Raw genomic sequence first — 57,671 nt, 5'->3', positions numbered from 1 at the left:
GACGTAGATCCAGAGCTACACCGACGCCGTTACTCGTTCACACATTCCTTGCCGCAGCAAGGCTGCGGGAGACTACGTCAGAAGTAGAAAGGAACCGAAAGAAGAGCAACAGTTGCTCCAATCGCCATCGCCAGAAATCTTACGCGGATCAACTTTGCGTTATCCTGGGTCTTGGCAATAGCAATTGCACGGGCGCTGCGGGTCTTCTGCATAGGTATCCGACTCCACGATCTTGGTGATGGCCGCCGGAAGCCGGCGGGTACGCAGCCTATAGACCAAACAAATGGGCTTGCATTAAGGCAGCATCCTCCAGGCATATTAACAACACCTGAATCGAGCACAACTGGCATTTCTACCTAGAGGCTGTCTCCGCAAGCATAGCCGGAAGACCAGGCCCACTGGAAGTTATAGCCGCCAAGCCAGCCTGTAACGTCGACGCACTCGCCGATGAAATACAAGCCTGGCACGGCCTTGGCCTGCATCGTTTTGGAATCCAGTGCGGAAGTATCGATACCACCCAGCGTGACCTCGGCCGTGCGATATCCTTCCGAACCGGCGGGGCGGATCTTCCAGTCCTGGATCGATGCTGCAAGCCCTGTCAGCATCTTGTCGGAGAGATCGGCGAGATTGCCGGTGACGCCCCGGTTTTCGACGAAGTATTGGGCAAGACGCTTGGGCAGTATTTCGCCAAGCGCCGTCTGCGCCGCCTGTCTGCCGTTCGTCTTGCGGGCCGCCTTCAGTGCATCGCTGATTGGGGCATCCGGTTCGATCGACAGCGTGATGTCGTCACCTTCCCGCCAATAGGAGGAAATCTGCAGGATGGACGGGCCACTGAGGCCGCGATGGGTAAACAGCATGGCCTCGCGAAATCCCGTCCGGCCGTGGCGCACTTCTGCAGGAACCGCGATCCCAGACAGCGGCGACAGTTTTTCGAGTGTGTTCTGATCGAAGGTCAGCGGCACGAGGCCGGGGCGCGTCTCGACCAGCTTGAGCCCGAACTGCGCCGCAATCTCGTAGGCAAAGCCCGTGGCGCCCATTTTCGGGATGGACTTGCCGCCCGTCGCCACCACCAGCGACCCGGCTTCGAACTGGCCGGCAGAGGTGGCCAGCCGATATCCGTCGGGCGATTTTTCGATGCCGTCGATCGCCGTCTGAAGCTTCAGGGACACTTTCGCGGCCGACATTTCCGCCAGCAGCATCGCGATGATGTCCTTGGCGCTGTTGTCGCAGAACAGTTGGCCGAGCGTCTTTTCATGCCAGGGAATCCGATGCCGTTCCACCAGATCGAGGAAATCGCGGGCCGTGTAGCGGGCAAGTGCCGATTTGACGAAATGCGCGTTGCCGGAGAGGTAATGCTGGGGGGCCGCACCGATATTGGTAAAGTTGCAGCGGCCGCCTCCCGAGATGCGGATCTTTTCGCCGGGCGCCTTGGCATGATCGAGCACCAGCACCGAGCGACCACGCTGGCCGGCGCGGATGGCGCACATCATGCCGGCGGCACCGGCGCCCAACACGATCACATCGAATTTCTGTGCCAATGGTCATCCTCTCGTCATCGACTTGCTGTTTTCGATTGGAGCCTCCAAGTCAAGATGGCGGGGACACAATAGCGAATTCAGCCTGCTCCTCGCCAAGAAGTCAGCGCGCTCTCAGCCAAATAGTGTTCCCAAACATCATTCCATGGCTATGATGGGGCTCCGATCAACATGACCCCGGTGTGTTATGCCGCGCAAGAAATCTTCCCCTGTCCTGGCAACCGGAACCGTGGCGAAAGCCGCGACAGCCCAGCCGACGCTGACTTCGCTTCGCGGCGTTGCAGACTGGCGCGAGGCGGCCGCTTGGCTTCGGGCACGCGGGATCGAAGACATCGAATGCATCACGCCCGATCTTGCCGGTGTGCCGCGCGGCAAGATGATGCCCTCGTCGAAGTTCACCTCCAACACCTCGCTGGCGCTGCCTTCGGCGCTCTATCGTCATACGATCTCCGGTGAATATCCCGACGAGACGGCAAACTTCCGCTATGAGCCGCGCGACAGCGATCTCAAGCTGATGCCTGACCTTTCGACGCTTGCCGTCGTGCCCTGGGAAAGCGACCCGACGGCGCAGGTCATCTGCGACATCGTCGATACCGACGGCCAGGCGGTGTCCTATACGCCGCGCAACGTTTTGAAGAACATCGTCAAGCTCTATAACGACCGCGGATGGAAGCCGGTCGTGGCGCCGGAGATCGAGTTCTATCTGGTCGCCAAGAACGACGACCCGGATTACCCCCTGCATCCGCCGAAGGGCCGCTCCGGTCGCTCGATCCTTGGTGGACAGAGCTATTCGATTGCCGGCATCAACGAGTTCGACGAACTGATCGACGACATCTACCATTTCTCCGAAAAGCAGGGCCTCGAGATCGATACGCTGATCCACGAGGAAGGCCCGGCGCAGCTGGAAATCAATCTTCGCCACGGCGATCCGGTGGAACTGGCCGACCAGGTCTTCATGTTCAAGCGCACCATTCGCGAAGCGGCGCTGAAACACGGCATCTACGCAACCTTCATGGCAAAGCCGATGCAGGGCCAGGCGGGATCCGCGATGCATATCCACCAGTCGGTGGTGGAGATCGAGACCGGCAAGAACGTCTTTTCCAACGCGGACGGTTCGGCATCGGAGGAATTCTTCCACTTCATCGGCGGCATGCAGGCCTTCATCCCGAAGGCTCTGGTGATGATGGCACCTTACGTGAATTCCTACCGTCGCCTGACGCCGGATATGGCTGCACCCGTCAACTCCGCCTGGGGTTACGACAACCGCACCACGGCCTTTCGCGTACCGGTTTCGGACGCAAACTCGCGGCGTGTCGAGAACCGCTTGCCGAGTTCCGACGCCAATCCCTATCTGGCGCTTGCGGCCTCTCTCGGCTGCGGCCTTCTCGGCATCAAAAACAGGCTCGATCCGACACCGCCGACCGAAGATTCCGCCAACGAAGGCGAGATCGACCTGCCGCGCGACCTCCTGAAGGCTGTCTCGCTCTTGGAGGACGAGCCGGCGCTTGCGGAAGTGTTCAGCAAGGAATTCATCGGCCTCTATGCCGGCGTGAAACGGGGGGAATTCGAGACGTTCATGCAGGTGATCAGCCCTTGGGAACGGGAATTCCTGCTCCTCAACGTGTGAGGGAAAAGGTATCTTGGACAATTGGCAGAGCCCCATCGCCTCGGGCATTTCTTGGTATCAGGCAAGCGTTGGCGACCGGGCGACCTACCCTCCCCTCGACGGCTCGAAGAGCGTTGACGTTGCCATCATCGGCGGCGGCTATACCGGGCTCCAGGCCGCCTACACGCTGGCGAAAGCCGGCACGTCGGTGGTGCTGATCGAGGCCGCGCATTTTGGCGATGGCGCATCGGGACGCAATGGCGGACAGTTGGGCACCGGCCAGCGCTCATGGCCGGAGGAGATCGAGGAAAAGCTGGGTTTCGAGCGCTCGAAAGCGCTGTTCGACATGGCCGAGGGCGCCAAGCGCTATCTGATGGATTTCGCGTCCGCCCACGGCATCGACATGGAATACGTGCCGGGACAGCTGAACGTTGCCCACAAGCGGGGATACGAGCGATATTACCAGGCCAATGCCGCAATCGCGGCCGAGCGCTACGGCTATCCGCATGTTACGTTCATGGGCGCGGAGGAAACCGCCGAGCGGGTCGGCACGACCGACTACCATTGCGGCGTGCGCGACATGGGAACCGGCCATATCCATCCGCTGAAGCTCCTGATCGGACTGGCACGGGTGGCGCATGACGCAGGCGCTGCGATCCACGAGGAAACGCCGGCAACCAGGATCACGCAGTCCGGCGGCAAGACGCTCATCGAGACGCCGCGCGGCACGATTTCGGCCGCTCGGGTGCTGCTTGCCACCAACGCCTATATCGGCAATCTCGAACCGGTGACCGGCGCGCATATCATGCCGATCGGATCCTTTATCGCGGCAACCGAACCGCTCGACGAGTTTCCGCAGGTCATTCCCGGTGGCGAGGCCGTCTGCGACAGCCGTTTCGTGGTGCGCTACTTCCGCAAGTCGCTGGACAACCGGCTGTTGTTCGGTGGCCGCGAGGTCTACACGTCGAGCAATCCGAAGGACATGGCCGAGGCCATCCGCCGCCAGATCGTCGATACCTATCCGGCGCTGAAGGATGTCCAGATCACCCATGCCTGGGGCGGCAATGTCGGGATTACCCTGCCGCGGCATCCGTTCGTTCGCGAGGTGATGCCGGGCGTCACATCGATCGGTGGCTATTCCGGTCATGGCGTGATGCTGTCGAATTATTGCGGCAAACTCTACGCCGATATGGTCCTGGGAAATCGCACCGAGCTCGATTGTCTGCGGGACCTCGACATACCGTCCTTCCCCGGCGGGCGGCGCATGCGAAGCCCTCTTCTGTTCCTCGCGCTGACTTGGTTTGCGCTCAGAGACAGGATGTGAGACGCCTCCCCTACCGCCCAGTTGCGATTTCGGGCTAGCGTTTTTAAATCGATTAGAATATGTGTTCCACCAACTATGCGAGATGAAAGAATAGCGATGAGCAGCCAGATCATCCCAGTCGAGCCGTTTGATTGCGTCGTTTTCGGCGGCACCGGCGACCTTGCGGAGCGCAAGCTTCTGCCGGCCCTCTACCATCGTCAGATCGAAGGCCATTTCACCGAACCAACCCGAATCATCGGCGCATCGCGCAGCGCGCTTTCGCACGACGACTACCGCAAGTTCGCCCAGGACGCCCTCAAGGAGCATCTCAAGAAGGGTGAATACGACGAGGCGGAAGTCGAGAAGTTCTGCAAGCGTCTCTATTACGTGTCCGTTGATGCGAAATCGGAAGGCGGATGGGCCGAACTGAAGAAGCTGCTCGACGAGGGCAAGGACCGCGTCCGCGTGTTCTATCTCGCCGTCGCGCCTGGAATTTTCGGTGCTATTTCCGAAAAAATCCGCGATCACAAGATGATCACCAAGCAGACCCGTATCGTCGTCGAAAAGCCGATCGGCCGCGACCTTGCGTCAGCGCTGGCGCTCAACGACCAGATCGGCAAGGTCTTCCCGGAAGAACAGATCTTCCGCATCGACCACTACCTCGGCAAGGAAACCGTGCAGAACCTGATGGCGCTGCGGTTTGCCAACGCGCTCTATGAGCCGCTGTGGAACGCCAACCATATCGACCACGTGCAAATCACCGTTGCCGAAGCGGTGGGCCTCGAAGGTCGCGCGGGTTACTACGATACGGCGGGTGCTCTGCGCGACATGGTGCAGAACCACATCATGCAGCTCGTGTGCCTTGTGGCGATGGAAGTCCCATCGTCGATGGACCAGGAAGCCGTTCGCGACGAAAAGCTGAAAGTGCTGCGTGCGCTGAAGCCGATCAACGAATCCAACGTTCAGCAGATGACGGTGCGGGGCCAGTACCGCGCCGGCGCTTCGGCAGGCGGCGCCGTCAAAGGCTATCTGGAAGAGCTGGAAGGCGGAGTTTCCAACACCGAGACCTTCGTTGCCATCAAGGCCGAAATCGGCAACTGGCGCTGGGCCGGCGTTCCCTTCTACATCCGCACCGGCAAGCGCCTTGCGAGCCGCATGTCGGAAATCGTCATCACCTTCAAGCCGATCCCGCACAATATCTTCGATGCGAGCGCTGGCCGGATTGCAGCCAACCAGCTGATCATCCGCCTGCAGCCGGACGAAGGCGTCAAGCAGTCCCTGATGATCAAGGACCCGGGTCCGGGCGGCATGCGCCTGCGCGAAGTGTCGCTGGACATGAGCTTTGCTGCTGCCTTCAACGTGCGCAACCCGGATGCCTACGAGCGTCTTCTGATGGACACGATCCGTTCCAACCAGACGCTGTTCATGCGTCGCGACGAAGTGGAAGCCGCATGGCGCTGGGTCGACCCGATCCTCAAGGGTTGGGAAGCAGCCGGCCAGCAGGTTCAGGGCTATACGGCCGGAACCTGGGGACCGAGCCAGGCGATTGCCCTGATCGAGCGCGACGGTCGCACGTGGCACGAGACCTGAGGTAGCCATGACCTATACGACCCACGACTATTCTGACGGCGCGGCTCTGGCAGCCGCGCTTGCCGACGAGGTGGCAAGCCGCCTCGCCGCAGCGATCTACGCACGCGATTCGGCCTGCATCGCTGTTTCGGGCGGCTCCACGCCGAAGAAATTCTTCGAGGAGCTTTCGAAGCGCGAGCTTGCCTGGGACAAGGTGAAGGTGACGCTGGTCGACGAGCGCTTCGTGCCCGCCGACAACGAGCGCTCCAACCATCTCCTGGTTGCCAAGCATCTTTTGGCGAACAATGCGGCGGCAGCGACCTTCGTGCCGCTCTATTACGATGCGCCCTCGATCGAGGATGCGGCCGTGATTGCGACAAAGGCAACGGCTGCGCTCGACAAGCCGTTCGACGTCGTGATCCTCGGCATGGGCGGAGACGGGCACACGGCTTCGTTCTTCCCGCATGGCAACAATCTGGAACAGGCGCTCGACCTTACCGGTCTTTGCCGCGTCATGACGATGGAAGCGGAAGGGGCCGGCGAAGAGCGGTTGACCTTCTCCTTCTCAAGCCTTTCGGATGCAAGGTTCCTGGCGCTGCATATCGAGGGACAGGGCAAGAAGGACGTGCTGGAAAAGGCGATTGCCGGATCCGATGAGACCGAAATGCCGGTCCGTGCGGTTCTGAACCGTGCCGCATCGCCACTCGACATCTACTGGGCGCCGTAAGACGCGCCTCACCTGGCGGCTCCTTTAGAGGGGTCGAAGCAGTAACACCAGCGATCCCGGCACTCTCCCAGACCGGGATCGACCCAAGGAGGATGAACCATGGGCGCCCATTCCGGCATTGAGGCGATCACCGCCCGTATCGTTGAACGATCGAAACCGCATCGTGAGGCCTATATCGACCGGGTGCGCCGCGCCGCATCGCGCGGGCCACATCGCACCACGCTCTCCTGCGGCAACCTTGCACACGGCTTTGCGGTCTGTTCCCCCGCCGAGAAGGACGCGCTCGCAGGAGACGTCGTTCCAAACCTCGGCATCATCACCTCCTATAACGACATGCTTTCGGCTCACCAGCCCTACGAGACCTTCCCCGCGATCATCCGCGAGGCGGCACGTGCGGCGGGCGGCATCGCCCAGGTTGCCGGTGGCGTTCCGGCCATGTGCGACGGCGTCACGCAGGGGCAGCCGGGCATGGAGCTTTCGCTGTTTTCGCGCGATGCGATTGCCATGTCGGCCGGTATCGGCCTGTCGCACAACATGTTCGACGCCGCCGTCTATCTCGGCATCTGCGACAAGATCGTGCCGGGCCTGGTGATCGCTGCCCTGTCCTTCGGACATCTGCCGGCGGTGTTCATTCCGGCCGGACCGATGACGACGGGCCTTCCCAACGACGAAAAGTCGCGCATCCGCCAGCTCTATGCCGAAGGCAAGGTCGGCCGCGCCGAACTGCTGGAAGCGGAATCCAAGTCCTATCACGGCCCAGGCACCTGCACGTTCTACGGCACAGCCAACTCGAACCAGATGCTGATGGAGATCATGGGCTTCCATATGCCCGGCGCCTCCTTCGTCAATCCTGGCACGCCGCTTCGCGAAGCGCTGACGCGCGAGGCCGTCAAGCGGGCGCTCGCCATCACCGCACTCGGCAACGAGTTCACGCCGGCGGGCGAGATGATCGACGAACGCTCGATCGTCAACGGCGTCGTCGGCCTGCATGCGACCGGCGGCTCCACGAACCACACGATGCATATCGTGGCGATGGCGCGTGCCGCCGGCATCCACCTGACCTGGGAAGATATTTCGGAGCTTTCCGACATCGTTCCGCTGCTGGCCCGCGTCTATCCGAACGGACTGGCCGACGTGAACCATTTTCACGCAGCCGGCGGCATGGGTTTCCTCATCCGCGAGCTTTTGAAGACCGGCATGGTGCATGACGACGTGCGCACCGTGTTCGGCCACGGGCTCGAGGCCTATACGGTGGAAGCCAAGCTCGACGAGAAGGGCCTTGTGGCGCGCCATACGGTGCCGCAGACAAGTGGCGACCCGAAGGTTCTGGCGCAGATCGAAACCCCGTTCCAGCCGACCGGTGGCCTGAAGATGCTGACCGGCAATATCGGCAAGGGCGTCATCAAGATTTCCGCCGTGAAGCCGGAGCGCCATATCATCGAGGCGCCAGCCATCGTGTTCCACGACCAGCAGGAACTGCAGGACGCGTTCAAGCGCGGCGACCTGAACCGTGACTTCATCGCCGTCGTGCGCTTCCAGGGACCGCAGGCGAACGGCATGCCGGAGTTGCACCGTCTGACGCCGCCGCTCGGCGTGCTGCAGGACCGCGGCTTCAAGGTGGCGCTTCTCACCGACGGGCGCATGTCCGGCGCATCGGGCAAGGTACCGGCCGCCATCCACATGACGCCTGAAGCCTGCGATGGCGGGGCAATCGCCAAGATCCAGAACGGCGACATGATCCGTCTCGACGCTGTTGCCGGAACGCTGGAGGTTCTGGTGGATGCCGTGGAATTCGACGCGCGCCTGCCTGCCAAGGCGGACCTTTCCGAAAACGAATTCGGCATGGGCCGCGAACTCTTCGCCGCCTTCCGCCGCAACGTCGGCCGCGCCGAGCACGGCGCCAGCGTGTTTTCCTGAAATAACAAAGGGCGGCCTTGAGCCGCCCCTTCAATAACTCCGACAGTGCCCACGGTCCTTGGACAGGTGGCTTACCAGGCCCGGAGATCGATCGTCATGTCGCGGTGGTTCGGATGCGTCGAGAAGACGAAGATGCGGTTCATCTCCTTCTTCGTCAGCATCTTCAGAAAGCGAACCTGAATGGTGTTGTTGGTGTTGACCCGCATCAAGAGGCAGCCGACCTTCGAGATGCGGGCGTCCGGGATGTCGAGATAGAATTGCTTGGGCAGGTGGTACTGGGTGATGATGCCGAGGAGTGCCTCGGTTTCCGAGATCTGCAGAACGTCGCAGCGGCGCTGCGCCATGTTCATCACGCCGTTCTCGGTATACTCGATCCGGGCTGCGTTCATCGTGTCATGCATCTTGAACCGCGCTTCGCGGTCGTACATGAACGACTCTTCCTTATTCAGAAAATGGCTTTTTCCAATGGGGGCCGCGGTCACGACAGTGTCTCCTATTCCAATGTCAAAAGAGTAGGGCCTGAAGTTTAACAGAGCGTTGGAATTTCATATGCGGCCCGAATCGGAGCATTAGTCACAAAATTCCGGTAAATGTAAAGTTATCCCGATCCGTCAGCGGCGATAGGTCTGGCCGTCCGCGTCGAAGAGATGCAGCTTCTGCGGATCGGCTGAAAAACGCATCGTGTCGCCTCTTTTCACGTCGATGATCCCAGGCAGTTTGGCGATGATCGGCTCCTTGGCCGACAAGCCTTCGATGTAGAGGAGCGTCACCTCCCCGAGCGCCTCGACGATGGAGACCTTGCCTTCGAAGAGATAATCCTCGCCGGTCGCGATGGTCAGATCTTCCGGCCGGACGCCGAAGCTTGCGCTCTTGCCGTTCGCGCCGGTTTCGGTCGAGATCGGTACGATGACCGACTTTCCGTCGACAAGCGAAACGGTGGTCACAGCGCCGGTTTCCTTGACGGTGACGGGCATGATGTTCATCGCCGGCGAGCCGATGAAGCGCGCGACAAAGAGGTTTTTGGGGCGCTCATAGAGTTCGAGCGGTGGCCCCACCTGTTCGATGCGGCCGGCCGACAGCACGACGATCCGGTCAGCGAGCGTCATCGCCTCCACCTGATCGTGGGTGACGTAGATCATCGTCGTGTCCGGCATCTGCTCCTTGAGCCGGGCAATTTCGATGCGGGTCGCGACGCGGAGAGCTGCGTCGAGGTTGGATAGCGGCTCATCGAACAGAAAGACTTTCGGATCACGGCAGATCGCACGGCCGATCGCGACACGCTGGCGCTGGCCGCCGGAGAGCGCTTTCGGCAGGCGGTCGAGATAGGGCGTGAGTTGAAGGATATCGGCGGCCGCGCGGACCCGTCGGTCGATCTCCTCCTTGCTTTCCTTGGCGATCCGCATGCCGAAGGCCATGTTGTCGTAGACGGTCATATGCGGATAGAGCGCATAGGACTGGAACACCATGGCGATGCCACGGCGCGATGGCGGAACGTCATTCACCACCTGACCATCGATCAGCATCTCGCCGCCGGTGATCGTCTCGAGCCCGGAGATCATCCGCAGCAGCGTGGACTTGCCGCAGCCGGACGGGCCGACAAACACCACGAACTCGCCCTGCGCAATGTCCAAGTCGATGCCGTGCAGCACCTTCACCTGGCCATAGGACTTGCGGATATCCTTCAGTACGACACCGGTCATGACGTGATCCTCCCCGTTACCCTTTGTTGTCTCTTACGTGTGGCGAGCGAAATACGCCCCCCAAGGTGGCAGCTCGACACGATTGCCTTCGACACGGCTGTCAAAACCGTGGCCGACGAGCATGTCCCACTGACCGATCGGCAGGTCGGTCGCGACCTCGCCCGCACTCATGTTGAACAGGCAGAGCAGGGTCTCGTTGCCGTATTGGCGTTTGTAGCCCAGCACCGTGTCATCGACCGGAAGAGACATGAACTGCCCCTTGCTCAGGGCCGGATGCAGTTTGCGGAAGGCGAGAAAGCGGCGATACTGCTCCAGCACCGAAGCCGGATCGCCATACTGGGCGCCGACGGCTTTCAGCTGGTGTTCGACCGGGATCGGCAACCATGTCTTTTCGGCCGTCGAAAAGCCGGCCTGAAGCGCCTGGGCATCCCAGACCATCGGCGTGCGGCAGCCGTCGCGGCCCTTGAATTCCGGCCAGAACTGAATGCCGTAGGGATCGCGCAGGTCGGCATAGGCGATATCGGCCTCGGTCAGGCCCAGTTCTTCCCCCTGATAGATGCAGACGGAGCCGCGCTGGGTCAAAAGAATGGCCGAGAGCATTTTTGCGTAGGCTTCACGGTCGAGCACGTCCATGCCCCAGCGGCTGACATGGCGCACCACGTCGTGGTTGGAAAACGCCCAGCAGGCCCAGCCCTCAGGCGCGGCCTCGGAAAAGGCGGTCTGCACTTCGGCCACGCGGGCGGGCGTCAGAGCGTCGGGCGCCAGGAATTCGAAGGCGTAGCACATCTGCATCTTGTCATCGCCGGACGTATATTCGCCGACGATCTCAAGGCCTCGCTGGCTGTCGCCCACTTCGCCGACGGCAGCGATTGACGGGAATTCGTCGAGAACGGCGCGGAAGCGCTTCAGGAACGCGATATTTTCCGGCCGGTTCTTGTCGTAGATGTGTTCCTGGAAATTGTAGGGGTTCACGGCGGGCGCCGTCGACGCGTTGCGGCGCGAGGGATCGAGCGCCGGATTGTCGCGCAATTGCTTGTCGTGGAAGTAGAAGTTGATCGTATCGAGGCGGAAACCATCGACGCCGCGGTTCAGCCAGAAGCGCGTCATGTCCAGCAACGCATCCTGAACCTCGGCATTGTGCAGGTTGAGGTCCGGCTGCGAGGTGAGGAAGTTGTGCATGTAATATTGCATGCGGGTCGGATCCCAGTGCCAGGCCGAACCGCCAAAGATCGACAGCCAGTTGCAGGGCGGCGTGCCGTCGGGCTTCGCGTCTGCCCAGACATACCAGTCGGCTTTGGGATTGTAGCGCGAGGAACGGCTTTCGATGAACCACGGATGCTGGTCCGACGAATGCGACATGACGAGATCGATCATCACCTTGAGGCCGAGGCGATGGGCTTCCGCGATCAGGCCATCGAAATCCGAAAGCGTACCGAACATCGGATCGACATCGGAATAATTGGAGACGTCATAGCCGAAGTCCTTCATCGGCGACGGAAAGAACGGCGAGATCCAGATGGCGTCGGCGCCAAGCGCTGCGATATGCGGCAGGCGCGCGGAAATGCCCTTCAGGTCACCGATACCGTCGCCGTTGCTATCCTGGAACGAGCGGGGATAGATCTGGTAAATGACGGCGCCACGCCACCAGTCCCGATCCTTTGCTGCGTCCGTTGCTCCGGAGACTTCCGCCGAACTTGTCATCCACTATCCCTGTTGGTTCACAGACATCATCCGCCCTTGACCGACCCGGCGAGCAGGCCGCGGACGAGGTATCGCTGCAGCGCAAAAAAGACGATAATCGGGACGATGATGGTTATGAAGGCCGAAGCGGTGAGAATTTCCCATTTGCCGCCCATCGACCCCAACAGCGCGTTGAGAGAGCCGGTCAAGACCAGCTGATCCTTGCCGGTTCCGAGAAACACCATGGCGACGAGAAGGTCGTTCCACGTCCACAGGAACTGGAAGATCGAGAAGGAGGCGAGTGCCGGAAACGACAGCGGAAGGACGATCTTGACGAAGATCTCGAAATCGCTGGCACCATCGACACGGGCGGATTCGATGATCTCCTTGGGCAGACCTGCAATGTAGTTTCGCAGGAGATAGATCGCGAGCGGCATGCCGAAGGCCGCATGCGCAAGCCATATCCCGACATAGGAGCGCGACGACACGCCGAACAGGTTGCCGATGTCGTTATAGAGCGTCAGCAACGGGATCAACGTCATCTGCAGCGGCACGACGATCAGCCCGACCACGAGCGCGATGATCAGCGACCGGCCGGGAAACTGCATCCAAGACAGGGCATAGGCTGCGAAGGCTGCGATCAGGATCGGGATGATGGTGGCGGGTATTGCGACCGTCAACGAATTGATAAAGGACTGGCCGATGCCGGCGGACGTCAGTACCGTGCGGTAATTGTTGAGGGTGAAGTTCGGCGGCTGGGTGATCGAGAGATAGATGCGCTTGCCGCGCTTGTCGTCGAACGGGCCGCTCTTCACGTAGGAATAGCTGCCATCCGTGTTGACGGTGAGCTTCTCGCCGTCTCCCAGATCCGCTTCCTTGCCGGCCTCGAATTCTGTCGGTGCAGCGACCCTGGTGCCGAAGGCGACGACACTGCCGCTCTTGACGTCGCCGCCATCGAAGACGGAGCCTGAAATGATGTAGTTGGGTCCGTCCTGCAGGGCGCTTGCGGGATCGCCGAGGCGTGCTGCGCTGGTTTCGGCGGCACCGGTCAGCGCCGTCCACCAGCCCGAGGAGGTGATCTGGCCGGCATCGCGGAACGAGGTGACGAGGATGCCGAGCGTCGGGATCAGCCAGATGATACAGATCAACAGAACCGAGGCATGAAGGATCAGTCTTGGAACGCCGATGCGGCGAAGGCTTGCGACAGCGCTCATCTCAATGGTCTCCCATGTCGCGGTTCGCCTGACGGATGTTCCAGATCATGATCGGCGTCACCGCCGCCATGATGACCAGCGCGATGACGGCACTTCGGCCGCTGTCGCCGCCGCCGCGGAACATCCAGTCGAACATCAGGTTGGCAAGCACCATCGTGTTCCACTGACCGTTGGTCATGGTCAGAACGATATCGAACACCTTGAGGACGAGAATAGTGATCGTGGTCCAGACCACTGCGATCGTGCCCCAGATCTGCGGCACCATGATTTTCCAGAAGATCTGCCAGCCATTGGCGCCATCGATGACGGCCGCTTCGACGGTTTCCTCAGGAATCCCGCGTAGCGCTGCCGACAGGATGACCATCGCAAAACCGGTCTGGATCCAGATCAGGATCGCCATCAGAAAGAAGTTGTTCCAGAAGGGCAGCGAGATCCATACCTGCGGATCGCCGCCGATTGCCCGGACGATGGCGTTCAGGAGGCCGATCTGCGTTTCGTTGCCGCCACGGAATTCGTAGATGAATTTCCATATCACCGAAGCGCCGACGAACGAGATCGCCATCGGCATGAAGATCAGGCTCTTGGCGAGATTTCCCCACCAGATACGGTCTGTGAGCACCGCGATGACCAGGCCGAGGAAGGTGCAGGCTGCCGGCACGACGGCGAGCCAGAGGATGTTGTTGAAGATCGACTGGCGGAACTGCGCGTCGAAGAAGGCCCAGCGGTAATTGGCCAAGCCGACGAAATTGCCGCCGGAACGATCGTAGAAGGACAGGATGAACGTCGCGATGACGGGATAGACGAGATAGACCGCGAGCAGCAGGAGTGCGGGTCCGAGAAACAGCCAGGGGCGGATCGTGGCTCTACGGTTGAGATTGGCCGAGGCCTTGCGGGCATCGCCTTCCGGCACCGGAAGTGCCACTGATAGCAGCTTGTCGGAAAGCCAGTAGTAGAGCGCGCAGGCAAAAACGCCGGCAACGACGACACCCATGGCAGATGCAATCTGAGCTAACATAGGCCCTCCCCCTTTTCTGCAGTGCTAAGCAGGTCTTCCGTCGTCATATCCGGGAAATGCCAACCCTGGAAATGCCCCTCGCCCCCCGCATCCACCCTTCTCCCTGTGGTCGAGGGAGAAGAGCAGTCGCGAGCACAGCCTTCGACGCGAATGACTATTTCAGGCCGTCCCAGGCCTTCTGGATATCGCCGCCCACAGCCTTTGCATCCTTGCCGCCGACATAATCGATCATGCCGGTCCAGAAGGCGCCCGCGCCGATCTTACCGGGCATCATGTCGGATGCATCGAAGCGGAAGGTGGTGGCGGTGGTCAGCAGTTCGCCCTGCTTGCGCAGTGTGTCGTTGGCATAGGCTTCCGTCTTGGCGCCCTTGAACGGCGTGAGGAAGGAGGCCTGCGCCATCCAGACTTCATGGGCGATCGGCGTCTTCAGGAATTCGACGAAGGCCTTTGCCGCAGGCGAATCCTTGGTGATGGCAAACATCGTGCCGGCACCGAGGACCGGGGTGCCGAGTTCAGGCTTGGAGGCATAGGTCGGCAGGTAGAAGAAGTCCGCATCGACGCCCAGTTCCTTGTCCGCAGGGAAGAAGGACGGCACGAAGGAGGCCTGGTGATGCATGTAGCACTTCGGCGGGATGTCGAAGAGGCCCTTCGGGCTGTCGCGGAAGTCGGTCGAGGCAACCGCTGCAACACCGCCCGCGACGTATTTGTCATTGCGGGCGAACTTGCCGAATTCCTCGATGGCGCCAACCACTGCCGGATCGTCGAACTTGATCTCGTTGGACACCCACTTGTCATAGGTTTCGGCCGACGACGTCCGCAGCATCATATCCTCGACCCAGTCGGTCGCAGGCCAGCCGGTGGCACCGCCCGATCCGAGACCGATGCACCACGGCACGCCGCCATCCTGGACGATCTGGTCGGAGAGCTTGATCAGGTCTTCCATCGTCTTTGGGACTTCGTAACCGGCTTCCTCGAAATTCTCAGGCACGAACCACACGAGCGATTTCAGGTCGGCCTTGAACGGGAAGCCGAAATAGGCCTCTTTGCCGTCCTTGCCCTTGTAGGTGCCGTAGCGGATCCAGTCCTCGCCGGAACCGTAATTGGTCTTGATCCAGTCGGCATTTTCCTGGCCGAGCGGCGTCAGAAAGCCCTTGGTCGCGAGATCGGCCAGAAGACCCGGCTGCGGGATGATGGCAATATTGGGCGGCGAGCCGGCCTGGGTATCGATGACGATCTGCTGCTCGTAGTTCTCGGACGACGAGTATTTACCGTTCGCACCCGTCGCGGCATTGAAATAGGCGAGCACGCTGTTGAACAGCACCTCGTCCTCGCCACGCCAGGGACCGAACAGGGTCAGGCTCTGGCCCTTCAGGTCACCATGCGCGGATTTGAAATCCTCGTAGCTTTTCCAGTTGAACTTGGCATCTTCGCCGGGCGCGAACTTCAGTTCCTGCGCACCTGCAGCCCCTGCCAGCAATGCGACGAAAGCCGTGCCGATCCAAAACGATTTCTTCATCAAAATATCCTCCCCTTTGAAGCGTAATCTACAGGGGGATTTAAGGCAGAGCCAGAGGTTTCAAGGGCGCCAGTGCAAGCAAAGCGCCTTGAATGTGATGAATGGTCCGAAATCAGAACTTTGGCGCAGGCAGCCCGGCGGCGCGATGGGCGGCGATTACGGTGTTGGCCATCAGCATGGCGATGGTCATCGGACCGACGCCGCCTGGAACCGGCGTGATGGCTGCGGCGACATCTGAGGCCTCGTCAAAAGCAACGTCGCCGACGAGACGGGTCTTGCCCTCGCCCTTTTCCGGTGCCGGCACCCGGTTGATGCCGACATCGATCACGGTCGCGCCGGGCTTGACCCAATCCGCCTTGACCATTTCGGGCCGACCGACGGCGGCAACCAGGATATCGGCGTTGCGGCAGACGGCGGCGAGATCCTTCGTCTTCGAATGCGCCATGGTGACGGTGGCGTTTGCGGCCAGAAGCAACAGGCCCATCGGCTTGCCGAACAGGTTGGACCGGCCGATGACCACGGCGTTCAACCCGGACAGGTCTTCGCCATGGATGCGCTTGACCAGCAGCATGGAGCCGGCCGGCGTGCAGGAGATCATGCCTGTCGTCAGGTCACCGGTGGCGATCTTGCCGGCATTGGCGATGTTGAGGCCGTCGACATCCTTTTCCGGCAGGATGGACTGGATCACCGGCTCCTGATCGAGATGTCTCGGAAGCGGCAGCTGGACGAGAATGCCATGGATCGCCGGATCGGCGTTGAGCGTATCGACGAGAGACTGAAGCGCCTCCTGCGTCGTCTCTTCCGGCAACGTGTGCTGGATCGAGTTGAAGCCGCACTGCTTCGCCATCCGGCTCTTGGAGCTGACATAGGCGTGGCTGGCCGGATCGTTGCCGACGATGACGACTGCGAGGCCGGGCTTTGCGCCGCCGGCCCGTTCGAGACTTTCCGCTGCCTCCGTGACTGCCGAAATGACCGATGCTGCCGCCTGCTTGCCGTCGATTACCGTGACCACGTGCCATCTCCCGTTGACCGAACAGATCTAAGCCGGAGGCTACTGCCCGAACTGGCTCACCTGCGCCTAATGCTGTCGGGAGCAAACAAAAGCAAGGTCAAATCTTGATCCGGGTGACACGTGCCTGCCCTATCGTCCCGACGCGGTGCGCAGTTCGGAATAGCTCTGCACGCGGTCGCGCAGTTCTATCATTTCCTGTCGCAGAAGCTGCAATTCCTCGATCGCCCGGCGATCCTCATGCGAGAGTTCGGAATAGGCAAGCTCTTCCTCCCGCATCGCATGCCGGTGCGGATCCGAAATTGCGACCGCGAGAAGCGGTGGAACGGCGGCCTGATCGTAAGGCTGTCTGTTTGCCATCAGCAGTTCGCGAAGCTGTGCGGACAGCGGCAGGCCATTGGCGGCCTCGCGCTCCTCCATTTCGTGTCTGTAATCCCCGGACACGGCATAGGTCTCGACATCCTGCGCCCAGGCGTCGGAGCCTGGACCGTGGTCATATTCGTAGGCGGCTGCGATCTCTTCGGACTCATCGGTAAGATCCAGATCGGCGGCCCAACGCGCATCCATCGGCAGCTCGGCGATGTCCTCGACACCGTCCATCTCAATCGGCGCATGCTCTGCCTCGAGATGGTCGATCGCGGGCTCCGGCGACGAACGGCGTCCCATCAGCATTGCGCCGGCAGCGCCGAGAAGCAGGCCAGCCATGGCGCCAAGACCGCTCAGCGCGTACCAGGGCAAGCCGAGCCAGACGGTCGCTGGTGCTTCGTTGGGGGTGACGGTCAGAGGCTTTGATATCTGCACCCGTGGGGCGGCGACCAGCTTGGAAGAACCTGGGCTGTTGAACCGACCGCTTGAGTAATTGTCGCGCGCTTCCGCAACGGCCGTTTCCAGCCCCGAGAGCGCTGCGATCTCGTCAGACACCGTCTTGTCTGCGGAAAGCTGTTCCAGCTTGGCGCGAAGTTCCGCAAGCTGCGCGGCGGCATGCACCTGCTGGCTGTTCAGCGACTTCACCAGTTGCTTCAACGCGTCCTGGACCGAGAGGCGCGCCTGTGCAAGCACTGCTTCGGCAGCCTGGAAACGCGGATGAAGCGGGCCGAGATCGCTCGAGAGCTGATCGACGGCAAGCTGTGCTTCCACATGCCGCTGGCGCTGATATTCGAGGCCGGTATAGTCCAGACTGTCCGGCAAAGGCTTGTTCAGAACGTCGGCGACCTTCATGGCGGAGGCCTGGCTCAGCCTGTCTTTCAGAGCGACGAGATCGCTCTCGGCCCGCTCGACATCGCGGCTCAGGTCGCGCATTTCGGAGGCCCGGCTTTTCAGTTCGGCAACCTTGTCCTTGCCGGTTCGGCTGACAAACCCTGAAAGCGCCGCTTCTGCGCGGCCCAGCGTGTCGCGAAGGGCTTCGACGGCTGGGTCGCGGCCATCGAAGGCGCCGACAGACAGGGCTGTCGGCACAGCATTGCCCAGCATGCCGACGATCTGGCGGGCCTCTTCAGGCTTTCCGGCCGTCGCCGCAATGCGCAGATCCGTGCTGCTGCGGTCGTATGAAATGGTGATTGCGCGGGTCAGGCGGTCGCGCAGACCCGCTTCGTCCTGCAGGGTCGTCGTCCCGGTGCCGGACAGGATTTCGTAGAGAAGGCCGGTCACGCTCTGGGGTTCGGTCGCAAAACTGCTGTCCTTGCCAAGGTTCAGGGCATGGATGAGATTGTCGATCGTGGTTCTGGCGAGAAGCTGCCCCGTCGCAGCAGATACGGTCTGCTCACTGACTGCCCCGACCTTCAGCTGCGTCTGGGCGGTAAACGTCGCCTCGCCGCTGCCAAGGAGGACGAGCGGCGCCACGCCTCCGAGGGCCGTCATCAGACCGATCCCGAGCAGCGCGGACGGGAGTGCACGCCGCGCCGGAAGGTTGTCCCGGGCGCTATCCTCGAGCAGGCTGTCGGGCTTTTCGATCTCAGAATTATCCATGGAAAGACCGTCTTGTTTCGCGGGCAGCACCGAAGCGCTCCGATTTTCTTAAGACAGTCTAAATTTCCATGGCAAAGAAAGCGTTAACGACGCGAAACCTGAACCGGCAGACGGAAGAGATCATCGTTTGCGGCAATCGTCAGAGCTGCGGAGGCAATGGCCGGCAGATGGACGAGGCGATCGAGATCCTGTGGACGGCGAAGATCGGCGATCACGAGATCAAAGCCGCCTTCCAGAACCGACGACGGATCGACAGTCTCGAAACGGTGCCAGGGCGCATGGCGGGAGAACGCGGTGCGCAGCGGCTTGAGAACCGCCACGTCGTTGCCAACCAGGCCAATGCGGCGGTTCTTCTCGGAAAATGTCAGGAACGCCGGGACGAAGGCCGACGCGGTGAAGCGGTCACGCAGGCCGGGGCCGAACAGGCGTGCCGATATGCCGGCCAGACGTACGCTGCCACGAACGGGAAGCCGCGCGCGCGCAACGCTCTCACCCGTTTCTGAAAGGGTCCGATATTCGACGAGACCGCGTGAAAACGTTATGGTCGACGATGGATGTGGATCGTTGAGCATAGCCTCCGCACGCTCGAATGCGGCAGTCCAGCTCAGCTCTTCGATGCCGTTGCCCAGACCGTGCGGGACTGCCTTGAAGGCGTTGATGTGTACCGAGGCGTTCACGTGTGCTCTCCGCTCGAAAATCCAGTCGTCCTGGACCCTAGCGGAAAGTGCTGAACCGGCTTTGAAGCCAACCGTTAAAATGCGAGCGATGTGTCGAAAAGACATGGCCGTTGAAACGGCATGCCTGATCCGCAGCGACGACTGCCTAGTGCGACGGAGCTGCCGCCGGTGCCTCGACCTTGACGCCCTCGACGATTTTCTGGGCCGGAATGGGGTTGCTGCCGCGTCTCGCCGTGTTCGTGTCGATCGTCTCCTTCGACATGTAGTCGAGCTGTTCGATCAACACGTTGGCGACGACCGTATCGCCGAGCTTGGCGTTGATGCCGTCCTTGATCTTCGTGCGGAAGCTTTCCGGATCGAAGGTGCCGACGCTTTTCAGGTCGATCATCTTTTCGCCCATCAGAAGCGAGAACAGTTGGTCCGTCAGAACGACTTCCATCGGAAGCTGAACGTGCTTGGACTTCATGCTGTCGACCGAAAGCGAGATGCGGCCGAGGAAATAACCCTGCACCGCGCCATTGTTGATGACCGGCAGGCTGACCGGGTTGCCTCGCACGATCGTGGTCAAGACCGCGGCTTCCGCCTCGGTCGCCACGGGCGCCTTCGACATCTGCGCAGAGACATACACGCCACCGATCGTGGCGATGCAGACCCAGAGCCCGATCAGCAGAACCTTGATCATCAGGACGTGCCGAACCGGAACTGATGTTCCGAATAGGTGCCGTCGGCGTCCATGTCCTTGACGGCGTTCTTGAGGATGTCGGCAACGGCGCGGACGGCTTCGAGATGCGCTTCGACGCGCTGGGCGTTGAGCTTCAGCTTCTTCTTCAGGCCCTGCAACTGACCAAGATAAGGTGCCGACGTTTCCTTGACGTCCGGTCCGCGGAACAGGGTCGTCAGTTCATAGAGGCAGCGGCTCTTGTGGGCGTTCGACACTTTAAGATCGAAGCCGGAGTCGCGGCCAATCCGATCATTCTCGTTATCGATGATCATCTCAAGACGGGAGAGCACGGTCTTGATGCGGTAGTCAGTGGAAACGACGTCCATATCAACCTTCTAATGTTAATTAATTTGATTTCTTGGCTGCGCCGGCGTTTTCCGACGGAGACAGGATCTGCCGCTGGAAATCAGTGATCATGCCCACCGCCATCTGGCGATCGCCTTCATCGGTCTTGGCATTCGGTGCCGTGCCACGTGCATGCTGAACCGACTGCGAGAATAGTTTTTCGGCAATACCGAAACCGCCCTGCTTGGAGACGGCATCAGCAATCTGTTCCGCCATCATGCCCTTCCAGAAATCGCCGGCGGAACCTTTGCCGAAGACTTCTTCGCTCTCGGATGGAAGCATGTTCTGGATAAACGTGGAGGCAACGCTTGCCTCGAACTTCCGGTAGGTCTCCGGAATATCCTTGTGGCGCGAAACACGGACGTTTTCGACCGTGGCGTCGGACCCGGCGGACTCTGCGGACTTGGCAGTCTGGCTTACGGCCTGGGCGAAACCCACACCGTTGGAGGCCAGCATGACCGATTGCGCCGTTGCTTCGTTTGCCTTCAGCTTTTCACGTGCGGCCTGAAGCAGGCCCGGATCTGCGGCCTGGACAACATCCAGGACAAGATCGCTCGGGGGGGAAATAGCCAATTCCAGTTCCTCATTATTTAGCGAACTGGATCATCCCTTATCAAGCTTGCTGGAAGCTGGTGTGGAGACCATCAGGCCGAGATCAACGAGATCGTACATGCGCTCGTCCTCGGCAAGCCGGCCTTCCAGCTCCTTTGCGTCGCCCATGCGCTCCTCGAGCCTATCGCCCTTGGTCTTTTCGCGCAGGACCCGCTGTTCCTGCGCCTTCTGCTGGGCAACGATCTGCTGGCTTCGCGAAAACAGGCGTGTCAGCCGGTCGGCGTAATTCTTGGAGAACTGCTGGTGTACGGGATCGGTCGAGGACAGCGCATCGACAGTCGTGTCGATGGATTGATCGATTTCCGCCTTGCGCTGCACCGTGGTGCTGAGCTCGAACTCGGCGAGCTTTTCTAGCTGGCGCTGGACATCGACCAGACGCCGCAGCTTGTCGGATTTCTTGTTGCCTGCCACGCGCGTCCTCCTTGGAAGCCTTGCCTACAGCCCGGTGAATACAAGCGGAAACCCGCGCACGAATTCCTCGATCATGGAGGCGATGCCGAGATAGAGCAGGAAGATACCACCCATCAGCGCATACGGCGTCGAGATGAAGTAGACCGGGATCTGCGGCGCCATCTTGTTGATCATTCCGACAGCGACGTTGAACATGATGCCGTAGACGAGGAAGGGGCTCATCAGCCTCAGGACGATCATGAACGTGGCCGACAACGTATCCGTCAGGGTGATCAGGATGCGCCGCGGATTGAGACCTTCGGCGAGCGGGATTGTCGTGTAGGAATCGACCAGCGACCTGATGACGATGTGATGGAAGTTCAGCATAAACAGGACAAGCAGGCCGGACAGAGTCAGAAGACTGGTCAGCTGGCTTTCCGACGAATCTTCCAGCACGTCGGATCCGGGCGGACCGCTGAAGGAGATCGACATGGCGATGGCGGCGCCGGCAAACTGCAGACCCGACGCATAAAGGCGGGCGATCAGGCCGAACACGGCCCCGACGAGGGTTTCAGACGCAATCAGCAGGCCAAGACCCGCAGCGTCACCGGAAACCCTGGGGTAGATCGTATCCCAGACCATCGGCAGCACCGCCATGGACAGCGCCACCGATAGAAACAGCCGGACTTCCATGGGCAATCTGGCAGACGAGAACCCGGGCATGATCATGATGCAGCCGCCGATTCGACAGAATGCAAGAAAGAGAGCGATGACCGTGCCCTGCGGGTCCGTTATCATGAGATCGATCCAAGTACCTTGATCTCGGTGCCCTTTGCCAGCTCGACATGCGACAGGACGGGAAGGGTTGCGAACAGCCGCTCGATGATCATGCGCACATAAGAGCGTGTCTCCGGCGACGTGACAAGTACGAAGGGCATGCCCTTGTCCATGTATTCACGGATGACTTTGCCCGCCTGTTCGCTGAACTCTTCGAGCGAGCGCGGATCGATGTCGAAATCGATGATGTCGCCCTTCGGATCGCGCTTGATTGCCTGGTGGAACAGAAGGTCCCATTTGGAGCCGAGACGCAGGACGCGAAGGATGCCGTTGTCGGCGAGATCGCCGCAGATCTGCTGGGCCATGCGGACGCGCACGTGCTCGACGAGCTGCTCGGTCTTGCGGACATGCGGCGCGAGTTCGGCGAGCGCTTCGAGAATGAGGTGCAGGTTCCGGATCGAGACGCGTTCGGCAAGCAGAAGCTTGAGAACCGCCTGAAGGCCGGAATAGGACATGTGCGACGAGCACATCTCGTCCGCGAGCTTCTTGTACTCCGGATCGAGACGTTCGATGAGGATCTTGACGTCCTTGTAGGACAGAAGCTGCGGCAGGTTGTTGCGGATGACTTCGCTGACATGGGTCAGAAGCACCGAGACGTTGTCGATCGGGTGGAAACCCTCGCGCTTTAGATCCTCGACGAAATGCTCCAGCACCGAGACGGCCGGCATGCCGAACGTGGGTTCGCGAACCTCGTCGCCGGGAACCGACGGCTTGCGATCCTTGCCGACGATGACGAGGACTTCGCCCAGTCGCAGCGTGCTGCTGGCGACCGTCGTTCCGTGGATGCGGATCTGGTAGGACTTTTCCGGGATCTGGATATCGTCGACGACCTTGATTTCCGGCACGACGAACCCGTATTGCGTGGCAAACCGCTTGCGCATCTTGCCGACGCGGAACCCGAGTTCCTGGTGTGCGCCGAGAAGACGCGGCGAGACCTGCTTGCCGAGCGCCAGTTCGATTTCTGCCGTCTTGAGGACGTTCTTGACCGAATCCTTTTCCGATTCGCGGTTCTCGACGACCTTCTTTTCCTCGCTCTCGCGCACCCTCTGGTTCTCGGCTTCGATCTGCCGCGGAATGACCCAGCCGGCACCGGCGAGAAGGAATGCAAGCGTCATGAACGGCATGAACGGCAGGCCGGGCACCAGTGCCAAGGTCGCCATCATGCCGGCTGCGACCCACAGAGCGCGAGGATAGCCGCTCAGCTGGCCGATAACAGCTACGTCGGTGGAACCCTGGGTACCGCCGCGGGTGACGATCAGGCCGGCTGCGAGCGAAACGATCAGCGCCGGAACCTGGGAAACGATACCATCGCCGACCGACAGCTTGACGAAGACGTCGGCGGCTTCGCCGATTTCCATGCCGTGACGGAAGTACCCGATGATGATGCCGCCGAACACGTTGATCGTGGTGATCAGCAGGCCGGCGACAGCGTCACCGCGAACGAATTTGGAGGCACCGTCCATGGCGCCGAAGAACGAGCTTTCTTCTTCCAGCTCGCGGCGGCGCAGCTGCGCCTCCTTCTCGTCAATGATGCCGGCGGACAGATCGGCATCGATCGACATCTGCTTGCCGGGAATGGCGTCGAGGGTGAAGCGCGCGCCGACTTCGGCGATACGCGTCGCACCCTTGGTGATGACGATGAAGTTGACGACGATCAGGATCAGGAAGACGATCAGACCGATCACGAAATCGCCGGACATGACGAGGTTCGCGAAACCCGCGATCACGCCGCCGGCGGCGGTATGGCCTTCGTGGCCGTGCGAAAGAATGACGCGGGTGGTGGCGATATTGAGCGCCAGCCGGATCATCGTCGCGATCAGAAGGATCGTCGGGAAGGACGAGAAGTCCAGCGGCCGCTGGATCCACAGCGCCACCATCAGGATCAGAACGGAAAAGGCGATCGAAAACGCCAACCCGATATCGATCATGAAGACCGGCACCGGCAGGAACAGGATGCACAGGATGGCCATGATACCGACGGCAAAGCCGATATCGCGGCCATTCGGCGCGGCCTTCACGGGGGTAATGGACGTCTTCGTCATTGCCATATGCGGTATCTCTTCATGAGATTAGAAAGGCGCATGCTGCGCCCATGGATCGCGCAAAAAGCAAGACATGATAATGCCCAGACCTGTTGCGACAGATCCCTTCTAGGCAGCGAAGCTTGTGTGAGGGTGTCCGCCATCATCGCAGGCGAAGCGTGCGAGCAAGCCTCGCAGCCTTGGCAGCCGTGCGCTAGAAACCGGACTGGACGCGCGAAAAGACGAGATCGGTGAAAAGCGAGATCTGGCCGCCGATGAAGGGAGCGGCAATCCCGAGCGCCAGCATGACGGCGACGATCTTGGGCACGAATGTCAGTGTCATTTCCTGGATCTGCGTCAGCGCCTGAATGAGCGCCACGACCATGCCGACAATCATCGCGGTCAGCACTGCCGGGCTTGAGGCGATGAGAATCGTCCATATCGCCGAGTGCATCATGTCGAGAGCATCGGCTTCATTCATTGCAGGATCATCCGGGGCATTGGTGTCGTGGCCATCATCATCTGGCGCGAATCGCATGCGGATGATGACAGCCACCGACCGCCAATGCAATTGAGCGACCGGTACTGCCCCCGGCAAAACCGCAGGCTCGCCTGCAATTTCAGGAATTCAGTCGGATCAGGACTCCGAGGACTTCGTCGCAGATATCGTGATGCCGTCGCCGATCGTGATCTCCTTGCCAGCATCGGTCGTTGCAACCAGACCGTCGGACGTGACTTCGATCGATTCGACCACACCGCTGGTCTTGCCATCACTGCTGGTGATCGTCTTGCCGATATAGGACGAGGCGTTCGACAGCGACGACTGTGCGATCAGGCTTTCCAGGTTGGTGTTCGTCTGGATCGACTGTTCGACCTGCGAGAAGGTTGCAAGCTGCGAGATCTGTTCGCTGGCATCCAGCGGATCGGTCGGATCCTGGTTCTGCATCTGGGCGATCAGAAGCTGCAGGAAAGCGTCGTAATCGAGCGAAGCGCTTGCCGCAGCGGATGAAGCCTTCGACGAACTGGTTGCAGTCGTCGAGGTTGCGGATGATACCGTATCTACTGCCATAGCCCCATCTCCTTGCGCAGACCGGCGATAGCAGCCGGCGCGACTTCCTTGCTGTTCAGGATGCGCTCTTCGACAGGATAGAGCGCGCGGATTGCCTTCAGTGCTTCAAAAGCGCGATCGGAGGCGACAAGCGCATCGATCTGCTTGAGCTCGTCGATGATTTCCGGATTGCGGAAGCATGCGAGCAGCATCATGACCGACCGGCGGAACATGGTCACGGCCTGGTCCTTGCCTTCCGGATTGATCAGCATCATCTGTGCGATGAAGTACAGCTGACGAAGCGGGGTCGTCGTATCCTCGGGCTGGAGAACATGGTTTTCCAGCAGGAACGTAACGTTGTTGAGGAATTCGAGAGAAACCTTGCGATCAACACGCAGGACTGCGCCGTTGATGAAGATCTTTTCGCCGGACTTCAGCGAGATACGCAGTGTGCTTTTCATCTTAGGCCATCCCTGATGATGGTAGTCACGTCGATAATGCCCTGGTAATTGTCGGACTGCTTCTTACGAATGCGTTCGCATTCCTTCAGTATCCAAAGGGCGATGGAGATCAGCTTTGCGCGCAGCTCGATGCCGAGCTCGTTGTCGGGCTGGTTGAGGTCTTCGATAAACCGGGTCCAGACCCTGCGCGTATAATGGATGGCCTCGACGGCCTCGCGTCCATAATGCGATTTGTTCGGGACTGCAGAGAGGAGCTCAATGGAGCGGGCCAGAACCTGGCGTTCTCTCTCTCTAGCGCTTGCGAGGTCATCCTTGATTACCTCGGCATACGCAAACTGGAACATGCTTGCTTCCTTCATGTTGCAAACCAAATGCCGCGGGGCAACTACCCATTATAGATAGTTGACGAGGCTCAGTCCCTGGATCTTGGAGGTGATGGTGTATGAGGTCTCTACTTGCGTCAACAACGTGTTGAGACGCACCGAAGCATCATAAGTATCCACGCCGACGAGATCTGTCAGTTGGGTGTTGATGATATCCATTTGCGCCGACATGGCGGTATTGGCCTTTTCGACGCGCTCCTGGGAAAGCCCCATGGAAGAGCGCTCAGCATCGATGCCGGACACCGATAGGCCGGCAAGATTGGTAACGGTCGCGTTGACCTTGTTCAGTGCATCGGCGGACAGGCCCGCCGTTGCCAACTGGGACGTGATCAGGCTGCCGAGAACGAGGTTTTTGAAGCCATCGGCATTCAGGCTCGTCGAAGTGGTGACGGTCTCAGACGTGCTGACACGACCGGTCATTTTGGTGTCGGACGCGTTTGTCCAGCCGGACCAGTCGAAGGACGACGTATAGTCCTCGAGGAAGGTCGCCATCTGGCTGGACGATATATCCGATGCGCTGGAGATACCGTTGGCCGACATGAAGCTCGAAAACTGCGTGTTGAAGTCGTCCGTCAGGTCGGTGATGAAGCTGTCGTCCAGAGGTGCGGCATCGGTGTTGATGCCGGAAAACAGATACTCGCCATTGACCGAGACGTTTGCGTAGCTGACGAAATTCTCGAGCACGGACGTCGCCGTATCGGCAGAAACCTGCAAGCTCGTCTTGTCGCTGCTGCCGGAGAGCGCGACCAGCGAATCCAGCAGCGTCTGGCCGGAGTCGGACATCTGCTCCATCGCAAGCTGCGAGGAATCCATTCGCTGATTGGTCAGCGAATTGGAATCGATGATTGCCTGCAGCCGTGATGACTCGCGGCCGTAATCGAGGCTTGCAGACGTCCGCGTACCGAGTTCCAGACCCGTATCCGCATAGGTACCGTTGACCGATTCCTTCTGCAGTTTGGCGATCTCGGTCTGCGAGTTCTGTACGGTCAGCTGCATTGTCTGGCTGACGGAAAGGGTTGAGATGGATGTCGTCTTCATGACTTAGTTCGCAGCCTCCATCAGCGCCGCCAGCATCTCGTCAATGGTCGACAAGAGCTTTGAGGCCGCCTTGTAGGATTGTTCGACATCGAGGAGGAGGATCAGTTCCTCATCGAGATTGACGCCCGTTGCGTTGGAATAGGCCTCGGTTGAACGCGACAGCATGGCCGTCGTGGTTTCCGCAGCATTTGTGGCTCCGCTCCGGTATTCCTCGACCCAGCCGACTGAATCCGTTGAGTAATCCAGCAATGTGGCCTTGTCGCCGATCTTGGCGGCAGGATCAAATTCCATGGAAGTCTCGAAGCCCGAGACATATTCGCTGAGCAACGTGGAAAAGCCGCTCGCGCTTTCGGTGTTGACACTGGCACCCGAAATCGAGCCGTCCCTGAGCTTGGTGGGGTCGGCGACCGCCTCGGCATTGACCGTGATGATCCCAGCCAGGCCGGTGATGATCTCAGCCGTTTCAAAATCGACTTCGTCGCCTGTGGTCGTCGTGAAAAGACCGGCGATCTGGCTTGCGCCATCTGTTTCAGAAAACAGGGAAATCAGGCCGCGGGCAATTTCGTCGAGCTGGTCCTGGTACGTTGGATAGACCTCGTCACGCAGCTGGACGAGTGCCTGAAGCGACCCTTGCGCCGTCGTGTCGCTGCTCTGGCCGGCTTTCAGCTCCACGCCGTCGATATAGACTGCGCCGCCGACCGTCGTTGCATCGTAACCCGCAGTCGAATCGAACGTTACAGGCCGTGCCGTGCTTTCGAACAGCGTGATGCCGCCATTCGTATAGATCGACATGTCGTTGTTGTCGCGCGTCGCGGTGCTGATGCCGACGATGCCGGAAATCTGCTTGAGCAGGCTTTCGCGGGTATCGAGAGCATTGTTGCCGTCGGTGCCGGCCGCAGCCGCCGTCACAACCGCCTTGTTGGCCTGCTCGAACTGCGCAAGCAGCTTATTGAGCTTGTCAACCTGGCCGGAAATCTGGGCGTCGGTGCCAGCCCGAAGCTGCTGCACTTCGGTGGTGCTGGTATTGAGAGCCGTCGCAACATCGACCGCCGAGTTGACCGCAGCCGAAGCGAGCGTCACGTCTCCGGGGGTCGCCGCGTAGGTCTGCAGCGCGTCCCGCAGTTCGGACAGTGCCGTGGACGGAGCAAGCGAATACCCGTCCCCGCCCATGATTGTGTAGACGGATTCCAGTCCGGCCAGCAATGTCTGCTGTCCCGCATCGTCGGCCGTAGACGAGAGTGTCTGCTTCAGCAGCGCGGCGTCTTCCGTCCGCGCTGTCTGAACGGTCGTGGCACCGGTATAGGCGTTCGTGACAGTCGCTGCGGAACGGCGGTTGTAATCGCTGTTCCCGACGTTTTGAACGTTTGTCGACAACACCCCCGTCTGCGTGGCGGTGTTGTTCAAGATATTCTTTGTCGTACTCAGTGCCGATGCGAGTGACATCGCTTAACTCCTGAAACTACCGGACCAGATTAATCAGTACGTCCATCAGATCGGAACCGGTCTGGAACACTTTGGAATTGGCGCTATAGCTGCGCTGCGCTTCGATCATCTCGGTCAGTTCGTTGGCCAGATCGACGTTGGAGGTTTCGAGCGCGCCCGAAACGATCTCGCCAAATCCACTGGAGCCGGCAAAGCCGAGGGTGACCACGCCGGAGCTGCTCGTCGTGCGGTAGACGTTGCCGGAGGAGACTTCGAGGTTGTCGGGGCTTTCGACCGTCGCCATGGCGATCTGGTACAGCGACTTCGACGAACCGTCCGCATAGACCGCGTTGATCGTGCCGTCTGATTCGATCTTGACGCTGGAGATGGAGCTCGGCGCGCTGCCGTTGACGCTGCCGCTCGAGATGTTCGACTTGGCCGACAGCTGCGTCATGCCGGCGAGATCGAACTTGATCCCGTTGACCGTGACAGAAAGCTCCTCGGCACCGTCAACCGTTTCAAGCTTGCCGGACGAATTAAACGCGAGCGACAGGTTGGCGAGTTCGCCATCACCGCCATAAGGGAAGCTGCCGGTGCCGGTCGTGCTTGCGTCAGCTGCGTTATAGACGCTGAGCTGCCATTCGCCTGCAGCCGTCTTCGAGAAATAGAAGTCGTAGACGATCGGGTTGCCGAGGCTGTCGTAGCTGGTCAGCGACGTCTTCAGCGTGCTGTCCATGTCGACGTCGACATCTTCGGTGTTGTCGGCCGGCAGGTCTGCGGCGACGACATCGGACGCGCTGTTGAGGTTGCCGGAGAGCGACCCGGAGGTCGACGCGACCGCACTCAGTTCCGAGCCGCCGACATTGATCGGGACCAGGCCGTCATAGCTGTTGACGACGGTCGTCGGGGTTCCGGAATCGTAGGAGTAACCGAGGAGCGTATAGCCTGCAGAGTTGACCAGGTTGCCCTGCTCGTTCGGCGTAAAATCGCCGGAACGGGTCAGAAAGGTCTCGCCCGCTGAATTCTGTACGACGAAAAATCCGTCGCCCTGGATGGCAAGATCGGATCCTGACGTGGTGTATTCGAGAGCACCCTGCTCAGAAATCGAATACTTCACGCTGGTTTCGACACCACCGGAATTGTATGAGCCGGCCGTCGATGGCAGCACTAGCGACGCAAACTGCGTGGACGACTTTTTGTAGGCAGTCGTCGACGAGTTAGCAATGTTATCGCCAACGGTGCCCAAGCGGTTTGCCTGTGCATTCATGCCCGATACGGCGGTTTTCATAGTTCCGAAAAGGCTCATAGCAATCCTCGTTGCACTTAGGCTTATGACTTTAGGGGATGGGCCTTGCGTGAAGCTGTCTGCGTGCTGGCATCGAGCGCTGATCTGCGTCGAAGTCGAGGGCCCTATCTGTCTGACAAAAATGACAAATCGAGCACGCAAAAAAAATGGCACCTCATATTTGGGTGCCATTTTCAGTGTTAGTTCCAGTCGATGCAGTATCCTAAGAACCGCTTCGAATCGATGGGATCGAAGCCCAGTTTCTTGCGAAGCTTCTTGCGAAGCTTGCTGATGTGGCTTTCGACCACGTTCTCTTCGACGTCCTCGTCGAACACGCCGTAGATGGCGTTGAAGATCTGCGACTTGGAAACCCGACGGCCGCGATTGGCAATCAAGTATTCCAGGATGCGGCGTTCGCGCCGTGGAAGTGCAAACGCTTCGCCTTCGACTTCCGGATCGCGGCCATCGGAGAAAACCCGGATCGCGCCGATGTCGGTGTGATTGGCAACCGCGTTCAGGCGGCGGCGGATAGCCGCTGCCCGTGCCAGAATTTCCCTTGGATGAACCGGCTTGCGCACAACGTCATCGACACCGCAGTCGAAAAGCGCAAGCGTGGATTCCAGGGACGGCTGATCGCTGACAGCGATTACCGGTGCACTGCTGCGTCCACGGATTGCCCGTGGCAAATCATGGATCAGGTCGCCCTGACCAATCAAAAACGCCTCGATTGCAGCAATATCGGCTTCCGCTGCCGAATTCACCCAATCTGTAAATTCTTCCGGATCAAACCCGGTAGAAGGAACGCCTTCGCGCCCAAACAAAGACGTGTAACCGTCTTTCACTATTTCTCGTTCATCAACCACTACGATCATTCGTCCGCCTCCGAATCAATATCGCATCTCAGTGAGAGAGTGATACGAATCGTCAGGAATCTGGGCAACTAGAGGAAGTAACAGGGGCTTGCTAATAATTGATTAACCATGTTGCGCCGATTTGGTACTACATCTAGTGGAAAAAGGGTGGCCTCCGCATAATGCGCGGTGGAAAATTAATTTTTGAGAAAATGCTCACTTGAAAACGCAGTTTGAACGCATTCTCTCACCGGCAGCCGTAAACAGATATTAGATTTCACTAATTTCTAGTTCAGGTTGCGCTCGGACCGCAAAAATTCGTCGCGTTCCGCGTCCATTTTCCGAAGTCGGTGGCAACAAGATTGGCGATCACCCGGCACACATAGCGCTGCTGCGCCGGATTGTTGTTGGGACCGGCATGATATCTGGCGACTGCCATCGTCCATGTCTCGTGCTTGTCGTGCAGCCGTTTCAGAAATAGCGCCGCATATTCGACGTTCTTTCTCGGGTCGAGCATGTCCGGAACCGAGGCAAACTCCTCGCCATGGAAGTGGTGATTGATCTGCATGCAGCCGAGATCGATCAGCTTGGCGCCCGTGCTCTTCGCCTGGGTAAAGAGCTGCATCGCCTCCTGCACAGACGACGCGAAATAGGCCTTGCCTTCGATATTCAGCGCATAGGGACTGAGCGATCCCTTGCGTCCGGTTTCTGTCAGCCCCACCGAGTAGAGGATGCCTTCAGGGACGCCGTATTTGCGCGCTGCGGCCTGGATCTGGGCCTCGCAGATGCTGACCTGTTCCGAGGTGATCTTGCCGTTTCCAGCCTGGCCAGTCCCTGGCTGGGCGGTTCGGGCCTGATCGCGCCGCTGCGGCGCGCCGGCGCGCTTCTGCGTCCCCGGCTGCGCGGCGTTGGGCACGTCTGCCTGCTGAGGAGGCTGCTGGGTGGCGTAGAGCTGCCAGGCACGGGTTTCGACCGCGCTACAGGTAAATGTCGCCAGTGCCAGCGCTGCCGATGTCAGTTTCAACGACAGTCTCATTGCGCTTCTCCATGTCGTTGCGATTGCCGTCGTTGGAGCGGCCACCCTGAGCCTGTCCCTGCTGGCGAGCTGCCTCGCCGTCACGGGCGAGCTGCTGCTGTGTCTGGGCGCCGCTGCCGCCCTGCTGCTGGTCTGCAGACGAGTTCGAGCTGTCGGTCGATGGTGCCATGCTGACGGTCACCTGGTCGACGTTGAAGCCCTGGGCCCGCAACGCATCGAGCATCGGCTTGCTGTCGTCGCTGAGCTCGCGATAGGCCATGCTGCTGTGGACGGTAAGGTGGATGCTCAGCTGATCTCCCACCAGCCGCATATGCGCGGTCACGGTGCCGAGATTGTCGGGCGTCAGCTGGAGCTTGAGCGTATTGACCACGCTGCCCGTGCCGGATGTGCGGGTCGGATCGGTCAGCGCGGAAGACGGCTGCATGGCCGCGGTCCATTCCCTGTTGCTGGAGGCGGCACTCAAAAGATTGCTGGCATTTTCGCCGACGCCAAAGCCCAGATAGCGCCGCGAGTCGAGAACCGTGACGGTTTCGGTGTTGGCTGTGCCTGGAAGGCTGTCCTGCAGGTCGGATCCACCGTCCGCGCCTGTGACGATCGACAGGCTGACAGCCGCAATCGCATCTCCGGCTTTCTGGAAGCGGTAGGATTTGACGTCTGTCTGGGGTTCTGCCTCGCCCGTATCGAGGAAATCGAACGACGTGGCAGCATCCGTGTCGTCGGACGGCATGCTGGCGTCCGTCTTATCGTTCGGGATCCCCGTCTCGGTCACGGAGATCATGGCCGACAGTGCGGCTATATCCGCGGACTGGGCCGGGTTACCGGTCTCGACGCTGGCCGTCAGATTGAGCAGTGCCGCTGTTGAGAGTGCAGCCGTTGAATTTGGCACAGCGGTCGCGAGGGCCGCTCCTTGGCTTTCATCGTCCGGCACGTCTTTCGAAAGCACACCGGCGATCTTCGCCTTTCCATCGTCGGCAGCAACAGTCGTGACGCGTTTGGTTGCAGTAGCAACCAACTGGGTAACGTCGATCTGGCCGCCGGCCTTGTCCGGGCTACGGGTCTGTTTGATGTTGCCTGTTTGGTTGAGGCTGTCACTCTGGTCCTGACCCGGAATCTCTTCCGGCAAGGCTTGTCCGACGAGCTCTTCTTTGACCGCTTCGTCTACAGACAGCGCCGGAACCGGCTGTCCGACCGGGTGCGGCACGTCCACCTGCGGGGCTGCGACCGGAAGCTCGGCTGCAGCCTGGACAAGCGTTGCAGCGGATGGAGCAGCGGTATCCGCAGGTTCCGTCGGCTTGAAGTTTGCGGCAAGCGACGTCAGGTCGGTAAGCGTCTTGAAGCGGGAATTGCCGAGCGAAATCTTTCCCGTTCCGGATCCGTCTTCGGCAACCGCCGTGCCGTTCTCTGTCGATTTCCCGGCATCGGCGTCCGCGTCTGTCAGCACCTGGGCAAATTCGCCGGCTTCGCCGTTCTGCGGCGATGCCTTTCCGAAAAGAGTCCCGACCTGCCCGTCTGATACTGCCTTAACCGAAGCGCCTGCTACGTTCGTCATTCATATGCCTCATCGCTGAGCAGGTCGTCGATCTGCTTCAGCTTCATTCTGTTCTGCTCTACATAGGTCTGGAGGCTTGCCTCCATTTCCGGATTCTCGGTCTTTGCTGCGGGCTTGGCCACAGAGGTGGTCGGTGCCGGCGCCGAAGGGATGGTGGCGGACGCCGTCGCAGCCTGACCCGCTTCGCCCGCGGGCATCACCACCGGCTCTGCCGATACGCTCGAGGTTTCGGGTGCCATCAGGATCTGTTCGACGACCTTTTGCGCCGCTGCACGCAGGTTCCTGTCGCGTTCGGAAAGCGCGCCATCGGGGATCTGCGACAGACTCTTTGCCGCTTCCACAACGTTACTGGACGAAATGCTGGCAAGATCGCCATACAGCTGCCCGATCGCATTGTTCTCTGAACCGGGACTGGGGGAGAGACGTTCCGCGTTCAATGCCGCAAAGCGAGCCAGATCCTTGTTGCCCGCGAGCAAGGCGCGCCTGGATACACGGAGGTAGAATTCGTGCGCGCGCGGATCGTCCATCATTGAGACGACGTCGGTCCAGCGGCTCCGGTCACCCTTGCCGTCATCGTCAGTGGCAAGTTGCACGAACATGTCGATAAACTGGCTGGCATAGGGAGAATAGAGAAAACGACGGACGTATTTCGCCGCCAGATCGAAGCCCCTGCCCGGCTCCGTCTGTAGGATCACGGCGAGCGACCGTCTGAGCGCTGCCTCTTCCAGATTGGTCCCGGGTGCGAGCAGCCGAACCTGATCGAAATAGCCGATCGCCTTGGCGGGGTCGGCATTCGCCGTGATGTTGCCGGCGACGAGCGCCAGATAGGGGCCAACCGGGCTTGTGCCATACTCCTTGACCAACCCCTCGAATGCAGCGACCGCCGTCAGGCCCTGCCCCTGGAAATAGCGACGGAGAACGCGCGCCAACCGGCCATCGAATTCACCGTCGACATCGCGTGCCGCAAGAAAATCCAGCGTCTGCGGATTGCCGCCACTCATGGCGAATACGAAAACCGCATCGACGTTGCGGGGATCCTTGAACACATCAGGTGATGCCGTGCGTAGCCGCTGGTCGAGTGTCTTGAGAAGGAAGCGCTGCATTTCGTTGGCGGAATGATCGCCCGCGACGATCGCGTCCTGCAGATATTGCAGGGAGCGGATCATCTTGTATGGCTCAAGATCCTCACTGGCCACGGCGTTGCCCGCAGCGGCGAGAAAAACCCCGGCGACCAGTGAGCGCAGCAAGTTATGGCGATCGCGCGAACGCATCATCTCGATTTATCCGTTGCCCAGCAGGATTTCGATACGGCGGTTGGCGCCGCTCATCGGATCATCGACGTTTTGAAGTCGCCGGTCGGCAAATCCAGAGACCTGCTTTACCCTCTCCTCGTTCAAGCCGCCCCGCACGAGCATGTAATAGGCCGCATGCGCGCGGGACATTGACAGGCTCCAATTGTCTCCGGTGCGTCCCTTGAAAGGCCGTCCGTCCGTGTGGCCACGAATGATCACCGACCCTGGACGCGCGGCCAGGAGTTTGCCGATCTTTTCCATGGCGAGCACGAGCTCCTTGCCGGGCAATGCGGATCCAACATTGAACATCGCGGTATTTGCTTCGTCCGAGATCGTGATCAGCGTGCCGCCTTCGGCCGGCTGCACCACGATGCCCTCGGCCAGCTTGCCGGCAATCCCGGCGACCTGCGCCTGAATTTCCTTCTGAAGCTCTTCGGCCTTGTCCTGCCCGGCGGCGTCGAGTTCAGCCTTTGCCTTCTTGACCGATGCATCAGAAGCATCGGGCGCTGAGACGGCATCGGGCCTAACCGATACTGGGACAGTTTCCACGGCGGGCGGCTGGGAAAAGGCGCTCGCCTGCTCGCCCGGCAGACTCGTGTCCGAAGCAAGCTTGGCTTGCGCCGGGGTGTCGAGCTGCTTGCTCCAGAAATCCGGATCGAAAGGATCGCGATAGGCTTCTCCGCCATCCGCACCGGTGGACGGACCGGAATCGCTCGCGCCGCCCTCGCCCTTCGTGCTGACATTGGCCTGTTGGCCTACTTCCTGAGCGATGCTGGCAAGCACGGAATAGGGATTCTGGAACAGAGCTGCTTCGGAAAAGGTCATGTCGTCGCCAGAGGCGGAAATGGACTCGCCATCCATGCCCGCCTTGCCGCCGCCCGTCTTGTCGTTCTCCACGGTCGACTTCTTGTCGGAATCTTCGCCCTTGGCCTGATCCGACGGCTTCTTGATGCCCTTGGATGCGGGCGTGTCGTCAGACAGCGGCACGGGATTGAAATAGCTCGCGAGCGATGCCTTCGTTTCCTCATTGGCGGCGTTGACCAGCCACATGACGAGAAAGAAGGCCATCATGGCGGTCATGAAGTCGGCGAACGCAATCTTCCATGCACCGCCGTGATGGCTGTCGTGATCGCCGCGGTGACGCTTGATGATGATGATTTCGTTTTTGCCGTGATGATGGTTCTCAGCTTCGCTCATGCCAGCACCCTCTCAAGGTCGGCGGCAAAGGCAGAAAGGCGCGTCACGAGAAGCGAATCACCGATCTCGACGCGGATGTCGGTGTCATCTGTGTGGACGAAAGACACCGCATCGCCTTTCTCCTCAAGCTGGGCTTTGAGAAGATCGCAGAGATGCACCGGTCCGAAGACCGTAATCTGCTCCAGAATTTCCTTGGCGAGCGTCGGTTTCAGCTCCTCGACAAGCTCGTTGATAGCGCCGCGCATCACCTGTTCTTTGAGCAAGGGAGACAGAACGCGGGCCGTCGCCTCGGACAGTTCGGCAGAGACCCGCGACGCGAGATCCGGAAGAGCCTTCGAGAGATAATCGGCCAACCCGTCCTCGAACTGGAGACGCTGCTGTTCGATCTCCTGCGCATGCTGTTCCTTCAGCGCCTCGAGCTCTTCGGCATGCTTCGCCTCCAAGGATTCGGTCGCCGCAAGATGACCTTCATCATAGGCTTCGCGACGCTCGGCCTCGAGATCGACTTCTACCGTCTGCGCAAAGCTTTCCAGCGCCGGCATCTCGGCGGGCGACGCAAAGTGAGAGGGCGTTTCTATCGGGGCCGCAAGCAGCGCAGCCTCGGCGCCGAAATCTCTGAGATACCGCGCAAGTGGGGAATTCATCAACGCACTCCATCAACGTCGTTTGCGGAATAAGGCCGCAACGTCTCACGCATCGCCCGTTCTGTGATGCTCCACACCGGCCTCCGGCCCGCGCCCGATCGCCGGGGCGGCGGAGTTCGCCATGGGAATAGATCAGAAATTAGGAAGTTAAACTTGTGCGAGGATGATGCAGTCCTCGTGAACCTGAACGACAAGGTGCGACGACACCAAGATACCTGACACCTACGCCGCAAGAGCCGTACAGCAAATGCAATCGGCCGCGCTCGAAAGCGCGGCCGGCATAATTTCGCTGGTATGTTCAATCTTACTGCTGGAAGAGCGTAAGAATGTTCTCGGAGCTGGAGTTTGCAATCGACAGCGACTGGACGGCCAGCTGCTGCTGCGTCTGCAGAGCAGACAGTCTGGCAGACTCTTCTTCCATGTCGGCATCGACGAGGCGGCTGATGCCTTCTTCGATCGCATCCGTCAGAGTCCCGGCATAGCTGGTCTGAAGGTCGATACGGGTGGTCAGCGCGCCGAGGGCAGCACCAGCATCCGTGAGGCTGGAGAGAGCCAGTTCGACATTGTCGAGATATTCTGCGAGTTCTGTGTCCGTGGTGTCGGCCGTCAGCGCAATGTCCATGACATCGCCGAGGAGACCGCCCGAGCCGACGCCGTCAGTGATAACTTCGAACATGGCGTTGGTTGAAACGTCATAGGATGCCGTCGTGACTTCGACCGTACCGTCGTCGTTGCGGATAAAGCCGTCGACGACCGATTCTGGCTCGGCGCCGTCTTCTGCAACCATCCAGTTCTCACCGCTGAACGAAGCACCTTGGGCGATCGAGGACAGCTGTTCCTGCAGCTTGGTGATTTCAAGCTGGATCTGTGCCTTGTCGGTCGAATTTTCGTTCGCGGTGACGATCTTCGACTTGATTTCGTTGACGACGTCGATAGCGCTTTCCATGGCGGCGTAGGCCGTATCGACCTTTGCAGCACCAACTCCCAGAGCGTCGGTCGCAGCCACCAAAGCGTCCTTGTCGGAACCCATCGTGGTCGAGATCGACCAGTAGGCAACGTTGTCGGAGGCCTCGGATACGCGATAGCCCGAGGATACACGGCTCTGCGCCTGCTCCAGGCTATCGTTGATACCCCTCAACGTCTGAAGTGCAGAGTTTGCGGCGTTGTTGGTCAAGATGCTGGTCATTAAAACTGCCCCTTATGGCATTGGATGGGAGGGCATCCCGGGTGTTCCGGTAACGACGATCAGCTTCATGCCTGCCGCGCCCTTGCATTCGGCTCGCCGTTGCGATGGACACAGAAAATCATCTTATGGTTAATGGAGGGTTAAAGCGGGAACAAAAGTTAACGCGGGCTGGAACATTTTTAGCTTTCGCGAACGAAGATTAATGGGCGGTAGGTTTTAGGGTACCCTGAATGACTGCCTCCACGGTCTGCTCGCAGGATAGAGGTGGAAAGGATCCCATCGTTGCACCGCAGCTGCAACGCGGCTCCGACGCCGCAGCGCGTTCCACCTTCGGACAGCCTTCTGAACCAACCTGCAATGGCATGAATTTGCTTTTGTTTTGAAGTCATTAACCACGCTGGAAGCTGTTTTAGCAATGCCACCAGATTTAATACCTTGGCAAGGAATGGCTGCGAAATTGCAGCCTAGATGACGGGCTTGGATCCGGTAAGGAACAAGAGGCATGAAGCCGGGCCGTCATTTGCCGGTGACACTACCGAACCCGGTATGTCCTCCTTTTTTGTATAGAGTCCAAGGGGACAATCCATGACTAGCATCAACTTTAATTCTTCTGCTTCGTCCGCTCTTCAGACACTGAGCACCATCAACAAGAGCCTGGAGCAGACGCAGAACAGCGTTTCGACCGGCTACAAGGTGAGCAAGGCTTCGGACAACGTTGCCTACTGGTCGATCTCGACCACGATGAATTCCGACAAGGGCGCCCTCAACGCTGCTTCCGACGCTCTGGGCGTTGGCGCTGCCAAGGTTGATACCGCCTATGCCGCCATGGAAAGCGCCATCGACGTCGTCAACGAAATCAAGGCTAAGCTTGTTACCGCTTCGGAAAGCTCGACCGACAAGGCTCAGATCCAGCTCGAAGTCGGCAAGCTGAAAGAACAGCTGTCCTCGATCGCCGAAGGCGCTTCGTTCAGCGGTGAAAACTGGATCGTCCAGGGCGACCAGACAACTGCAAGCGTTGTCGACGGCTTCGTTCGCGACTCCGAAGGTGCGGTCAAGGTTACGACGGCAACCTACGACATCACCAACAATGCATTGTTCGAGTCTGTTGACGCCGGCGTCGGCGCGGGCGGCATCCTCGGCGACCTGATGGAAACCGCAGACCTCACGGACGCGACGACGGACGCGGAAATCGCGACCTACCTCGAAACCGTTGAAACGGCTCTTTCCAGCATGACGATCGCTGGCGGCGCACTTGGTGCTCTGACCACCCGTATCGACCTGCAGTCGGAATATTCCGGCCAGCTTTCTGACGCGATCGAAGAAGGCGTAAGCCGCCTGGTCGACGCCGACATGGAAGAAGAATCTGCCAAGCTGTCTGCCCTGCAGACCCAGCAGCAGCTCGCCATCCAGTCGCTGTCGATCGCGAACTCCTCTTCGCAGAACGTGCTCTCGCTGTTCCAGTAAGAAGACCAGCCTTCACGTCTGGTTTGTTCAAGGAAAGCCCCGGGTCATCCCCGGGGCTTTTTTCGTACCTTCGATCCGGCCATGGTAAAGAAAGATCTTTTTTCTCGTCAAAGACCGTCTACCTTCGGACTTCATTAACGTTAATGCTGTTATCTAAGCTCATCTAAGCGGCGGGCCGGAATGAGTGAGTATTTTCCGACTGGCATGATGCACTCAGGCCGCTTTCCGGTGCTTCCGGAATGTCCCCTCTTTTTTGTTTTGCCTAGGGGTTTAGTAACATGACGAGTATCCTTACCAACAGCGCAGCCAATGCTGCACTCCAGACGCTCAGCAGCATCAACAAGGGCCTGGAAGACACTCAGGACCGCGTTTCTTCCGGCTACAAGGTCAGCAAAGCATCGGACAACGTTGCTTACTGGTCGATCTCCACCACAATGAATTCCGACCAGAAGGCGCTCAATGCCGCTACCGACGCACTTGGCGTTGGCGCTGCAAAGGTCGACACGGCCTACGCCGCGATGGAAAGTGCCATCGACGTCGTCAACGAGATCAAGTCCAAGCTCGTTACGGCAACGGAAACCTCGACCGACAAGGAACAGATCCAGCTCGAAATCGACAAGCTGCAGGAACAGCTGTCGTCGATCGCGCAGGGTGCATCCTTCAGCGGCGAGAACTGGATGGTCACCGGCGACCAGACCGACGGTACGGTCGTAGACGGCTTCGTCCGCAGTGACGACGGCACCGTCAAGGTAACGTCCGCCACCTACAGCATCTCCACCTTTGCACTGTTCGACGACGTTACCGGCAGCGTCGGCACCGACGGCATCCTCGGCGAGGTCATGGACATCGATCTGTCCACGATCGCTGACGAAACTGAAATCGCGGCGATGCTCACCACGGTTGAAGATGCTCTCGCCACGATGACCATCGGCGGCGCCGCTCTCGGTGCTCTGACTACACGTATCGATCTCCAGACGGACTATTCCAACCAGCTTTCGGACGCCATCGATGAGGGCATCAGCCGTCTCGTAGACGCCGACATGGAAGAAGAGTCTGCCAAGCTGTCTGCCCTGCAGACGCAGCAGCAGCTCGCTGTCCAGTCGCTGTCGATCGCGAATTCCAGCTCGGAAAACATCCTCACGCTCTTCCAGTAAGACGCGTTTGGTTCAACATACGAAAGAAAGGCCGCGCTCAATGCGCGGCCTTTCTTCGTCACGTTGTTTGGGAATAAAACTTCGCCTTGGAGAAGGCGCCGTGCCTTACGAGAACGATCTCACCAGCGAGCCGACGAGAAGGTTCCAGCCGTCGATAAGGACGAAGAAAAGGATCTTGAACGGCAGCGAGATCGAGGTTGGCGGCAGCATCATCATGCCCATCGCCATCGTGATGCTGGCAACGATCATGTCGATGACAAGGAACGGCAGGACGATGAGAAAGCCGATTTCGAAGCCGCGGCGGATTTCCGACAGCATGAATGCCGGGATCAGCACGCGGTAGTCCGTCTGCGCGCCGAGCGTGACCGTCTGGCCGCGTTCCCGGGCGATGTCGACGAACAGCGCCACATCCTTGTCGCGGACGTTGGCAATCATGAATTCGCGGAACGGCTGCGCGATGCGCTGTATCGCTTCGGCCTCGTTGATCTGGTTCTGCAAAAGCGGCTGTGCGCCATCCTGCCAGGCACGGTCCATTGTCGGCGCCATGACGTAGAAGGTCATGAACAACGCCATGCTGGTCAGGATCATGTTGGACGGTGTGGTCGAAAGGCCCATGCCGGACCGCAGGATCGAGAACGCGATAATGAAGCGCGGGAAGCTCGTCACCATGATCAGGATGCCGGGCGCGATGGATAGAACCGTCAGCAGGCCGAAGGTGCGGATGATCCAGGCGGAGACCGAGCCGTCGACCGGCAGGTTCAGCATGTCCAGGGCAGACTGTTGCGCATTCGCCGCGTCGGGTAACGCAGCGAAGAGAGCAAGAACGGCTAAAAAACGAATCATTCGATGATGAAAGTCCTGAACACCAGATCAGCAACCTTGCCCTGAGACCTCAGCTTGGCGCGTTCCTTCAGGTCATCTCGGAGATAACCGAAGCCGCGTGGCCCCTGAATTTGCTGCAGCGACAAGGTCCGCATATAGGCGAGTATATCTTCCTGAATGGAAGCCGCCACCGCTTCATCGATGTTTTCACCGAATATTAACGAAACCTCGAGGCGGACCATGCTGTCCGAAGGATAGGCGAGGTTGGCAATGATCGGCTCCAGCGGCCGGACGTGGCTCACACCGGCAGCGGCGCCGTGTTCCCCTCCCCCGGCAGGAGCCGCGGCTGCGCCATGACCGGCGGCAGGTGCCTCCTCCACGACCGGCGACGGGACGATCATCTTGCCGACAACCCAGCCTCCGCCCACGCCGACGACCGTCAGTCCCAGTACGGCCGCCGCAGTCATCACCAGGGAAGACTTTTTCTTCGCTGGTTGATCCGCCGTGAGGCTGGCGTCGGTCATGGTGGCTAAACTCCGCTAGTAGTGAGGGACATCAAATTGCGCCCGGTCAGATCGGCGAGAAGATGTCGCTGATCTGCTGGCCGACCGGCGGCTGCTGGACTTCCATCAGGCGACCGCGGCCGCCGTAGGAAATGCGGGCTTCGGCAATCTTCTCATAGGATATCGTGTTCTCCGCATTGACGTCTTGGGGCCGCACGATGCCGGCAACGTTGAGGATGCGGATCTCATGGTTGACGCGCACTTCCTGCGAGCCGCTGATGATGAGATTTCCGTTTTCGAGAACGCCGGTGACGACCGCGGCCACGAGAAGCGTCAGCTTCTCGGCGCGGCTGATGGAGCCCTTGCCGTTCGACTGGCTGTCGGAATCAAAGCCCGCCGTCGAATCTGCCTCCGGCTTCCAGCCAAGGATTTCCGCGGCGGCCTGCCAGTTGGTGGTCTTGGAATTCTTGCGGCTGCGATCCGTCTCGTTGTCAAAGCTCGCCTTGTCGTTCATCGAGATATTGACCGTCAGGATGTCGCCGACGTTCAGCGCGCGGGCATCCTTGAACAGGGCGCCCTGGCTGTCGCTCCACAGCGAGAAGCCGCTCGCCATGTGGCGCGGCTGCTTCGGATACATCGACATCTGCTGCGTCTGGCCATATTGCAGGCCGCTGCCGATCGGGCTCATGGCCGGCGCATTGCCGATTTCCTTGATGGTCGTCATCTGCCCGTTCTGACATCCGGCGATCAGCGATGTCATCGCAAGAAGAGCCGTGAGTTGCTTTTTCATGACGGGTCCTTGGAGGTATTGGGGTCTGCGGCGCTCGCCATGATCATTGCGACCATGGCAGCCTTCTGGGCGTCCATTTCGGCAAGGATCAGTCCCGATTGCCGCGGTGGCAGCTGCATGATGATGGCGGCTGCAATGTTGATGTTCATCTGGTCGAACTGCGGCGCGACTTCGTCAGCCTTTGCCGTCTTGTAGATTTCGACCAGACTGGCCTTGGCGCTGGCCAGGAACGCGTTGCGTTTCTTCAGCCAGTCCTGATATTCGGCGCGCCGATTTTCGAGCTCGGTGATGCGCGTGTTGATGTCGCCCTGCAGCTTTTCTAGTTCCTGCTTCTGCAGGAGATAACGCTGGTCGCGGGCCGAATCGACGATGTTGCCGCAGAACTGCTGGACTTCCTGCTGGCTGCCTCCGGCTTCCTGCGCGGCGCCAAGAAGTTGCGGCTGCTGCTGCGCGCGGGCGCCCGGTAGGAGGCAGAGCGAGAGAGCGGCGGCGATCAGATAGACCGAGCTGCGAGTGGCGAGAACCGGGAACCTGCCTGAAACTGTGTTGGTCATTGCAGAACGAGCTCCGCTTGCAGGGCTCCGGCAGACTTTATCGCCTGGAGGATCGAGATGATGCCGTCCGGCTTGACGCCGATATTGTTCAGGCCGGCGACCAACGTCTTCAGATCAGGTCCGTCGATGACGGCAATCGGTCCGCCGGTCTTTTCGGCCATGATATCGGTCTGCGGCTGCACCGCCGTTTCGCCCCTTGAGAACGGTTCGGGCTGGATGACCTGCGGCGTCTCCGTGACCTGAACAGTCAACGTGCCGTAGCTGACCGCAACCCGGGCGACCCGGACATCGGCGCCGATGACGATCGTACCGGTGCGCTCGTTGATCACCACGCGTGCGGGGGCGTCGGTCTGGACCACGAGATTTTCGATGTCGCCCATCAGGCGGGTCAGGTCGGCTGAGCGCGGTTTCTGGACAACCACTTCCTGGCTGTCGCGCGCTTCGGCGATCGGATCGCCAAAGGTGCGGCGGGCATAGGCGTTGACGACATCGGCGATACGAACCGATGTCGAGAAATCCGGGTTGCGAAGCTGGAGCACCAGATTGACCGAATCCTTGAACTTGGACGGAAGCTCGCGCTCGATGATCGCTCCCGACGGCACACGACCGGCTGTGGTGACGCCTTCGGTCAGTGTCGCAGCAGCACCCTGTGCATTGAAGCCGGAGACGATCACCGACCCTTGCGCGACGGCATAGATCTGTCCGTCGGCGCCGGTGAGCGATGTCATGATCAGCGTGCCGCCGCGCAACGAGGTGGCGTCGCCGAGCGAGCTGACATTGACGTCGATGCGGCTGCCCGGGCTCGCAAACGAGGGAAGATTGGCGGTGACCATGACCGCAGCAATGTTCTTGGCGCTGGACTGACCGCCCTGCGTCGAGATGCCGAGGTTCTGCAGCATGGCGCGCAGCGACTGATCGGTGAACGGAGACGAACGCAGGCTGTCGCCGGTTCCCTGCAGACCCACGACCAGGCCATAGCCGATCAACTGGTTCTCGCGACCGGACTGCAGCGAAGCGATATCCTTGATGCGGGACGACGTGGCCGTGGCATCGGTGACGGGCAGCATCGTGATGACCGCGATCGCCGCAATCATCAGTTTCCGGACCATACTCATTTCTGAACCACCTCGACGCTGCCGTCCGCCATCACCGTGCCGTTGACCATGACGCCCGTATCGAGGTTCCTGACCTTGATGACCTCGCCTGTCATCGCATCGTCCATGGGCGCGCCGCGGGCGGCGATGACCATGCGCTGCGACGAGAAGGTAAGCCTAACACTTGTGCCGCGCTTGACCGTGAAAGGATCGCGGAGAACGTTCAAAGGAATGGTGCGGCCGGCAAGCAGCGTCTTGCGCGTGACCTTGCCGACCACCTGATCCAGCGAACTGGCATAGCCCGGCGCGATATTCGGATTGGTGACGGCTACCTCGCTGACGAACGCTTCGCCGATCGTATCGCCCGGATAGATCGTGGTGCTGGGCACGACGGCATTGCGCGGCTCCGCGAATGCCGCCCCCGGCAGGATGAGCGCGCTCAAAAGCGCCCCGGCCAGCCAGGTCTTCATTCCGGTTTTCCAGCTGCTTGCCCGACCGGTTTTCCGGACGTTCTCTTGCCAAAGCATCATGCTCGGTCCGCCTTCTATCTTCCGCTACTTGAGGTTCTGGCTGACGATCTGCGCCATCTCGTCGGCGGTGGTGATCACCTTCGAGTTCATTTCATACGCACGCTGAGCGGAGATCAGATCGGTGATCTCCTTGACTGAATCGACGTTGGAGTTCTCGAGATAGCCCTGCTTGAGGTAGCCGAAGCCAGTCTCCTGCGGGTTGGCGACGACCGGCTGCCCGGATGCCGCCGTTTCAGAAAACAGGTTGTCGCCCAAAGGCTTCAGACCGGCATCGTTGACGAAGTTGGTCAGAGTGATCTGGCCGAGTTCCGTCGGGGTCGTCGATGTCCCGATCGTCGCATTGACGATCCCGTCTTCGCTGACGCTGACCGACGTCGCGTCAGTCGGAATGGTGATTTGCGGGATGACACCGTAACCGTCGGCAGTCACCAGTCTTCCGTTGGCATCCTTGTTGAAGGACCCGGCGCGGGTGTAGAGGGTCTCACCGTTGGTGCCTTCGACCATGAACCAACCACGCCCGACGATCGCCATGTCAAGATCGTTGCTCGTCTGGGTGATTTCGCCCTGGATGTGGAGCTTGCGGACGGACTGCGTCTGAACACCGAGACCGATATTGGCACCTTCCGGCACAGCGGACTGATCGGCGCGGTTGGCGACGCCCGAAGCGCGCTCGGTCTGATAGAGAAGGTCGGTAAACTCGGCACGCGACCGCTTGAAGCCGGTCGTGTTGATGTTGGCGATGTTGTTTGCGATGACTTCGAGATTGGTCTGCTGCGCATCCATGCCGGTGGCGGCAATTGCTAGTGCTCTCATGGTCTCTGCTCCAGTCTCTAGATCTGCATCTTGGTGATGTCGAGGTAGGCGGACACGATCTTGTCGCGGAACGCCGTCGCAGTCTTCAGCGCCTGTTCGGCCTGGAGAACGGCATCGACCACTTCACGCGTGTTCGCCTTGCCCTGGATGCCGGCAAACGATGCAGTTTCACCGCCCTTGACGGCGTTGATCGCGTCTGTTGCCATGCTGCCCAGGACATCACCGAAGCCCGGTCCTGCAACGGCCGTCGTTGCCGCGTTGACCGCGGTGCCGAGAACATTTGCTGCCGTATTGTCGCCGGAGACGCCGTCGGTCTGCTTTGTGAACAGGCCGAGGCCCTCAATAGGATTGATCATCTTTAACCTTTCAAGAGATCGATGGTCGCCGAGATCAGATCACGGGACTGGCGAATGCTCTGGAGATTTGCCTCGTAGCTGCGGTTTGCTTCACGCAGGTCTGCCATTTCGATCAGCATGTTGACGTTCGGCATCTTGACGACGCCGTTTGCGTCCGCTGCCGGATTGCTGGGGTCGAGTTCTTCAACGAAGTCACCCTTGTCGACACCGATCTTCTGGACGCCGACGGTCCTGACCCCTGTTGCCCGGTCGAGTTCGGCGCCGAACGTCACCGTCTTGCGGCGATAGGGATCGGCACCCGGCGTATCGCCGGTGGTGCGGGCGTTGGCGATGTTTTCCGACACGATGCGGAGTCTGGTCGCTTCCGCTTCCATGCCGCTGCCAGAAATCTTGAGGGCTGCTGATAAAGGATCCATTGGGCTCACTTGCCGACTGCGGTCAACATCATGTTGTGGAACGCCTTCACCAGCTGCGTATTCAGCTCGTACTGGCGCTTGATCTCCCCGCTCTTGGAGAGTTCGCTGGCAACAGCAACCGTGTTGCCCGACTCCTGATTGCCGATCTCGTTGTTGAGATCTTCGTCCCTGACGTCGACATTGTCCGAGCCGAGGCCGACGCTGGCGAAATGGGCCGAATTGGTGCGCGCCATCGGGATGTTCGAGGCGTCGAGTACCGATTGGAACGGCGTCACGTCCTGTGCCCGGTATTGCGGTGTATTCGCGTTGGCGATGTTGGTGCTGACGACTTGTTGCCGGATCGACAGCCACTCCGCCTGCCTGGAGGCAAGCTCAAACAATTGGATCTGTTGCATCACGTCTTCTCCGTCTTCTCGACAAAGGAGTAAGATTAGAAACTTGCGTGGGACTTGTGCTGATGCCCGCAGACCCGCGGCGAACCCGGCATCCAAGATGAATCCTGCGTGGGTGCGGACCCGTTGCACGAGGTTTTGCGGGTCGACCGTTGAGGCCTAATTAACTTTCTGTTAAACATAAGCTTACAAATTGCTGCAAAAGCGATGGGCCTGCGTCTTCGACCAGGCGGGCATGAAGCCATTCGATCGCAGCCAGATGTTTTGGCAAAATCCCTTAGTTTTCAAGGATCATGCCTGATGTCCGACGCTATCTCCGTCAGCTATATCCAGAGTGCGTTGCAGACTCTGCTGTTCACCAGTGATTCGCTGGAAGAGGCACAGAAGCGTACCTCCAGCGGCTACAAGATCAATTCCCCGGCGGATAATGCGAGCTACTGGTCGGTCGCAAATTCGATGACGTCGGACACGAAAATTCTGAGCAGCGTGAACGATGCGCTCGGTCTTGGCGCCGCAAAGGTCGATGCCGCCTATTCCGCTGTCGAATCGTCGATCGATATTGCCGACCAGATCGTGGCCAACCTGACCACCGCCAAGGAAGACGGTGTCGACCAGAGCGCCGTCAACGCCACAATCAGCGATCTCAAGGCCAGCCTCTCGTCACTGATCAAATCCGCATCGTTCGGGAGTGACAACTGGCTTTACAACTCGTCGGAGGCCGACGCTGGCGCGAAGACCGTTCCGGCCTATTTCCAGCGCAGTGTGTCGGGTTCAGTATCGCTGTCCTACGCGACATTCGATGCAACAAATTCCACGCTGATCGATACCGGCGATGCAAACCGCGGGCTTCTTACGAGCTCGATCGATCCGAGTACTCTTGCCTCGAACGGAACCGGCTCGGGCAAACAGTATTATCTGCTGGACGCAGGGTCGGAGATCGCCACGGATGGTTCCCCGATCGAACTGACCGACGAGACGACGTCCGAAGACATCGACGACATGATCAACGTCATGAACTACATTCAGCAGAAGCTGACGACGCTCGGTTCAACGCTTGGGACGATGTCGAACCGGATCGACACCCAGTCGAGCTTCGTTTCGAGCCTGGCGGACGTGTTTGACAAGAGCATCTCGCACCTCATCGATGCGGACATGGAGGCGGAGTCGACCAAGGTCAGCGCCTATCAGGCCCAGCAGGAGCTTTCGTCCCAAATCCTCGGCATGGCCAATACCCATCTGCAGAGCCTCGCGACCCTCTTTAGGTAAGGCGGCCCTCTTCAGCGCCACGGCTCTGAAATTATCGCAATAAAAAGCCTCGGACGCCGGTGAACTCACCCCATCAAAGCTGGATACAGCTTTGATGGGCAGCGTACGGACGTGCCGAAGCTTTTTGTTGTGCTGCCAGTTTCTTACTGGGCGCTTTCGTACATTTCTCCGGTGGAGGTGACGATCACCCATTTGCCGTTCTTCTGGGTAAGCGCGGCCAGGCGGCTGTTGTCCGGCAGGACCGAACCGGTCTGAACAATGTACATTCCCCGATCGTCCTCGATCATCGCGCGTCCGTTGGCGACGTGAAGAAGACGGAAGCTGGAGCGTCCCGGGAACGGCTGCTGAGTGCCCGTGTCCTCGCCCTTCGCATCGGCCGAGCCCGCCTTGGGAACTGTTGCCGTTACAAGCAGGTCGGTCGGGTCCTCGGGCGGTCTGCGGGCCACCGACATCGGCGGTACTTCGACCACGTCGCGCTGACGGAAGCTGCGCAGGTCGCGCAGTTGCTCCCAACCGGAAACGTTGACGCCGAACTTATCTTCGTTGAGGAATACGTACCACGGGAACATGGCGGCGGCGACGGCGAGCAACAACGTGCCGCCCTTCAGCGTGATGTCTGCCGCCGTGGTCTTTTCGTCCGACTTCTTCTTGAAGCGTTTTGCCAGTTTCTGCCGTTGCGTGAATTTCATCCCCAATCCTCATCAACCCCTCTTGAGAGCCGGCATCTGGCCCTGGGCCGCGACATTGCGCAGCGCGATGGCCAGCTCCGCGTAGGCGTCGGCAACGCGCTTGTCGCCGGGCGTCTGCTTCAGCACTTCATAGATCGCGGGCACCTGCCTCACCGCCATGTCGAGATCGGCATCTGTCCCTTGCCGGTAGCCGCCGATCAGGCGCAGATCGCGGGTTTCCTCGAAGCGATGCATCAGCGTTTTCAACCGCATGACCAGTTTCTCCTGGTCGGGCGTCCAGGCCTTTCGGGCGAGACGCGAGATCGACGACAGGGGATTGATCGGCGGGTAGCGACCTTCGTCGGCGAGACCGCGCTCCAGCACAATGTGCCCGTCGAGAATGCCGCGGGCGGAGTCGGAGACCGGATCGTTGTGGTTATCGCCGTCGACGAGGACGGAAATGATGGCGGTGATCGTGCCGCTGTCTTCGAGGCCCGGCCCTGCCCGTTCCAGCATTTTGGGCAGTTCGGTAAACACCGAAGCCGGATAGCCGCGCGAAATCGGCAACTCGCCGCCGGCGATCGCGACTTCACGCACCGCATGCGCAAAGCGCGTCACGCTGTCTGCGATGAACAGCACGTTTTCGCCCTTGTCGCGAAAGTGCTCGGCAATGGTCATGGCGATCAGCGGCGCCATTTTGCGCAGCATCGGGCTTTCATCGCTCGTGGCCACCACGGCGATGGATTTCTTCATGTTCTCGCCCATCGTGTCTTCGATGAATTCGCGCACCTCGCGGCCGCGTTCCCCGACGAGGGCAATCACGACGCGGTCGAACGCATCGGCGCCGGCCATCATCGACAGGAGCGTCGACTTGCCGACGCCGGAGCCTGCGAAAATGCCGAGACGCTGGCCGAAGCAGAGCGGCGTGAAGATATCGATCGCCTTGACGCCGGTACGGAAACCTTCCTCGACACGGCGGCGGGACATGGATGGCGGCGCGGTACTCATGATCGACCGCGCCACGTCGCCCTGCACGAGCGGGCCGCGGTCGTCGATCGGCCGGCACAGCGCATCAATGGCGCGCCCACACCAGCTGTCATGCGGGGATACCTTGAACTCACCGATGCGCAGAACACTGTCACGGATGCCGATCGGCTCGCCCGGTTCGATCGGGCAGATATGAACCTGGTCGGACTCGACCTTGATCACCTGGCCGAGATGCGTACCAACACTGCTGCAATGCTCGACGAAGTCGCCCAGCCTGACATGTTTCGAAAGGCCGCTGACGGTGTAATAGGTCGCGGAAATTGCGGTGACCACGCCGCCCGGTGCAAACGCAAAGGCCGGCCCGGTGTGGCGCCCAACGAGGGCTGCCAAGAGATCGAGCTTGTTTGCCGGGCCGTGAACTGTCTGACTTGCGGTCATGAGGGATCGTTTTCCGGCTTACTGGCTACCGCCCAAGGTCTTGATGGCCTCGGTGAAGCTGCTGTCTGTGGAGCTGAGAAGCGAGGAAATGCTTTCAAAATTGCGGCTGATCGAAATCAGCTCGGTCATCTGGCCGATGCCGTTGACGTTCGACTGCTCGATAAAGCCCTGCATGACGCCGACGTCGCTGTTGTCGACGACCGGCTGTGCCGGTGACGACGGCAGGACGCCGCTGTTTTCATAGCGCAGATAGCCCTTGGAGAGATCGGCCTGGAAGAGACCCAGCGAAGCGACAATCCTGCCGTCCTGCATGATGCGGCCATCGGTGCCGACTGAGGGCGGGCCGCCGTTGCGGTCGAGCTGGATGGCGCCACCGCCGGCATCGAGAACCGGATAGCCCCGGATTGACTGGAGTTCGCCCGTGTCTGCCATGGTGAAGCGTCCGTCACGGGTCAGGACCTGGCCCGCCGGCGTATCGATCGCCATCCATGCGTCACCCTTGACCGCAAAGTCGAGAGGGTTGCCGGTCTGCTGCAGTTCTCCCGATCTCGTGGAGAGGTAGTCGTTGCCCTGCGACACGAAGGAGACCGACGCGGAGATGTTGTTGTCGATCTTGGCGAGCATCTGGTCGAACTTCACTTCGGTCGCCCGGAAGCCGACGGTGTTCATGTTGGCCATGTTGTCCGCGACGGTCGTCAACCGCCGCTCAAGCGCCATTTGGGCCGACAGGCCAACATAAATACCAGATTGCATCGATGGATCTCCTGAGATGAAGCGGCTCCTACCATCGAGGAATCGCCGAGCGGCCTGAACCGGCCTTCGTGCGCATTCAAACAGGGGTTGCTTGTGTGAAGCTGATCGAAAGTGCGAAACGGCGGAGAGGCTGCGATAGCCAGCTTCACGCAAGGCTACCCGCCTAGATGTTCCGCTGCATTAATGACGGCGGATACACATCAAAATGATGATCATTGTGGGTTTCATAATCACTATTGGCTGCGTGCTTGGTGGCTTCATGGCCATGGGCGGCCATCTCAATGTTCTGTTCCAGCCTTTCGAGCTGGTGATCATCGGCGGCGCAGGCCTGGGCGGTTTTATCATGGCCAACCCGATCAAGGTCGTGAAAGACAGCGGCAAGGCACTGGGTGAAGCCTTCAAGTTCGCGGTTCCCAAGGAGCGCGAATATCTCGACATCCTCGGCGTTCTCTACGCACTGATGCGCGACCTCAGAACCAAGCCGCGCAACGAGATCGAAGCGCATATCGACAACCCGCAGGAATCGTCGATCTTCCAGACGGCTCCGACGGTTCTGAAAAACAAGCAGCTGACCGTGTTCATCTGCGACTATGTTCGCCTGATCATCATCGGCAACGCCCGCAGCCACGAGATCGAGGCGCTGATGGACGAAGAGCTGGAGACAATGCTGTCGGACAAGCTCAAGCCCTATCATGCGATTACCGCAATGGGAGACTCCTTCCCGGCCATCGGTATCGTCGCCGCCGTTCTCGGTGTCATCAAGGCCATGGGCAAGATCAACGAGTCGCCTGAGGTCCTCGGCGGACTGATCGGCGCCGCACTGGTCGGCACCATGCTCGGTATCATTCTCTCCTACTGCGTTTGCAATCCGCTGACCTCGCAGATCAAGGTCGTCCGCACAAAGCAGCATCGCCTCTACACGATCGTCAAGCAGACGCTCATCGCCTACATGAACGGCTCCGTACCGCAGGTCGCTCTCGAATACGGTCGCAAGACCATCGGCAACGGCGATCGTCCTTCGATCGACGCCGTCGAGCAGGAGATGATGAACCCCGGTGGTGAGAGCAAGGCGGCCTAACGATGAACAATCCGTCGAGCGAAGTCACTAAGCCGATTGACCCGATCGTCCTTGCGCGGCTGACAGGCAGCCTGGGTGACGTGAAGACGATTGCCCATTGCTGCAGCGATGTTGCAGCCCTGCAATGCCAGCTTCTCGGCGATGTCGTCCAGGAGGAAATGCAGCTCGACATCGGCGTCGAATATGCCGGCCACGTCTCCGGTCTGCGCTCTCAGGTCATCGCGGGGCTTGGCGCGGGTTACACGCTTGTCAGCGCCAGTCAGCGCAACTGGTGTACCCATTTCGTGATCGCCACCCGGAACAGCCTGCCGATCGCCATGATCGCGCAGCTGCTCGGCGATACCGACCAGCCTTCTGACGACACGCGCACGTTGACGTCTATCGAGGGCGATATCGCATCGCTGCTCGTTTCGCGGATCGCGGGCGTGCTTCGCCTCGGCCTCGGCCCCAAGGGGGAGTTCGAGCCGGTGCTGTCGCCATGCTATCCGATCACCGACTACGCCCGGCAATCGCTGGAGATCCCCGACTGTTTCGCAGCCGCGGTCCGGCTTCAGGTCAAGCTTGGATCGCTGACGGGGGAGGTCGTGATCGTCATTCCGCAAAGCGTGTTGCTGAAGACGACGATCACCCGTCCTTCCGGACAACTGGCAAACAGTCTTCCGGCGCCGGCCGACGCCGTTGCCGATCACGTGCTGCGCTCGCAGATCGATCTTTGCGCGCGCATCAAGCTCACGCCGCTCAAGCTTGGCTCAATTGCCAGATTGAAGCCTGGTGATACCATACCGTTCGAAGACATCGGCGACATTGGGGTCGATATGGATGCGAACGGGAAACTGATCTACCGCTGCGAGTTCGGCCGGTCCGGCGACAGCTATTCCGTAAAGATAAAATCCAACGTCTCTCCAGACGGCAATATACTCAAAAAAATTCTCGATAATTGACGCGGCGCTTCCGCGCCCGGCAGCTTCAGACAAGTTTCGATGTGGATAATAGATCATGGCTAGAAAAACGACCGTCAAAAACGAACTGACTGAAGATCCGATCGCCTCGAGCAGCCTGGATCTGGAACACGCGATCGACGACCTGCGTGGCGCATTGAAGGCGGACGAGGACGGCACGCTGCTGTCGGCCGATCCGTTCGCGTCACCGGCCTCCGATTTCGGCAGCGACAGCTTCGGTTCGACGGATTTCGGAACGAGCGACTTTGGCTCGACCGATTTCGGCGGCAGCGACTTTGGTGGTGGCGACCTTGGCAAGTCCGACTTCGGAGCCAGCAGCTTTGGTGGTGGCGCAAGTGCGATGCCGAGCTTCGGATCCGACACGCATGGTGAAAGCCTCGAGGCCAATCATGACCTCATCTTGGACATTCCGATCGATGTCCAGATCGTGCTCGGTTCAAGCCGCATGCCGGTCAAGGGTCTGATGAGCCTCAAGGAAGGCACGACGATCACGCTCGACAAGAAAATCGGCGAGCCGGTCGATATCACCGTGAACGGTCGCCTGATCGCCCGCGGCGAAATCACGCTTCTCGAAGACGACGATACACGCTTCGGCGTAAAGCTCACTGAATTGTCAGGAGCTCCCAAGAGCTAAAATGAATTTAGCGTTTTAGGACAAGCCCATGATGGACTTCGATACCTTTAGTGACAACCTGCCCGGCCAGCCGCTTTCTCAGGCAGAGAAAGCGGCTGCGGTTCTGCTCGCAATGGGAACGGGCGTTGCAGGTAAGCTGCTGAAGTATTTTACCCAAGCCGAACTGCAGACAATCATTGCCTCCGCGCAGAGCCTGCGCGCCATTCCGCCAGACGAACTGACCACTCTCGTCAACGAGTTCGAAGACCTGTTCACCGAGGGAACAGGTTTGATGGACAACGCCATGGCGATGGAAAAGATTCTCGACGAAGGCCTAACGCCGGAAGAGGTCGACGGACTGCTGGGAAGACGCACCGCGTTCCAGACCTACGAGGACAGTCTCTGGGACCGTCTTCAGGACGCCGATCCGGTTTTCATCTGCAAGTATCTCGGCCGCGAACATCCGCAGACGATCGCCTACATCCTTTCGATGCTGCCTTCCGCCTTTGGTGCGAAGATCCTGGTCGAACTGCCGGAAAGCCTGCGTGCCGACATCATGAAGCGTGCGGTGAACCTGAAGAACGTCAATCCGCAGGCGGTGCAGATCATCGAAAAGCGGATCGCCGATCTCGTCAACGAAATCGATGCCGAGCGGAACTCGACCGGCCCGGTCAAGGTCGCAGACCTGATGAACCAGCTCGAAAAGCCGCAGGTCGATTCCCTGCTCGAATCACTGGAACAGGTCAGCCAGGAAGCAGCCCAGAAGGTTCGGCCGAAGATCTTCCTGTTCGAAGATCTCATGGTCATGCCGCAGCGCAGCCGTGTCATCCTGCTCAACGATATCGCGGGCGACATCCTGACGATGGCGCTGAAAGGTTCGTCGGCACCGATGCGCGAATCCGTGCTCGTCTGCCTCAGCCCACGCCAGCGCCGCATGGTCGAATCGGATCTTGCCGCCGGCGGTACGATCAACCCGCGCGAAGTGGCGCTTGCCCGCCGCGCGATCTCGCAGGAAGCGATCCGGCTTGCCAATTCCGGCCAGATCGAACTCAAGGAAAAAGAAGCACCGGCAAGCGAAGCGGCCTGATCGCCTCCGCTGCCGGACGCATCCAACACCGAAATGCCCGCCTCGTGCGGGCATTTTGTTATCCTTCGCCATCTCGGATGCGGTCAAGCATAGCCGGGACACGATGGAAACTATGCTCGCAGCGCCGCGAATCGGTTAAGGCTTTCGCGCTCGCCGAGCTGGACGAGTATGGGGAGATGTCGCGCTTTCGTGGGCCGACATGCTGAATGCCACTGGGAGAGATCGATGTCGAATAAGCGCATATTGCTGGTCGGAGCCGGATTGTCGGGCGCCGTCATCGCCAGGAAACTTGCGGAGGCCGGTCATTCCGCTGTCGTTCTCGACGAGCGCGCCCACATCGCCGGCAACTGTTTTACCGAGCGTGACAGCGATACGGGCGTGATGGTGCATGTCTACGGACCGCACATCTTTCATACGGACGATGAGCCGGTCTGGGATTATGTCAACCGGTTCCAGACCTTCATGCCCTATGTCAACCGCGTGAAGACGACCAGTGGCGGGCGCGTGTTCCTGCTGCCGATCAACCTGCACACGATCAACCAGTTCTTCGGCAAGACGCTGCGACCCGACGAGGCAAGACAGTTTATTGCGTCGCTGGCCGATACGTCCATCGGTGAGCCGAAGACGTTCGAAGAGCAGGCTTTGAAATTCGTCGGCCGTGATCTCTATGAGGCGTTCCTGAAGGGCTACACGGTCAAGCAATGGGGCTGCGAGCCAAGCCAGCTGCCGGCCAGCATTTTGAAGCGTCTGCCCGTCCGTTTCAACTATGACGACAACTACTTCTTCCATCGTTTTCAGGGCATGCCTGAGAACGGCTATACGGAAATGGTCGAACGCATTCTCAATCACGAGCGCATCGAGGTCAGGCTCGGGACCCGTTTCACCCGGCCAGATGCCGCGTCATTCGACCATGTCTTCTATTCGGGACCGCTTGACGGTTACTTCGACTTCGAACTGGGTCGGCTAGGCTATCGGACGCTGGATTTCGATCGATTCAGCTACAACGGCGACTACCAGGGCTGCGCCGTGATGAACTACGGCGATCTCGACATTCCCTATACCCGCATTACCGAGCACAAGCATTTCTCGCCTTGGGAAACCCATGAGAAGAGCATCTGCTACCGGGAATATTCGCGCGCCTGCGGACCAAGCGACATCCCCTACTATCCGGTCCGCATGGCCGACGAAAAGGCCCTGCTCGAGCGCTATGTCGAGCTGGCCCGGACGCAGCAGAACGTGACATTCGTCGGCAGGCTCGGCACCTATCGCTACCTCGACATGGACGTGACGATCCGCGAGGCCCTGGACACGGGGGACGCCTATATCAACGCCCTGCAGGGGAAAGGCGCGCTCGGGGCGTTTTTCGTTAATCCGTAGAGCCGATGTAACAGTGGCATAGTCTGCAAGAAGGGTTGCCCGGATTTGCGGGAAACGGATGGCTGCACCGGAATTGGTGAAAATGGCCGCGCTATACTTTGTCGCGTCGACAATATCTTGCGGTTCGATTGCGCGATGCTGTTCGTCGCTGACGAAAAGACCGCCAATTCAGTGGAACTTTAGGTCGCTGCTTCCTGCGACAGTGAACCGGCAAATCAGGTTCCGTTGAGTTCTTGCCGGGCGTAGTAAACTCCTGAAGTCTCGCTCGGCATTAACCCAAAATTAAGCGGTACTCCATTACATCTTTAGTGATCGCGAAAGTTCAAACACAGGTCCCATTCCCCCATGCGTCAGACGCAACGCGGGGAGGCTTTGTATGGAATCTTTCTCGGCCACCGGCGTAGGGGGTCAGAGCTGTCGAACAGCTCTGGAAGCATGATGCCCTTCCAATACGCAGGCTCGCAGGAGCCATGTCTCACTTGATATTGTTTCGTCCGTCATGAGGTCCGAGTTGTGGTCGCTGAGTGCGCCCGGCTACGTGGGCATGATTGCCGGCAGGCGCCTTTGCGCGCCTGGGTCGCTGTAGGAACTGTTCGTTCATTACGCAGCCAGGGACAGGGGAATGCGTACGTGATCAACCAACTCCGAGGGCGCACATAATGACTTCTATCGTATCATCTCTAAGCGTAAACCAGATCAAGGCGATGTCCACGACGACGATTGCGTCGCTGAGCACGGATGACGTCGCCGCTCTGAGCTCCACTCAGATCGCAGCACTTTCATCGTCGCAGATCGCTGCGATCGAAACCGGCGACTTCGAGGTCATGTCGTCCGCACAGATCAGCGCCATCTCGGCCGCTGCGGTGCTGGGCATGTCGACCGACCAGCTTGGTGTCCTTTCGACCGGCAATGTGCAGGGTCTGTCGACCTCGCAGCTCGCCGCGATGTACTCCACCCAGATCGAAGCTCTCGATGCCGATCAGGTAACCGCGCTCAGCAGCACGCAGATCGCGGCTCTCGGCTCCGCGTCGCTCGCCGTGATGTCGACGGATGAACTTGCGAGCTTCACGACCGACGAAATTGCCGCCATCAGCACCAAGGCTATCGTCGCTCTCGACGCCGACGATTTCGCTGCATTCGGCAGCAACGTGTCGGCCCTCACCTCCAAGCAGGTCTCGGCGCTCAGCACGGACCAGATCGCACTTTTTAGCACCACCACGATCGCTGCATTCGGTTCCGACCAGGTCGCTGCGCTGACATCCAGCCAGATCGGCGTTATGTCGACCGCCGCGATCGCCGCAATCGCGACCGACACCATCTCCTCGCTGACGTCCAAGCAGCTCTCCGCGATGTCCTCCGACCAGATCGCCGCACTTGATCTCGACCGGACCACCGCGCTGACCAGCTCTCAGATCTCCGGCCTCGGCTCCGACGCAATCGGCGCAATGACGACGGACGAAATCGCAGCCTTCACGACCGACGAACTCGCCGCTATCAGCACCAAGGCCATTGCAGGCCTTTCCACTGACGACTTGACCGCTCTCGGCACCAACGTCACCTCCTTGACGTCCAAGCAGATCTCGGCACTGTCGACCGCCCAGATCGCATCGCTGAGCACCGACGTCATCGCCGGACTCGGCAGCAGCCAGATCGGCGCGCTGACATCCACTCAGGTCGCAGTTCTGTCCACCGCCGCTATCGCCGCAATCGCGACAGACAACATCGCCGCCCTGACCTCCAAGCAGCTCTCGGCCATGTCGACAGACCAGGTTGCAGCTCTGGATGTCGACCAGGTGACGGCTCTCT

At 59.9% G+C, this 57,671-nt stretch carries 57 protein-coding genes and 1 pseudogene; 14 read left to right on the top strand and 44 right to left on the bottom strand.

Annotated elements, in window-relative coordinates; genetic code table 11:
• Positions 1–77: 77 nt before the first annotated feature.
• Positions 78–212 (bottom strand): hypothetical protein, encoded by a 135-nt coding sequence (locus ASF70_RS24730; protein WP_256413687.1) that lies wholly within the window; start codon positions 210–212, stop codon positions 78–80.
• A gap of 144 nt (positions 213–356) precedes the next feature.
• Positions 357–1,538, bottom strand: a complete 1,182-nt coding sequence (locus ASF70_RS09085) for an NAD(P)/FAD-dependent oxidoreductase (RefSeq protein WP_082471836.1) — start codon at positions 1,536–1,538, stop codon at positions 357–359.
• A gap of 184 nt (positions 1,539–1,722) precedes the next feature.
• On the opposite strand from ASF70_RS09085, the gene ASF70_RS09080 reads away from it, so the two are divergent.
• From ASF70_RS09080 to edd, 5 genes are all read left to right on the top strand, one after another.
• Complete coding sequence (locus ASF70_RS09080) at positions 1,723–3,162, top strand: glutamine synthetase family protein (RefSeq protein ID WP_062453771.1); 1,440 nt, start codon at positions 1,723–1,725, stop codon at positions 3,160–3,162.
• Positions 3,163–3,175: 13 nt separating this feature from the next.
• Positions 3,176–4,465 carry an FAD-binding oxidoreductase gene (locus ASF70_RS09075; protein ID WP_082471835.1) on the top strand — a complete coding sequence of 430 codons (1,290 nt, stop codon included), beginning with the start codon at positions 3,176–3,178 and terminating at the stop codon, positions 4,463–4,465.
• Between the two features lie 96 nt (positions 4,466–4,561).
• The gene (gene zwf / locus ASF70_RS09070; protein WP_062453773.1) at positions 4,562–6,034 is read left to right on the top strand and encodes a glucose-6-phosphate dehydrogenase; all 1,473 of its coding nucleotides are present in this window, start codon (positions 4,562–4,564) and stop codon (positions 6,032–6,034) included.
• A 7-nt stretch (positions 6,035–6,041) separates the two neighbouring features.
• A complete protein-coding gene (gene pgl, locus ASF70_RS09065; protein WP_062579141.1) occupies positions 6,042–6,740 on the top strand; it encodes a 6-phosphogluconolactonase in 699 nt (232 codons plus the stop codon).
• A 99-nt stretch (positions 6,741–6,839) separates the two neighbouring features.
• A complete protein-coding gene (gene edd, locus ASF70_RS09060) occupies positions 6,840–8,657 on the top strand; it encodes a phosphogluconate dehydratase (protein ID WP_062579135.1) in 1,818 nt (605 codons plus the stop codon).
• Positions 8,658–8,728: 71 nt separating this feature from the next.
• Here the strand turns inward: edd and ASF70_RS09055 are convergent, their stop codons facing one another.
• From ASF70_RS09055 to ASF70_RS08915, 29 genes are all read right to left on the bottom strand, one after another.
• Positions 8,729–9,085, bottom strand: a complete 357-nt coding sequence (locus tag ASF70_RS09055) for a hypothetical protein (RefSeq protein WP_062579133.1) — start codon at positions 9,083–9,085, stop codon at positions 8,729–8,731.
• Between the two features lie 183 nt (positions 9,086–9,268).
• Entirely contained in the window at positions 9,269–10,357 is a 1,089-nt protein-coding gene (gene ugpC / locus ASF70_RS09050) for a sn-glycerol-3-phosphate ABC transporter ATP-binding protein UgpC (protein ID WP_062579131.1), read from the bottom strand.
• 33 nt (positions 10,358–10,390) lie between these two features.
• Positions 10,391–12,058, bottom strand: coding sequence for an alpha-glucosidase family protein (locus ASF70_RS09045; protein WP_062579130.1), 1,668 nt, complete (start codon positions 12,056–12,058; stop codon positions 10,391–10,393).
• 26 nt (positions 12,059–12,084) lie between these two features.
• Entirely contained in the window at positions 12,085–13,251 is a 1,167-nt protein-coding gene (locus ASF70_RS09040) for a carbohydrate ABC transporter permease (RefSeq protein WP_062579128.1), read from the bottom strand.
• Between the two features lies 1 nt (position 13,252).
• Positions 13,253–14,266 carry a sugar ABC transporter permease gene (locus ASF70_RS09035; protein ID WP_062579126.1) on the bottom strand — a complete coding sequence of 338 codons (1,014 nt, stop codon included), beginning with the start codon at positions 14,264–14,266 and terminating at the stop codon, positions 13,253–13,255.
• 154 nt (positions 14,267–14,420) lie between these two features.
• Positions 14,421–15,782 (bottom strand): ABC transporter substrate-binding protein, encoded by a 1,362-nt coding sequence (locus ASF70_RS09030; RefSeq protein ID WP_062579124.1) that lies wholly within the window; start codon positions 15,780–15,782, stop codon positions 14,421–14,423.
• A gap of 112 nt (positions 15,783–15,894) precedes the next feature.
• Positions 15,895–16,794 carry a bifunctional methylenetetrahydrofolate dehydrogenase/methenyltetrahydrofolate cyclohydrolase FolD gene (folD, locus tag ASF70_RS09025; RefSeq protein ID WP_062579123.1) on the bottom strand — a complete coding sequence of 300 codons (900 nt, stop codon included), beginning with the start codon at positions 16,792–16,794 and terminating at the stop codon, positions 15,895–15,897.
• Positions 16,795–16,923: 129 nt separating this feature from the next.
• The gene (locus ASF70_RS09020; protein ID WP_062579122.1) at positions 16,924–18,756 is read right to left on the bottom strand and encodes a hypothetical protein; all 1,833 of its coding nucleotides are present in this window, start codon (positions 18,754–18,756) and stop codon (positions 16,924–16,926) included.
• An 83-nt stretch (positions 18,757–18,839) separates the two neighbouring features.
• Positions 18,840–19,433 (bottom strand): hypothetical protein, encoded by a 594-nt coding sequence (locus ASF70_RS09015; RefSeq protein ID WP_062579120.1) that lies wholly within the window; start codon positions 19,431–19,433, stop codon positions 18,840–18,842.
• 145 nt (positions 19,434–19,578) lie between these two features.
• On the bottom strand, positions 19,579–20,115 hold the full coding sequence (locus tag ASF70_RS09010; protein WP_062579118.1) for a hypothetical protein: 537 nt from the start codon (positions 20,113–20,115) through the stop codon (positions 19,579–19,581).
• Complete coding sequence (locus tag ASF70_RS09005) at positions 20,115–20,480, bottom strand: hypothetical protein (RefSeq protein WP_062453786.1); 366 nt, start codon at positions 20,478–20,480, stop codon at positions 20,115–20,117. Before ASF70_RS09005 ends, ASF70_RS09010 begins: the two co-directional genes overlap by 1 nt.
• Positions 20,481–20,499: 19 nt before the next feature.
• Positions 20,500–21,072: a rod-binding protein gene (locus ASF70_RS09000; protein WP_062579116.1), complete on the bottom strand. Its 573-nt coding sequence runs from the start codon at positions 21,070–21,072 to the stop codon at positions 20,500–20,502.
• A gap of 30 nt (positions 21,073–21,102) precedes the next feature.
• Positions 21,103–21,522, bottom strand: coding sequence for a hypothetical protein (locus tag ASF70_RS08995; protein ID WP_062453788.1), 420 nt, complete (start codon positions 21,520–21,522; stop codon positions 21,103–21,105).
• A gap of 24 nt (positions 21,523–21,546) precedes the next feature.
• Entirely contained in the window at positions 21,547–22,299 is a 753-nt protein-coding gene (fliR, locus tag ASF70_RS08990) for a flagellar biosynthetic protein FliR (protein WP_062453789.1), read from the bottom strand.
• Positions 22,296–24,380: a flagellar biosynthesis protein FlhA gene (flhA, locus tag ASF70_RS08985; RefSeq protein ID WP_062454866.1), complete on the bottom strand. Its 2,085-nt coding sequence runs from the start codon at positions 24,378–24,380 to the stop codon at positions 22,296–22,298. Before flhA ends, fliR begins: the two co-directional genes overlap by 4 nt.
• Before the next feature lie 193 nt (positions 24,381–24,573).
• Positions 24,574–24,840 (bottom strand): flagellar biosynthesis protein FliQ, encoded by a 267-nt coding sequence (fliQ, locus tag ASF70_RS08980; RefSeq protein ID WP_062454868.1) that lies wholly within the window; start codon positions 24,838–24,840, stop codon positions 24,574–24,576.
• Between the two features lie 156 nt (positions 24,841–24,996).
• Complete coding sequence (flgD, locus tag ASF70_RS08975; protein WP_062453790.1) at positions 24,997–25,428, bottom strand: flagellar hook assembly protein FlgD; 432 nt, start codon at positions 25,426–25,428, stop codon at positions 24,997–24,999.
• Complete coding sequence (flbT, locus tag ASF70_RS08970) at positions 25,419–25,868, bottom strand: flagellar biosynthesis repressor FlbT (RefSeq protein ID WP_062453791.1); 450 nt, start codon at positions 25,866–25,868, stop codon at positions 25,419–25,421. The genes flgD and flbT overlap by 10 nt, the downstream gene beginning before the upstream one ends.
• The gene (flaF, locus tag ASF70_RS08965) at positions 25,865–26,212 is read right to left on the bottom strand and encodes a flagellar biosynthesis regulator FlaF (RefSeq protein ID WP_062453792.1); all 348 of its coding nucleotides are present in this window, start codon (positions 26,210–26,212) and stop codon (positions 25,865–25,867) included. Before flaF ends, flbT begins: the two co-directional genes overlap by 4 nt.
• Positions 26,213–26,260: 48 nt before the next feature.
• Positions 26,261–27,289 carry a flagellar hook-associated family protein gene (locus ASF70_RS08960; RefSeq protein ID WP_062579114.1) on the bottom strand — a complete coding sequence of 343 codons (1,029 nt, stop codon included), beginning with the start codon at positions 27,287–27,289 and terminating at the stop codon, positions 26,261–26,263.
• Between the two features lie 3 nt (positions 27,290–27,292).
• Positions 27,293–28,732 (bottom strand): flagellar hook-associated protein FlgK, encoded by a 1,440-nt coding sequence (gene flgK / locus ASF70_RS08955; RefSeq protein WP_062453794.1) that lies wholly within the window; start codon positions 28,730–28,732, stop codon positions 27,293–27,295.
• Positions 28,733–28,748: 16 nt separating this feature from the next.
• The gene (locus tag ASF70_RS08950) at positions 28,749–30,017 is read right to left on the bottom strand and encodes a flagellar hook protein FlgE (protein ID WP_062579112.1); all 1,269 of its coding nucleotides are present in this window, start codon (positions 30,015–30,017) and stop codon (positions 28,749–28,751) included.
• Between the two features lie 179 nt (positions 30,018–30,196).
• On the bottom strand, positions 30,197–30,868 hold the full coding sequence (locus ASF70_RS08945; protein WP_062579110.1) for a winged helix-turn-helix domain-containing protein: 672 nt from the start codon (positions 30,866–30,868) through the stop codon (positions 30,197–30,199).
• Positions 30,869–31,139: 271 nt separating this feature from the next.
• Positions 31,140–31,655 carry a transglycosylase SLT domain-containing protein gene (locus ASF70_RS08940; RefSeq protein WP_062454870.1) on the bottom strand — a complete coding sequence of 172 codons (516 nt, stop codon included), beginning with the start codon at positions 31,653–31,655 and terminating at the stop codon, positions 31,140–31,142.
• Positions 31,656–31,824: 169 nt separating this feature from the next.
• Entirely contained in the window at positions 31,825–33,432 is a 1,608-nt protein-coding gene (locus ASF70_RS08935) for a flagellar hook-length control protein FliK (protein ID WP_062579108.1), read from the bottom strand.
• Positions 33,429–34,706 (bottom strand): chemotaxis protein, encoded by a 1,278-nt coding sequence (locus ASF70_RS08930; RefSeq protein WP_062453798.1) that lies wholly within the window; start codon positions 34,704–34,706, stop codon positions 33,429–33,431. Before ASF70_RS08930 ends, ASF70_RS08935 begins: the two co-directional genes overlap by 4 nt.
• Before the next feature lie 6 nt (positions 34,707–34,712).
• The gene (locus tag ASF70_RS08925) at positions 34,713–35,921 is read right to left on the bottom strand and encodes a MotB family protein (RefSeq protein WP_062579105.1); all 1,209 of its coding nucleotides are present in this window, start codon (positions 35,919–35,921) and stop codon (positions 34,713–34,715) included.
• Complete coding sequence (locus tag ASF70_RS08920) at positions 35,918–36,565, bottom strand: hypothetical protein (RefSeq protein ID WP_062579103.1); 648 nt, start codon at positions 36,563–36,565, stop codon at positions 35,918–35,920. Before ASF70_RS08920 ends, ASF70_RS08925 begins: the two co-directional genes overlap by 4 nt.
• Positions 36,566–36,869: 304 nt before the next feature.
• Complete coding sequence (locus ASF70_RS08915; protein WP_062453801.1) at positions 36,870–37,751, bottom strand: flagellin; 882 nt, start codon at positions 37,749–37,751, stop codon at positions 36,870–36,872.
• Positions 37,752–38,336: 585 nt separating this feature from the next.
• Between ASF70_RS08915 and ASF70_RS08910 the strand changes: the two genes are divergently transcribed.
• Positions 38,337–39,215, top strand: a complete 879-nt coding sequence (locus ASF70_RS08910; protein WP_062579100.1) for a flagellin — start codon at positions 38,337–38,339, stop codon at positions 39,213–39,215.
• 278 nt (positions 39,216–39,493) lie between these two features.
• On the top strand, positions 39,494–40,369 hold the full coding sequence (locus ASF70_RS08905) for a flagellin (RefSeq protein WP_062579099.1): 876 nt from the start codon (positions 39,494–39,496) through the stop codon (positions 40,367–40,369).
• Between the two features lie 105 nt (positions 40,370–40,474).
• On the opposite strand, the gene fliP is transcribed toward ASF70_RS08905, so the two are convergent.
• From fliP to flgB, 10 genes are all read right to left on the bottom strand, one after another.
• Positions 40,475–41,212: a flagellar type III secretion system pore protein FliP gene (gene fliP, locus ASF70_RS08900; RefSeq protein WP_062453804.1), complete on the bottom strand. Its 738-nt coding sequence runs from the start codon at positions 41,210–41,212 to the stop codon at positions 40,475–40,477.
• On the bottom strand, positions 41,209–41,715 hold the full coding sequence (locus tag ASF70_RS08895; RefSeq protein ID WP_062453805.1) for a flagellar basal body-associated FliL family protein: 507 nt from the start codon (positions 41,713–41,715) through the stop codon (positions 41,209–41,211). The genes fliP and ASF70_RS08895 overlap by 4 nt, the downstream gene beginning before the upstream one ends.
• A 46-nt stretch (positions 41,716–41,761) precedes the next feature.
• A complete protein-coding gene (gene flgH, locus ASF70_RS08890; RefSeq protein ID WP_062453806.1) occupies positions 41,762–42,484 on the bottom strand; it encodes a flagellar basal body L-ring protein FlgH in 723 nt (240 codons plus the stop codon).
• On the bottom strand, positions 42,481–43,038 hold the full coding sequence (locus tag ASF70_RS08885) for a MotE family protein (RefSeq protein WP_062579097.1): 558 nt from the start codon (positions 43,036–43,038) through the stop codon (positions 42,481–42,483). The genes flgH and ASF70_RS08885 overlap by 4 nt, the downstream gene beginning before the upstream one ends.
• Positions 43,035–44,153, bottom strand: coding sequence for a flagellar basal body P-ring protein FlgI (locus tag ASF70_RS08880; RefSeq protein WP_062453808.1), 1,119 nt, complete (start codon positions 44,151–44,153; stop codon positions 43,035–43,037). Before ASF70_RS08880 ends, ASF70_RS08885 begins: the two co-directional genes overlap by 4 nt.
• Positions 44,150–44,602: a flagellar basal body P-ring formation chaperone FlgA gene (gene flgA, locus ASF70_RS08875; RefSeq protein ID WP_244473995.1), complete on the bottom strand. Its 453-nt coding sequence runs from the start codon at positions 44,600–44,602 to the stop codon at positions 44,150–44,152. Before flgA ends, ASF70_RS08880 begins: the two co-directional genes overlap by 4 nt.
• A gap of 84 nt (positions 44,603–44,686) precedes the next feature.
• Entirely contained in the window at positions 44,687–45,475 is a 789-nt protein-coding gene (flgG, locus tag ASF70_RS08870) for a flagellar basal-body rod protein FlgG (protein ID WP_062453809.1), read from the bottom strand.
• Positions 45,476–45,492: 17 nt separating this feature from the next.
• The gene (locus tag ASF70_RS24725) at positions 45,493–45,831 is read right to left on the bottom strand and encodes a flagellar hook-basal body complex protein FliE (RefSeq protein ID WP_062453810.1); all 339 of its coding nucleotides are present in this window, start codon (positions 45,829–45,831) and stop codon (positions 45,493–45,495) included.
• Between the two features lie 2 nt (positions 45,832–45,833).
• Entirely contained in the window at positions 45,834–46,247 is a 414-nt protein-coding gene (flgC, locus tag ASF70_RS08860; protein WP_062453811.1) for a flagellar basal body rod protein FlgC, read from the bottom strand.
• A gap of 5 nt (positions 46,248–46,252) precedes the next feature.
• A complete protein-coding gene (gene flgB, locus ASF70_RS08855; RefSeq protein ID WP_062453812.1) occupies positions 46,253–46,642 on the bottom strand; it encodes a flagellar basal body rod protein FlgB in 390 nt (129 codons plus the stop codon).
• 297 nt (positions 46,643–46,939) lie between these two features.
• Here flgB and ASF70_RS08850 point away from each other — a divergent pair, with 297 nt between their 5' ends.
• Positions 46,940–47,905 carry a flagellin gene (locus tag ASF70_RS08850; RefSeq protein WP_062579095.1) on the top strand — a complete coding sequence of 322 codons (966 nt, stop codon included), beginning with the start codon at positions 46,940–46,942 and terminating at the stop codon, positions 47,903–47,905.
• A 143-nt stretch (positions 47,906–48,048) separates the two neighbouring features.
• Here ASF70_RS08850 and ASF70_RS08845 read toward each other — a convergent pair whose 3' ends face one another.
• From ASF70_RS08845 to flgF, 3 genes are read right to left on the bottom strand one after another with little or no spacing between them, the layout of a single operon-like run.
• Entirely contained in the window at positions 48,049–48,594 is a 546-nt protein-coding gene (locus ASF70_RS08845) for a hypothetical protein (RefSeq protein WP_062579093.1), read from the bottom strand.
• A 12-nt stretch (positions 48,595–48,606) separates the two neighbouring features.
• A complete protein-coding gene (fliI, locus tag ASF70_RS08840; protein ID WP_062579091.1) occupies positions 48,607–49,998 on the bottom strand; it encodes a flagellar protein export ATPase FliI in 1,392 nt (463 codons plus the stop codon).
• A gap of 18 nt (positions 49,999–50,016) precedes the next feature.
• On the bottom strand, positions 50,017–50,751 hold the full coding sequence (flgF, locus tag ASF70_RS08835) for a flagellar basal-body rod protein FlgF (protein WP_062453816.1): 735 nt from the start codon (positions 50,749–50,751) through the stop codon (positions 50,017–50,019).
• 205 nt (positions 50,752–50,956) lie between these two features.
• Between flgF and motA the strand changes: the two genes are divergently transcribed.
• From motA to ASF70_RS24180, 6 genes and pseudogenes are all read left to right on the top strand, one after another.
• Positions 50,957–51,829, top strand: coding sequence for a flagellar motor stator protein MotA (gene motA, locus ASF70_RS08830; protein ID WP_062453817.1), 873 nt, complete (start codon positions 50,957–50,959; stop codon positions 51,827–51,829).
• Between the two features lie 2 nt (positions 51,830–51,831).
• On the top strand, positions 51,832–52,770 hold the full coding sequence (locus ASF70_RS08825; RefSeq protein ID WP_062579089.1) for a FliM/FliN family flagellar motor switch protein: 939 nt from the start codon (positions 51,832–51,834) through the stop codon (positions 52,768–52,770).
• A 55-nt stretch (positions 52,771–52,825) separates the two neighbouring features.
• A complete protein-coding gene (gene fliN, locus ASF70_RS08820; RefSeq protein WP_062453819.1) occupies positions 52,826–53,422 on the top strand; it encodes a flagellar motor switch protein FliN in 597 nt (198 codons plus the stop codon).
• 28 nt (positions 53,423–53,450) lie between these two features.
• A complete protein-coding gene (gene fliG / locus ASF70_RS08815) occupies positions 53,451–54,488 on the top strand; it encodes a flagellar motor switch protein FliG (RefSeq protein WP_062453820.1) in 1,038 nt (345 codons plus the stop codon).
• Positions 54,489–54,713: 225 nt separating this feature from the next.
• On the top strand, positions 54,714–55,865 hold the full coding sequence (gene glf, locus ASF70_RS08810; protein WP_062579087.1) for a UDP-galactopyranose mutase: 1,152 nt from the start codon (positions 54,714–54,716) through the stop codon (positions 55,863–55,865).
• Positions 55,866–56,524: 659 nt separating this feature from the next.
• Positions 56,525–57,671 (top strand): annotated as a pseudogene (locus tag ASF70_RS24180) (hypothetical protein); the annotation flags it as partial.

It is taken from the genome of Rhizobium sp. Leaf321, from assembly GCF_001423215.1.
In the GTDB taxonomy this organism is placed as follows: domain Bacteria; phylum Pseudomonadota; class Alphaproteobacteria; order Rhizobiales; family Rhizobiaceae; genus Neorhizobium; species Neorhizobium soli.
This window is presented reverse-complemented; position numbering and strand designations above follow the sequence as displayed.

Coding starts and splice junctions, on each gene's coding strand:
- ASF70_RS24730 (WP_256413687.1), bottom strand. CDS start 212: ATGCAGAAGACCCGCAGCGCCCGTGCAATTGCTATTGCCAAGACCCAG.
- ASF70_RS09080 (WP_062453771.1), top strand. CDS start 1,723: ATGCCGCGCAAGAAATCTTCCCCTGTCCTGGCAACCGGAACCGTGGCG.
- zwf (WP_062453773.1), top strand. CDS start 4,562: ATGAGCAGCCAGATCATCCCAGTCGAGCCGTTTGATTGCGTCGTTTTC.
- pgl (WP_062579141.1), top strand. CDS start 6,042: ATGACCTATACGACCCACGACTATTCTGACGGCGCGGCTCTGGCAGCC.
- edd (WP_062579135.1), top strand. CDS start 6,840: ATGGGCGCCCATTCCGGCATTGAGGCGATCACCGCCCGTATCGTTGAA.
- ASF70_RS09055 (WP_062579133.1), bottom strand. CDS start 9,085: ATGTACGACCGCGAAGCGCGGTTCAAGATGCATGACACGATGAACGCA.
- ugpC (WP_062579131.1), bottom strand. CDS start 10,357: ATGACCGGTGTCGTACTGAAGGATATCCGCAAGTCCTATGGCCAGGTG.
- ASF70_RS09045 (WP_062579130.1), bottom strand. CDS start 12,058: ATGACAAGTTCGGCGGAAGTCTCCGGAGCAACGGACGCAGCAAAGGAT.
- ASF70_RS09040 (WP_062579128.1), bottom strand. CDS start 13,251: ATGAGCGCTGTCGCAAGCCTTCGCCGCATCGGCGTTCCAAGACTGATC.
- ASF70_RS09035 (WP_062579126.1), bottom strand. CDS start 14,266: ATGTTAGCTCAGATTGCATCTGCCATGGGTGTCGTCGTTGCCGGCGTT.
- ASF70_RS09030 (WP_062579124.1), bottom strand. CDS start 15,782: ATGAAGAAATCGTTTTGGATCGGCACGGCTTTCGTCGCATTGCTGGCA.
- ASF70_RS09020 (WP_062579122.1), bottom strand. CDS start 18,756: ATGGATAATTCTGAGATCGAAAAGCCCGACAGCCTGCTCGAGGATAGC.
- ASF70_RS09010 (WP_062579118.1), bottom strand. CDS start 20,115: ATGATCAAGGTTCTGCTGATCGGGCTCTGGGTCTGCATCGCCACGATC.
- ASF70_RS09005 (WP_062453786.1), bottom strand. CDS start 20,480: ATGGACGTCGTTTCCACTGACTACCGCATCAAGACCGTGCTCTCCCGT.
- fliR (WP_062453789.1), bottom strand. CDS start 22,299: ATGATAACGGACCCGCAGGGCACGGTCATCGCTCTCTTTCTTGCATTC.
- flhA (WP_062454866.1), bottom strand. CDS start 24,380: ATGACGAAGACGTCCATTACCCCCGTGAAGGCCGCGCCGAATGGCCGC.
- fliQ (WP_062454868.1), bottom strand. CDS start 24,840: ATGAATGAAGCCGATGCTCTCGACATGATGCACTCGGCGATATGGACG.
- flgD (WP_062453790.1), bottom strand. CDS start 25,428: ATGGCAGTAGATACGGTATCATCCGCAACCTCGACGACTGCAACCAGT.
- flbT (WP_062453791.1), bottom strand. CDS start 25,868: ATGAAAAGCACACTGCGTATCTCGCTGAAGTCCGGCGAAAAGATCTTC.
- flaF (WP_062453792.1), bottom strand. CDS start 26,212: ATGTTCCAGTTTGCGTATGCCGAGGTAATCAAGGATGACCTCGCAAGC.
- ASF70_RS08960 (WP_062579114.1), bottom strand. CDS start 27,289: ATGAAGACGACATCCATCTCAACCCTTTCCGTCAGCCAGACAATGCAG.
- flgK (WP_062453794.1), bottom strand. CDS start 28,732: ATGTCACTCGCATCGGCACTGAGTACGACAAAGAATATCTTGAACAAC.
- ASF70_RS08950 (WP_062579112.1), bottom strand. CDS start 30,017: ATGAGCCTTTTCGGAACTATGAAAACCGCCGTATCGGGCATGAATGCA.
- ASF70_RS08945 (WP_062579110.1), bottom strand. CDS start 30,868: ATGATCGTAGTGGTTGATGAACGAGAAATAGTGAAAGACGGTTACACG.
- ASF70_RS08935 (WP_062579108.1), bottom strand. CDS start 33,432: ATGACGAACGTAGCAGGCGCTTCGGTTAAGGCAGTATCAGACGGGCAG.
- ASF70_RS08930 (WP_062453798.1), bottom strand. CDS start 34,706: ATGATGCGTTCGCGCGATCGCCATAACTTGCTGCGCTCACTGGTCGCC.
- ASF70_RS08925 (WP_062579105.1), bottom strand. CDS start 35,921: ATGAGCGAAGCTGAGAACCATCATCACGGCAAAAACGAAATCATCATC.
- ASF70_RS08920 (WP_062579103.1), bottom strand. CDS start 36,565: ATGAATTCCCCACTTGCGCGGTATCTCAGAGATTTCGGCGCCGAGGCT.
- ASF70_RS08915 (WP_062453801.1), bottom strand. CDS start 37,751: ATGACCAGCATCTTGACCAACAACGCCGCAAACTCTGCACTTCAGACG.
- ASF70_RS08910 (WP_062579100.1), top strand. CDS start 38,337: ATGACTAGCATCAACTTTAATTCTTCTGCTTCGTCCGCTCTTCAGACA.
- ASF70_RS08905 (WP_062579099.1), top strand. CDS start 39,494: ATGACGAGTATCCTTACCAACAGCGCAGCCAATGCTGCACTCCAGACG.
- fliP (WP_062453804.1), bottom strand. CDS start 41,212: ATGATTCGTTTTTTAGCCGTTCTTGCTCTCTTCGCTGCGTTACCCGAC.
- ASF70_RS08895 (WP_062453805.1), bottom strand. CDS start 41,715: ATGACCGACGCCAGCCTCACGGCGGATCAACCAGCGAAGAAAAAGTCT.
- flgH (WP_062453806.1), bottom strand. CDS start 42,484: ATGAAAAAGCAACTCACGGCTCTTCTTGCGATGACATCGCTGATCGCC.
- ASF70_RS08885 (WP_062579097.1), bottom strand. CDS start 43,038: ATGACCAACACAGTTTCAGGCAGGTTCCCGGTTCTCGCCACTCGCAGC.
- ASF70_RS08880 (WP_062453808.1), bottom strand. CDS start 44,153: ATGAGTATGGTCCGGAAACTGATGATTGCGGCGATCGCGGTCATCACG.
- flgA (WP_244473995.1), bottom strand. CDS start 44,602: ATGAAGACCTGGCTGGCCGGGGCGCTTTTGAGCGCGCTCATCCTGCCG.
- flgG (WP_062453809.1), bottom strand. CDS start 45,475: ATGAGAGCACTAGCAATTGCCGCCACCGGCATGGATGCGCAGCAGACC.
- ASF70_RS24725 (WP_062453810.1), bottom strand. CDS start 45,831: ATGATCAATCCTATTGAGGGCCTCGGCCTGTTCACAAAGCAGACCGAC.
- flgC (WP_062453811.1), bottom strand. CDS start 46,247: ATGGATCCTTTATCAGCAGCCCTCAAGATTTCTGGCAGCGGCATGGAA.
- flgB (WP_062453812.1), bottom strand. CDS start 46,642: ATGCAACAGATCCAATTGTTTGAGCTTGCCTCCAGGCAGGCGGAGTGG.
- ASF70_RS08850 (WP_062579095.1), top strand. CDS start 46,940: ATGTCCGACGCTATCTCCGTCAGCTATATCCAGAGTGCGTTGCAGACT.
- ASF70_RS08845 (WP_062579093.1), bottom strand. CDS start 48,594: ATGAAATTCACGCAACGGCAGAAACTGGCAAAACGCTTCAAGAAGAAG.
- fliI (WP_062579091.1), bottom strand. CDS start 49,998: ATGACCGCAAGTCAGACAGTTCACGGCCCGGCAAACAAGCTCGATCTC.
- flgF (WP_062453816.1), bottom strand. CDS start 50,751: ATGCAATCTGGTATTTATGTTGGCCTGTCGGCCCAAATGGCGCTTGAG.
- motA (WP_062453817.1), top strand. CDS start 50,957: ATGATGATCATTGTGGGTTTCATAATCACTATTGGCTGCGTGCTTGGT.
- ASF70_RS08825 (WP_062579089.1), top strand. CDS start 51,832: ATGAACAATCCGTCGAGCGAAGTCACTAAGCCGATTGACCCGATCGTC.
- fliN (WP_062453819.1), top strand. CDS start 52,826: ATGGCTAGAAAAACGACCGTCAAAAACGAACTGACTGAAGATCCGATC.
- fliG (WP_062453820.1), top strand. CDS start 53,451: ATGATGGACTTCGATACCTTTAGTGACAACCTGCCCGGCCAGCCGCTT.
- glf (WP_062579087.1), top strand. CDS start 54,714: ATGTCGAATAAGCGCATATTGCTGGTCGGAGCCGGATTGTCGGGCGCC.